Annotated in this window: 62 protein-coding genes (2 of these 62 cut by a window edge); 31 read left to right on the forward strand and 31 right to left on the reverse strand. The window is 40.3% G+C overall.

Translation table 11 applies throughout. The annotated features are described in order from the left end of the window. Nucleotides 1-106 carry the 5' portion of a hypothetical protein gene (locus tag GVK91_RS25580; RefSeq protein ID WP_153848778.1) on the reverse strand. 1289 nt of this gene lie to the left of the window's left edge, so the window shows 106 of its 1395 coding nt (coding positions 1-106); it begins with the start codon at nt 104-106; its stop codon lies off the left edge, out of view. A gap of 1245 nt (nt 107-1351) precedes the next feature. Here GVK91_RS25580 and GVK91_RS25585 point away from each other — a divergent pair. The 10 genes from GVK91_RS25585 (at nt 1352) to GVK91_RS25630 (ending at nt 8808) form a co-directional block, all read left to right on the forward strand. Then, nucleotides 1352-2677, forward strand: a complete 1326-nt coding sequence (locus tag GVK91_RS25585; protein WP_235032996.1) for a site-specific integrase — start codon at nt 1352-1354, stop codon at nt 2675-2677. A gap of 427 nt (nt 2678-3104) precedes the next feature. Next, complete coding sequence (locus tag GVK91_RS25590; protein ID WP_159732069.1) at nt 3105-3497, forward strand: single-stranded DNA-binding protein; 393 nt, start codon at nt 3105-3107, stop codon at nt 3495-3497. Nucleotides 3498-3541: 44 nt separating this feature from the next. After that, entirely contained in the window at nt 3542-4615 is a 1074-nt protein-coding gene (locus GVK91_RS25595; protein ID WP_159732072.1) for a DUF932 domain-containing protein, read from the forward strand. A 52-nt stretch (nt 4616-4667) separates the two neighbouring features. After that, complete coding sequence (locus GVK91_RS25600) at nt 4668-4874, forward strand: DNA-binding protein (protein WP_159732075.1); 207 nt, start codon at nt 4668-4670, stop codon at nt 4872-4874. Between the two features lie 17 nt (nt 4875-4891). After that, the gene (locus tag GVK91_RS25605; RefSeq protein WP_159732078.1) at nt 4892-5230 is read left to right on the forward strand and encodes a molybdenum ABC transporter ATP-binding protein; all 339 of its coding nucleotides are present in this window, start codon (nt 4892-4894) and stop codon (nt 5228-5230) included. 20 nt (nt 5231-5250) lie between these two features. Further along, complete coding sequence (locus GVK91_RS25610) at nt 5251-5853, forward strand: PRTRC system protein E (protein WP_159732081.1); 603 nt, start codon at nt 5251-5253, stop codon at nt 5851-5853. Nucleotides 5854-5880: 27 nt separating this feature from the next. After that, the gene (locus tag GVK91_RS25615; protein ID WP_002978317.1) at nt 5881-6099 is read left to right on the forward strand and encodes a PRTRC system protein C; all 219 of its coding nucleotides are present in this window, start codon (nt 5881-5883) and stop codon (nt 6097-6099) included. Nucleotides 6100-6116: 17 nt separating this feature from the next. Further along, entirely contained in the window at nt 6117-7283 is a 1167-nt protein-coding gene (locus GVK91_RS25620; RefSeq protein ID WP_159732085.1) for a hypothetical protein, read from the forward strand. Continuing rightward, complete coding sequence (locus GVK91_RS25625; RefSeq protein WP_159732088.1) at nt 7280-8002, forward strand: PRTRC system protein B; 723 nt, start codon at nt 7280-7282, stop codon at nt 8000-8002. Before GVK91_RS25620 ends, GVK91_RS25625 begins: the two co-directional genes overlap by 4 nt. Continuing rightward, nucleotides 8002-8808, forward strand: a complete 807-nt coding sequence (locus GVK91_RS25630; RefSeq protein WP_159732091.1) for a PRTRC system ThiF family protein — start codon at nt 8002-8004, stop codon at nt 8806-8808. The genes GVK91_RS25625 and GVK91_RS25630 overlap by 1 nt, the downstream gene beginning before the upstream one ends. Nucleotides 8809-9089: 281 nt before the next feature. Here the strand turns inward: GVK91_RS25630 and GVK91_RS25635 are convergent, their stop codons facing one another. From GVK91_RS25635 to GVK91_RS25735, 21 genes are all read right to left on the reverse strand, one after another. Then, nucleotides 9090-9530, reverse strand: coding sequence for a response regulator transcription factor (locus GVK91_RS25635; protein WP_159732094.1), 441 nt, complete (start codon nt 9528-9530; stop codon nt 9090-9092). Continuing rightward, nucleotides 9527-9805: a hypothetical protein gene (locus GVK91_RS25640; RefSeq protein WP_159732097.1), complete on the reverse strand. Its 279-nt coding sequence runs from the start codon at nt 9803-9805 to the stop codon at nt 9527-9529. The genes GVK91_RS25635 and GVK91_RS25640 overlap by 4 nt, the downstream gene beginning before the upstream one ends. A 279-nt stretch (nt 9806-10084) precedes the next feature. Further along, a complete protein-coding gene (locus GVK91_RS25645; protein WP_159732244.1) occupies nt 10085-10378 on the reverse strand; it encodes a helix-turn-helix domain-containing protein in 294 nt (97 codons plus the stop codon). Next, entirely contained in the window at nt 10359-10670 is a 312-nt protein-coding gene (locus GVK91_RS25650; RefSeq protein WP_159732100.1) for a helix-turn-helix domain-containing protein, read from the reverse strand. Before GVK91_RS25650 ends, GVK91_RS25645 begins: the two co-directional genes overlap by 20 nt. Nucleotides 10671-10846: 176 nt before the next feature. Then, nucleotides 10847-11125, reverse strand: a complete 279-nt coding sequence (locus GVK91_RS25655; RefSeq protein WP_159732103.1) for a molybdenum ABC transporter permease — start codon at nt 11123-11125, stop codon at nt 10847-10849. A gap of 136 nt (nt 11126-11261) precedes the next feature. Beyond that, nucleotides 11262-11711, reverse strand: a complete 450-nt coding sequence (locus GVK91_RS25660) for a DUF3872 domain-containing protein (protein ID WP_159732106.1) — start codon at nt 11709-11711, stop codon at nt 11262-11264. Nucleotides 11712-11722: 11 nt separating this feature from the next. Then, nucleotides 11723-12283 carry a conjugal transfer protein TraO gene (locus tag GVK91_RS25665; protein ID WP_159732109.1) on the reverse strand — a complete coding sequence of 187 codons (561 nt, stop codon included), beginning with the start codon at nt 12281-12283 and terminating at the stop codon, nt 11723-11725. Nucleotides 12284-12303: 20 nt separating this feature from the next. Further along, nucleotides 12304-13197, reverse strand: coding sequence for a conjugative transposon protein TraN (traN, locus tag GVK91_RS25670; protein WP_159732112.1), 894 nt, complete (start codon nt 13195-13197; stop codon nt 12304-12306). A 24-nt stretch (nt 13198-13221) separates the two neighbouring features. Next, nucleotides 13222-14556, reverse strand: a complete 1335-nt coding sequence (gene traM / locus GVK91_RS25675; RefSeq protein WP_159732115.1) for a conjugative transposon protein TraM — start codon at nt 14554-14556, stop codon at nt 13222-13224. After that, nucleotides 14543-14830: a nitrogen regulatory IIA protein gene (locus GVK91_RS25680; RefSeq protein ID WP_159732118.1), complete on the reverse strand. Its 288-nt coding sequence runs from the start codon at nt 14828-14830 to the stop codon at nt 14543-14545. The genes traM and GVK91_RS25680 overlap by 14 nt, the downstream gene beginning before the upstream one ends. Before the next feature lie 19 nt (nt 14831-14849). After that, nucleotides 14850-15278, reverse strand: a complete 429-nt coding sequence (locus tag GVK91_RS25685; protein WP_047478821.1) for a hypothetical protein — start codon at nt 15276-15278, stop codon at nt 14850-14852. A 10-nt stretch (nt 15279-15288) separates the two neighbouring features. Further along, on the reverse strand, nt 15289-15912 hold the full coding sequence (gene traK, locus GVK91_RS25690; protein WP_159732121.1) for a conjugative transposon protein TraK: 624 nt from the start codon (nt 15910-15912) through the stop codon (nt 15289-15291). 20 nt (nt 15913-15932) lie between these two features. Further along, complete coding sequence (gene traJ, locus GVK91_RS25695; protein ID WP_159732124.1) at nt 15933-16928, reverse strand: conjugative transposon protein TraJ; 996 nt, start codon at nt 16926-16928, stop codon at nt 15933-15935. Nucleotides 16929-16931: 3 nt separating this feature from the next. Then, nucleotides 16932-17564, reverse strand: a complete 633-nt coding sequence (locus GVK91_RS25700) for a DUF4141 domain-containing protein (RefSeq protein ID WP_159732127.1) — start codon at nt 17562-17564, stop codon at nt 16932-16934. A gap of 27 nt (nt 17565-17591) precedes the next feature. After that, entirely contained in the window at nt 17592-20096 is a 2505-nt protein-coding gene (locus GVK91_RS25705; protein WP_159732130.1) for a TraG family conjugative transposon ATPase, read from the reverse strand. Further along, complete coding sequence (locus GVK91_RS25710) at nt 20093-20422, reverse strand: DUF4133 domain-containing protein (RefSeq protein ID WP_048499039.1); 330 nt, start codon at nt 20420-20422, stop codon at nt 20093-20095. Before GVK91_RS25710 ends, GVK91_RS25705 begins: the two co-directional genes overlap by 4 nt. An 11-nt stretch (nt 20423-20433) precedes the next feature. Further along, nucleotides 20434-20739: a DUF4134 domain-containing protein gene (locus GVK91_RS25715; RefSeq protein WP_002979435.1), complete on the reverse strand. Its 306-nt coding sequence runs from the start codon at nt 20737-20739 to the stop codon at nt 20434-20436. 199 nt (nt 20740-20938) lie between these two features. Beyond that, the gene (locus tag GVK91_RS25720) at nt 20939-21469 is read right to left on the reverse strand and encodes a hypothetical protein (RefSeq protein WP_159732133.1); all 531 of its coding nucleotides are present in this window, start codon (nt 21467-21469) and stop codon (nt 20939-20941) included. Between the two features lie 32 nt (nt 21470-21501). After that, nucleotides 21502-22137 carry a conjugal transfer protein TraD gene (locus GVK91_RS25725; RefSeq protein WP_159732136.1) on the reverse strand — a complete coding sequence of 212 codons (636 nt, stop codon included), beginning with the start codon at nt 22135-22137 and terminating at the stop codon, nt 21502-21504. Nucleotides 22138-22140: 3 nt separating this feature from the next. Continuing rightward, on the reverse strand, nt 22141-22581 hold the full coding sequence (locus GVK91_RS25730) for a DUF3408 domain-containing protein (protein WP_159732139.1): 441 nt from the start codon (nt 22579-22581) through the stop codon (nt 22141-22143). 4 nt (nt 22582-22585) lie between these two features. Further along, on the reverse strand, nt 22586-23353 hold the full coding sequence (locus tag GVK91_RS25735) for a ParA family protein (RefSeq protein WP_159732142.1): 768 nt from the start codon (nt 23351-23353) through the stop codon (nt 22586-22588). 710 nt (nt 23354-24063) lie between these two features. On the opposite strand from GVK91_RS25735, the gene mobA reads away from it, so the two are divergent. The 20 genes from mobA to GVK91_RS25835 all read left to right on the forward strand — a co-directional run bounded on the left by mobA (nt 24064) and on the right by GVK91_RS25835 (nt 41543). Further along, nucleotides 24064-24501 (forward strand): conjugal transfer protein MobA, encoded by a 438-nt coding sequence (gene mobA, locus GVK91_RS25740; RefSeq protein WP_159732145.1) that lies wholly within the window; start codon nt 24064-24066, stop codon nt 24499-24501. A 2-nt stretch (nt 24502-24503) separates the two neighbouring features. Then, on the forward strand, nt 24504-25790 hold the full coding sequence (gene mobB, locus GVK91_RS25745) for a conjugal transfer protein MobB (protein WP_159732149.1): 1287 nt from the start codon (nt 24504-24506) through the stop codon (nt 25788-25790). A gap of 98 nt (nt 25791-25888) precedes the next feature. Next, complete coding sequence (gene mobC, locus GVK91_RS25750) at nt 25889-27892, forward strand: conjugal transfer protein MobC (protein ID WP_200845707.1); 2004 nt, start codon at nt 25889-25891, stop codon at nt 27890-27892. Between the two features lie 162 nt (nt 27893-28054). After that, nucleotides 28055-28639 carry a Crp/Fnr family transcriptional regulator gene (locus tag GVK91_RS25755; RefSeq protein WP_159732155.1) on the forward strand — a complete coding sequence of 195 codons (585 nt, stop codon included), beginning with the start codon at nt 28055-28057 and terminating at the stop codon, nt 28637-28639. Nucleotides 28640-28665: 26 nt separating this feature from the next. Then, nucleotides 28666-29247 (forward strand): Crp/Fnr family transcriptional regulator, encoded by a 582-nt coding sequence (locus GVK91_RS25760; RefSeq protein ID WP_159732158.1) that lies wholly within the window; start codon nt 28666-28668, stop codon nt 29245-29247. A 106-nt stretch (nt 29248-29353) separates the two neighbouring features. Next, nucleotides 29354-29986 carry an NAD(P)H-dependent oxidoreductase gene (locus GVK91_RS25765; RefSeq protein WP_159732161.1) on the forward strand — a complete coding sequence of 211 codons (633 nt, stop codon included), beginning with the start codon at nt 29354-29356 and terminating at the stop codon, nt 29984-29986. Nucleotides 29987-29991: 5 nt separating this feature from the next. After that, nucleotides 29992-30903 carry an ester cyclase gene (locus GVK91_RS27435; protein WP_200845706.1) on the forward strand — a complete coding sequence of 304 codons (912 nt, stop codon included), beginning with the start codon at nt 29992-29994 and terminating at the stop codon, nt 30901-30903. Between the two features lie 213 nt (nt 30904-31116). Continuing rightward, a complete protein-coding gene (locus GVK91_RS25775) occupies nt 31117-31503 on the forward strand; it encodes a DoxX family protein (protein ID WP_159732164.1) in 387 nt (128 codons plus the stop codon). Between the two features lie 97 nt (nt 31504-31600). Further along, nucleotides 31601-32791, forward strand: coding sequence for an MFS transporter (locus GVK91_RS25780; RefSeq protein ID WP_159732167.1), 1191 nt, complete (start codon nt 31601-31603; stop codon nt 32789-32791). Nucleotides 32792-32893: 102 nt separating this feature from the next. Continuing rightward, entirely contained in the window at nt 32894-33571 is a 678-nt protein-coding gene (locus tag GVK91_RS25785) for a peroxiredoxin-like family protein (protein ID WP_159732170.1), read from the forward strand. Further along, on the forward strand, nt 33571-33939 hold the full coding sequence (locus GVK91_RS25790; protein ID WP_235032997.1) for a DUF1801 domain-containing protein: 369 nt from the start codon (nt 33571-33573) through the stop codon (nt 33937-33939). The genes GVK91_RS25785 and GVK91_RS25790 overlap by 1 nt, the downstream gene beginning before the upstream one ends. Nucleotides 33940-33984: 45 nt before the next feature. Beyond that, nucleotides 33985-34959, forward strand: coding sequence for a quinone oxidoreductase (locus GVK91_RS25795; protein ID WP_159732176.1), 975 nt, complete (start codon nt 33985-33987; stop codon nt 34957-34959). Between the two features lie 17 nt (nt 34960-34976). Continuing rightward, the gene (locus GVK91_RS25800; RefSeq protein ID WP_159732179.1) at nt 34977-35729 is read left to right on the forward strand and encodes an SDR family NAD(P)-dependent oxidoreductase; all 753 of its coding nucleotides are present in this window, start codon (nt 34977-34979) and stop codon (nt 35727-35729) included. Between the two features lie 15 nt (nt 35730-35744). Further along, complete coding sequence (locus tag GVK91_RS25805) at nt 35745-36488, forward strand: SDR family oxidoreductase (RefSeq protein ID WP_159732182.1); 744 nt, start codon at nt 35745-35747, stop codon at nt 36486-36488. 9 nt (nt 36489-36497) lie between these two features. Then, the gene (locus GVK91_RS25810; RefSeq protein WP_159732185.1) at nt 36498-37229 is read left to right on the forward strand and encodes an SDR family NAD(P)-dependent oxidoreductase; all 732 of its coding nucleotides are present in this window, start codon (nt 36498-36500) and stop codon (nt 37227-37229) included. A 23-nt stretch (nt 37230-37252) separates the two neighbouring features. After that, complete coding sequence (locus GVK91_RS25815; RefSeq protein ID WP_159732188.1) at nt 37253-38320, forward strand: alkene reductase; 1068 nt, start codon at nt 37253-37255, stop codon at nt 38318-38320. A 6-nt stretch (nt 38321-38326) separates the two neighbouring features. Then, nucleotides 38327-39079, forward strand: a complete 753-nt coding sequence (locus tag GVK91_RS25820) for an SDR family NAD(P)-dependent oxidoreductase (protein WP_159732191.1) — start codon at nt 38327-38329, stop codon at nt 39077-39079. 77 nt (nt 39080-39156) lie between these two features. Then, on the forward strand, nt 39157-39921 hold the full coding sequence (locus tag GVK91_RS25825) for an SDR family NAD(P)-dependent oxidoreductase (protein WP_159732194.1): 765 nt from the start codon (nt 39157-39159) through the stop codon (nt 39919-39921). A 23-nt stretch (nt 39922-39944) separates the two neighbouring features. Further along, nucleotides 39945-40430: a DinB family protein gene (locus tag GVK91_RS25830; protein ID WP_159732197.1), complete on the forward strand. Its 486-nt coding sequence runs from the start codon at nt 39945-39947 to the stop codon at nt 40428-40430. A gap of 285 nt (nt 40431-40715) precedes the next feature. Then, nucleotides 40716-41543 (forward strand): RteC domain-containing protein, encoded by an 828-nt coding sequence (locus GVK91_RS25835; RefSeq protein WP_159732200.1) that lies wholly within the window; start codon nt 40716-40718, stop codon nt 41541-41543. 9 nt (nt 41544-41552) lie between these two features. On the opposite strand, the gene GVK91_RS25840 is transcribed toward GVK91_RS25835, so the two are convergent. Together GVK91_RS25840 and GVK91_RS25845 are read right to left on the reverse strand one after the other, a co-directional pair. Next, nucleotides 41553-46976 (reverse strand): N-6 DNA methylase, encoded by a 5424-nt coding sequence (locus GVK91_RS25840; protein WP_159732204.1) that lies wholly within the window; start codon nt 46974-46976, stop codon nt 41553-41555. Continuing rightward, nucleotides 46963-47400 (reverse strand): DUF1896 domain-containing protein, encoded by a 438-nt coding sequence (locus GVK91_RS25845; protein ID WP_159732207.1) that lies wholly within the window; start codon nt 47398-47400, stop codon nt 46963-46965. The genes GVK91_RS25840 and GVK91_RS25845 overlap by 14 nt, the downstream gene beginning before the upstream one ends. A 207-nt stretch (nt 47401-47607) precedes the next feature. On the opposite strand from GVK91_RS25845, the gene GVK91_RS25850 reads away from it, so the two are divergent. Beyond that, complete coding sequence (locus tag GVK91_RS25850) at nt 47608-48366, forward strand: Swt1 family HEPN domain-containing protein (RefSeq protein ID WP_159732210.1); 759 nt, start codon at nt 47608-47610, stop codon at nt 48364-48366. Between the two features lie 45 nt (nt 48367-48411). Here GVK91_RS25850 and GVK91_RS25855 read toward each other — a convergent pair whose 3' ends face one another. The 7 genes from GVK91_RS25855 to GVK91_RS25885 all read right to left on the reverse strand — a co-directional run. Further along, the gene (locus GVK91_RS25855; protein WP_159732213.1) at nt 48412-49287 is read right to left on the reverse strand and encodes an ORF6N domain-containing protein; all 876 of its coding nucleotides are present in this window, start codon (nt 49285-49287) and stop codon (nt 48412-48414) included. Beyond that, nucleotides 49287-51371 (reverse strand): type IA DNA topoisomerase, encoded by a 2085-nt coding sequence (locus GVK91_RS25860; protein WP_159732216.1) that lies wholly within the window; start codon nt 51369-51371, stop codon nt 49287-49289. Before GVK91_RS25860 ends, GVK91_RS25855 begins: the two co-directional genes overlap by 1 nt. 6 nt (nt 51372-51377) lie before the next feature. Then, nucleotides 51378-52856 (reverse strand): DUF3945 domain-containing protein, encoded by a 1479-nt coding sequence (locus GVK91_RS25865; protein WP_159732219.1) that lies wholly within the window; start codon nt 52854-52856, stop codon nt 51378-51380. An 85-nt stretch (nt 52857-52941) separates the two neighbouring features. After that, nucleotides 52942-53250 (reverse strand): helix-turn-helix domain-containing protein, encoded by a 309-nt coding sequence (locus GVK91_RS25870; protein WP_159732222.1) that lies wholly within the window; start codon nt 53248-53250, stop codon nt 52942-52944. Between the two features lie 11 nt (nt 53251-53261). Further along, nucleotides 53262-53615 (reverse strand): helix-turn-helix domain-containing protein, encoded by a 354-nt coding sequence (locus tag GVK91_RS25875; protein WP_159732225.1) that lies wholly within the window; start codon nt 53613-53615, stop codon nt 53262-53264. A gap of 252 nt (nt 53616-53867) precedes the next feature. After that, nucleotides 53868-54713 carry an RteC domain-containing protein gene (locus GVK91_RS25880; protein WP_159732228.1) on the reverse strand — a complete coding sequence of 282 codons (846 nt, stop codon included), beginning with the start codon at nt 54711-54713 and terminating at the stop codon, nt 53868-53870. Between the two features lie 317 nt (nt 54714-55030). After that, on the reverse strand, nt 55031-57671 hold the 3' portion of the coding sequence (locus GVK91_RS25885) for a TonB-dependent receptor (RefSeq protein WP_159732231.1). Its footprint extends 131 nt past the window's final position; only the last 2641 of its 2772 coding nucleotides appear in the window; its start codon lies off the right edge, out of view; it ends in the stop codon at nt 55031-55033.

Below are 57671 nucleotides of genomic sequence, written 5' to 3' on the forward strand. Positions count from 1 at the left end.
TAAATACCAATGGATACCCATTGTATAGTGCAAGCCACATTAATATAACTGCTCCTAAGAAAACGATAAGAAGGTTTGTTAATCTATTTTGAGGTTTTGTATCCATTTTGAGCTGTATTTATGATAAACGCATAGAAGGAAAGGCACCATTAAAGTCCATGAAACCTGATAACACTTATCAAATTTCAATACTAATATCACTGGGACAACAATTAATATCGAATAAAGAAAATACAATGATAAGTCAATATATCCTGTATGTTTTTTCTTAAAAAAGAGTATCTCTTTTAATAATTGTAAAAAGGCGATGAGAGCCGAAACAAAAATTGAATAGTGAAAAAAATTAAGGTTTAGCCAGTTTTGATATTGTCGGCTCAACAGAAACTGTCGAGATTCCCAATTAAAATTTGTAAAAAGATACAAAAACTCACGTGAGTCAGTTGTTATCTGATATGCATCGGCCGGGAATAAATAATTTGAAAATAAGAGATATGTAGGCAATGCACCGAGAAATATCATAAAAAAGATTATTTCTACAAAAATCAGGAGTAGAATAATATAATGGATATACTTGAGTTTTCTTAGGTATTTAAAAGTAAAACATGTAGCTATAAAAACTAAATTTATCGGATCGATCAACAGGGTTAAAAATATAATAACAGCGAAAACACGTTTTGTTAATCTGGAGGTATTATCCAGTAGAAAATATCCTGTGCATAATATTGCCAGCGAATGAAATACTGCAAAGTCTATTGTAGAAACTAGTAAAGAAACGGATGAACAAAACGTTAACGGAAAAAAAAGATAAATAATAGAATTTTCCGGAATTTTGAATGCAATGAAATATTGATAAAGTACATAGCTCATTAATGTTGCCTGCGCTAAAACAACTAGCCAGATCGAAAACGAAAAACTTGTTAATCTTATAAATGGTAAATAGAAATTCGGCCAGGTAAATTGATAAGATAACTCCCGAAAGTTCCCAACCAACGGAAATTTATTGTACAATGCATAAAAAGACAACAATACTATTCCAAACCCAAACAGTTTTAAAATAATTTTCATAATTTGATTATTTGCTTTTTTTATAAAAAAAGATTAGTAAAAAGTAAAAATAAGCAAAACGATTAAAACCGTTGCTATACAATGCTTTATAAAACAGTAGTCTTAATTTGGAACTCGGTGTCTGATAGGTTTTGGGCTTGAAAATACAAAGTTAGGTTACTAATTCGTTACTGATTGGCAAAGGTAACTACATAACTTAACTGATTATATTTCAGTCTTTTGCACCCTTTTTTACATTCCCTTGTAACTCAATGTAATTTAATTTTAAACATTAAACATTTGAGTTATGGAACAGACAAAAAAGTCCACGTTCAAACTGCTTTTCTACCTGAAAAAGAACGAACTGAAAAAGAACGGTAATGCACCAATTATGGCACGTATTACCATTGATGGAACAGCTAAAACTTTGGGAACAAAGTTAGAAATTAACCCGAAAAATTGGGATTTAAAATACGGAAGAGTTGAGGGCAAGAGTGCCACCGCTTTGAACATTAACCAAAAGCTGGATAACGTACGGGGTCGTATCGACAAGATTTATGACGATATGCTGAAGCACGAGGGTTTTGCGACCGCACAGAAAGTAAAGCTCTCGTTTTTGGGTGTTGGTGTAATGGACGATGCCGTACTAAAAGTCTTTAAAGACCAAAACGAAGACTTTGAAAAAATGGTCGCTAAGGGAAAACGCTCTCAAAGCACATATAGCAAATACAACACTGTTTACAACCACCTTAGCGAATTTATAAGAGAGCGTTACCATCGGGACGATATGGCTTTCCGGGAACTCACTTCTGATTTTATCCGTGAGTTTGATTTCTTTCTTCGCATTGATAAAGAATGTACTCATAATACGGTTTGGGTTTACACAATGCCAGTTATTGCTTTGGCTGAATTGGCTATCAAGAAAGGCTTGATACGGGATAATCCTTTTGAGGATTATGAAATCAGTATGGAAGAAACCGACCGCAGCTACCTTTTAAAAGAGGATGTTGAAACCTTAATGCTCCTGAAACCATCCAAGCCCAGATATGAACTTGTAAAAGACCTTTTTATTTTCAGTTGTTTTACAGGGCTTTCTTACATTGATATTAAGAAGCTGAAATGGAGCAATATCCAATCGTTCTTTGACGGACACCAATGGATAATCAGCAGGAGGAAAAAATCAGATGTTGCTTCCAACGTCCGTCTTTTGGAAATTCCCAAACGCATCATTGAGAAATATCGTGGGGTTACAAGAAATGATTTTGTATTCCCAATGCCATCCAATGCGACTTGCAATACGCATATAGGTAAACTTATTGAGGAAGCAGGTATTGTTACAGAACAGAAAGTTACATTTCACACTGCCCGTCACACATTCGCCACAATGTTTTTGACCGAGGGCGTACCTCTTGAAAGCCTTAGCAAAATGATGGGTCATAAGAATATTTCCACTACACAGATTTATGCTAAGATTACCAGCCAAAAAATCAGTAAGGATATGGATTTGGTTTCGCCTAAATTTAAGGCAATGGAAGATGCGTTTATTATTAAAATGGAAAGCGAAGAAGTAGCATTATTGAATGAACACACAAACGCAGATGTAATTTACGATACCGAAGAAATTACGGTTTAAAAATTAGTGTATTCTTTACTTATCAGTTTAAAGCAGGATTTAACTATCCTGCTTTTTTTATGCCCTTACTTTTTGATTACTCCCACCTCTGTTTCAGGCTCTCATAGCCTGGTCATTTATGCCATAAAAATTGGAACAGAATATTTCCACAATCAACCGGTAAAAAGGCAGCTAAGTTATAGCGGGCAGCCACCGCACACACCCACCAATAAAAAAAATGAATGAACGGTTTCCCCCTAAAGGAACCCCCATTAAATCATTTTTTTTCTTGGTCTTCGCTATTGCCCGCTTGGATTATCTGCTTTCTTTTTTCCGGTTTTTCTTTTGGAAAAAATTATGCGAAGCGAAGCGGAGCAAACCACAACAGGAAGCAGGAAACGAGAAAAGCGAACGTAACAAAATGTAAAACTTTTAAAACAGGACGATTATGAACATCACAGGAAGACTGACAAGGGATGCGGAAGTACGCACAACGTCAAACGGAAAACAAGTAGTAAACTTTTCAGTAGCGGTAAACGACAGCTACAAAACCAAACAGGGCGAACGAGTGGAGCAAACCGCCTATTTCGACTGCTCATATTGGAGAACCCCGAACGCAGTGAAGATACTCACTAAAGGTCTATTGGTAGAACTGACTGGCAGGGTAAGCACAAGAGCGTGGGTAGGCAAAGACGGAGAAGCAAAGGCAGGTTTGAACTTTCATACCTCTGACTTCAAACCGCTTGCAGGAGGCAGGAGAGCCGAAACCGTACAGGCTACTGCACAATCTGAAAGCAACGGATTTACAACAGAGGGAGCAGAAGACGACCTCCCATTTTAACAACGAGTATTCAATCATTTTTCAACATCAAAATTTTAAATATTATGGCACATAATATCAATTTCAACGAGAGAACAGGACGTTATTCATTTTTCAGCGTTCAGCAAAAAGCGTGGCACAACTTGGGGCAAATCGTGGAACAGTACCCGACAAGCGAGGAAGCTATCAAATACGCAGGGTTAGATTACGAAGTCGTAAAATCCCCACTATTTACCAAAGGTTCGGGTATTATCGAAACGGCTAACGGCATAGAGATTGGCAGTAGCGAATTGGAAGTACCTAACTATTTCGCCAACATACGCACCGATAACAATGCAGTATTAGGCGTTGTAGGCAAAGATTACCACATTGTACAGAACCGTGAAGCCTTTAATTTCTTTGATGCTATTGTAGGTGGTGGCGAGGGTATTCTCTATGAAACCGCAGGAGCGTTGGGCAATGGAGAACGGATTTTTATCACAGCCAAATTGCCCGACTATATCCGAGTAGGTAAAGGGGATGATGTTACAGAAAAGTACATTTTCCTAACTACTTCGCACGATGGTAGCGGAAGTATCACAGCCGCATTTACGCCTATCAGAATTGTTTGTCAAAACACCTTAAACGCTTCGTTACGCAGTATGACGAATGTAGTTCGTATCAAACATACTTCGGGAGCAAAACAACGTATCGAGAATGCTCACAAGATTATGGGGCTTGCCAACACATTGAGCAACCAATTAGAGGGCATTTTCAACGAATGGGCAAAAGTAAAAGTATCAGACCGAGAGGTAAGAAAGCTAATACAGTTGGCACTTTGCCCGAACAAAGAAACGCTTGACCTCATCAAAAAAGGTGCGGAAGATGAAATTTCCACCGTGTTCAAAAACACCGTTGAGGATGCTTTTGCCTATGCGATGATAAGCGATACACAGCAAATGGACACGACAAAAGGCACGTTGTTCGGAGCATATAACGCTGTTACAGGTTACTATCAGAACGTAAGAAATTACAAGAACGATGAAGCCAAGTTGCAGAGCATTGTATTGGGTGGTACTGCCCAACTCAAATCACAGAAAGCATTTGAATTGTGTACTGGCTTTGCCTTAGATGGTGCGGAAATCCTAAACCTTAATTAAATAACTACAGGCTACCGCTTTAAACGGTGGTAGCCTATTAAATACAAAAGATATGAAAGCAAAATCAATAGACGAAGCGAAAAGTTTGGCTAAAGGCAAGAGCATTGAAACACAATACAAGGATGAAGCTATATACATCATTTATTGTAGTCGAACCAAGTATTTCTATGTAGATACGGACAGCCTAATACGGCTTTGGGAGCGGCTTATAGGCTACTATGAAAATGGCATTTATACCGCTGAAAAACAATACTCATAACATTTAATGCAGATACAATGGAAACGAAGACAATAGCCACAAAGTTTGTACGCCACGATGTTCCCGAATTGGAAACCCTGCAAAATGCAAAGGTTTATCAATTAAGGGAGAAACTAAACAAAGGCGACAAGTTAAACAGAGCCGAAAAAAATTGGCTTGCGGAAGCAGTAAACCAAAATGCCTATTTCAAAAGAGCCGTACCCCTAATGGGTTATCGCTTCGGGTTTGAGGACATTTTGAAAACCTATGTAGTAAAGCAATACGGCAGTTGGGCAGAATACAACGCCCCCGACAAAACAAGCCTTAAACGTATTGTTTACGGCAGGATTGACCAAATAGCAGAAATCAGTAAATAACAATTTAAAATTTTAGAACGATGAACACAAATTTTTTCAATCAGATACAGCAGTTGGACTTTACAGGAGTTTTACAACTGAACATTTCAAAAGGAATAGAAAGCAACCTAATTGTAACGGTATTGCTCAACAATGAAGCGTGTGGAGATAGTGCCAAAAACGGTATTCCCCCATTGACATTTAACGCCACACCCCAAGAGTTTGACGAGGGATTTTTTGAGCAGATAACAACACCTATACAAAAGGTATCGGGCTTAATGGTGGATATGGAAAAATTCCTAAAACAATTGGAAGAAGTTAAAAAGCATTCCGCAATAGAAAAGGAAAAAGCCGAGAAAGAGAAAAAAGAGAAAGAAGCTAAAGACAAGAAGTTTAAAGATGCTATGGCAAAGGCTGACGAACTGGAGAAAGAGGGCAAGTTCCGTGAAGCGTGGATGAAAGTACCCGATATAACAGAGTTCCCCGAAAAAGCGGACGAGATACGCAAACGCAAAACATCATTGTCCGACAAGTTCGCCACACCGAGCCTTTTCGGAGCAATGGAAGCAACAGCACCCGAACCGCTACAAGTGGCAGAAGTTACAGCCGATTATCCTATTGATGAAGCGGACGAGGAAGAATAAAAGTGTTAACCCCAAAATTAGAAAGTTATGTTATTAGCAACGCAATTAGAGCGAGTTTTCATACTCAAAGATAAAGGACAGGACATCAGACTGACTGACCCCGAACCACGTTGGAGCGTGGAAGCCGTAATGAATTTCTACGCCAATATGTACCCGATTTTGACAACGGCAAAAGCATCTGCACCACAAATAAAAGACGATGCAGTCGAGTACAAATTTGAGAGCGTAATGGGTACGAAAGGTTAAACCAAAATTATAAAACGATGAATTATGCAACGCAACATCATATCGGGAACAATCAATATACCCGAACAGAAACGACAACAGCAGTTACACCGACAGTTGGGCGAGTTCGCAAATTGGCTACAAAGACCAAAGGACGCAAACCAAGTGCAGAAAGACAAGCAGAAATCCGTACCAATAGCAATGCTACCAATGGTATTCTAAAGTGTACGTTTCTGCCTAAACTGAAAACAGCACAATCCGTACAGGCTTGTCAGAAAACGGAGAGGGATTTTTACAAGTCCCTTTCCCGACTTGCTGAACATTACAGCATTGAGCCAATGCAAACCCAAGATTTTGAATTTCCCTACAATGTAGTATTGTCTATGTGGGATATGGAAACCAAAGTAAAACGCACCAATATCAATTGGGATAATTTCAAATTGGTACAGGATAGTAAGAAAACATTTTTTGTGAGCGAGGAAAGGTACAATGTGGGTACAACCTTGTATTATATTCCAATTATACCACTATTTCAAATGCTCAAAGACCCGAAGCGTAAAAAGACCGCACAGCTTTTAATATCAGTATGTAGTTACCTGTACCATATTGCCGATGTGCCGTATTACAGACAGGAAGACAGCTATTTGTATTGGCTATATGAAACGCATAAAGATTGGGTAGAACAGGACGAAGAAACGGATGAAACCGAAACATATAGAAGTGAGTTGAGAAATGCCGAATATATTGGCTACAATATAGAACAGAAGCTATTTAACCGTATCAATCTAAAGGTATTTGAACAGCGTTTGAGCCGATTTAAAAGCCGTGATATATTCGACAGGGAATGTTGGCAGATAGCTTGTAATGCTTTTGCCCTTTATTCGGAATACCCGAACGCAACCATTTTCAGAAACGCACCATTGTCCGAACAAGACCCCTATGATGATGATTACGAAACCGAAGCAATCGGAATGGAAAAGTATATCTCATTTATTTCCGACACCAAAGGTTGGTTATATGAAAGCCTTAAAGAAAGCATCAACAACGAGTTTAATGAGTGTGGAATATTGGAAGAACCGACCATTTGCAAATCCTTTGACGGAAGCAAAATAAAGACAAATAACCTTGATTTTGAAAACCGCCTGTTTGCCCTATTGGACGACCTCTGCACTCTATTGTATGACTATAAAACAACAGAAAAATGAACACCGTAAACGACATAACCAAAGATTTCGGCACATTGTACTATCCAAAATCCGCATTGGTTTTCTATGAAACCAAAGGAACAGATACAGCAATGTACGTGGAGCATTTCGATATGGACAACAACGGAACCCCTATCAATGCCCACCCATTGACCGTAAGGGAAGCCAACGTATTGGCAAAGTCTTTACAGACTGATGAAGAAAAGAACACAGCCTTTTTAAAGCCAAAGGGAATTTTACCGACCAATATTCTGCATATCAATCCAAATGCTGAAAAAGGTACAGTATTATGGTACACCAAAGCACAGCAAAGGCAATTGTATTTTGTGGATAGTTTGGGCATACCCAACGGAATGGCACAAGTACCGCCAATGCTTTGGTTAGCGAGCAAAAGCAGTCTTACTGTATTTGCTTTGGCAAGCGACAGAAGACCCACCGAGAAGACGCCATTGCATTACGCACCTTTCTTCAATATCTACGAAAAGGGCAATGTATGTATGGGTACTGTTAGTATTGATATTAAAAATTCGGCTTCGGTTGAGGAATTTATACAGGCGTGGGAACATTACTTTTTTAATTCCTATTTCAGCCATTCATTATGCGAGAACCTAACGAAAAAAAACATTGTAAACCTTTGGAAAGACCTTATCAATACTGATAAACCTTTTCCTAAAGAAGTATTAAAAAAGAATAACAAAACCCTTAAAAATCTATTGTGATGAATACAGAAAAAACAGCAATCCATTTTACGGATAATTATTTACTCAATCCGACAAATCCGATTTCGGTAAACCTTATCGGAGCAGGTGGCACAGGCTCTAAGGTACTGACCGCTTTAATGGAAATTAACGAGAGCTTGATAGCATTAGGACACGCAGGTTTGCAAGTCCGCCTTTGGGATGATGATGTTATCACGAATGCCAATTTAGGCAGACAGCGTTTTGCAGAAAGTGAAACAGGATTATCCAAATCCGTTGCTTTAGTCAATCGTTGCAACCGTTGGGCAGGTACAAATTGGAAAGCCAAAACGGTAAAATTTGAAAAGGACAAGTTTGGCAGATTGCCCGAAGAAGCAAGGGCAATCATTACTATTACGTGCGTGGATAACGTACAGGCGAGATTTGGCGTTGCTGAAATTCTAAAAGAAATAAGCTACCGCAGACACTACCAAGATGAGCCAAAATATTGGTTGGATTTTGGCAACAGCCAAGATACAGGACAAGTGCTACTATCTACTATCGGAGAGATAAAGCAACCCAATTCAGAGAAATACCAAACGGTGGCAAGCCTGCCATTTGTTACCGATGAATTTGGCGAATTGCTGAAGCAATCCGAACAAGAAGATAACACGCCAAGTTGCTCACTTGCCGAAGCATTGGAACACCAAGATTTGTTTATCAATTCATCATTGACACAAATGGGTTGCTCCTTATTGTGGAACTTGTTCCGCAGGGGAATGACCGAATACAAGGGATTTTTTCACAATCTGAAAGATTTCCGCACCCACCCGATAAAAGTCGCCTGACCTAAAAAATTGGGCGGCAAAAAGACAGATCCTCCCGATGGTCGGGGCAGTCTTTTTGCTTCAAATCGGTGCAACCCCTTTGTCAAAATGCACCGCTACACAATTCCCTTTCTCTACATTTTACCAAACAGGTTACGACATTATTGTGTGGGATATTCATTATCCCAATGATTGTTTTTGATAATGACTTCTTTTCTTTCCACATAAGCGACCAAAGAAAAGAAGCAAAAGAACGCCGCTAATTATTAACGGTATTGATGATTATTACGTAAGGTTGAAAGTTAGTTCTTCCCAAAGTATTCTTCTGCGATACCACACACACCCGAACTGAAATACTGCCCTCCGTTATAAATAACCTCAATGGCTCTTTGTAGCTCATCAGGGTCAGCACCTTTTAGAACGTAACCATTCGCCCCACATTCGAGCATTTTTACTACGGCTTTTTCATCATCGTTTACACTGAATGCCAGCATCTTTAGTTGCGGATATTTTTTCCGTAATGCTTTTACGGTTTCAAAACCGTTCATAACAGGCATATTTATATCTACTATACACACGTCTGGAATATGCTCACAAACAGCCATTTTTTCAATAGCTGATTTTCCGTTATCCGCATCAAATACGATTTCAAAACCGTAGCTTGGTAGAAAATCACAAATGCCCTTTCTAAGCATATCGTGGTCATCTATCATCGCTACTTTGATTGCTTGTCCTTTTTTCATTTTCCTTTGTTTCTTTTGCTTAGGTTATAAAATCCGAGGCGGGATTTAGACAAATTAGCTGTTCTATCATAGCGAGATATGCCATCATCAGACGCAATATTTCTAACCTTAAACTTTTCAAGCCATTCTTTGAAATGTTCTATCTCATTCGGTTTAAATTTTACGATTTCGCCATTTTTGAGAGATATGATGAATACATCTATACAGAGAGAGAATGCTGACAGTTGTGACGCAGGATGGTCAAATTTGGGGTAAAAAATGTGTGCATTGTCCATAATCTCAATGTTTTAAGAAGTGGAGTTCTGCACCAAAAAAAAGAGCGCAGGCAACTACACTTACCGCACATTGAGGCACTGGTATGCCCGACAACGAATAAGCGAGCGCCCACGCCTTTTGACGTGAGCGTTCCTACTTATCTGTCCCGTTGTCTAAAAATTACCAGTTTTCAATGTGGGACTTAAAGCAAAAACACTTTAAGTATTTTCTATATTTTCAATAGCAAAGATACTAAACTCGTTCCTATATGAAAGCATACAAGTACAAAAAGGTAACAGTTAGTCTGTTTTATTGGAAATGTAATTTTGCTCCAGTACACTCATTAAATCCGTTTCCTTATAGATTATCTTGCCTCCTATCTGTATATACGGCAGGATTTTATCATCCCTATATTGCTGTAAAGTCCGTTTACTGATATGGAGCAGCTTGCATACATCTTCGCCCGACAAATAAATTTCTCCGTTCATTACAGGACGATAGTTTTTCAGTATTTCTTCTATACGGCTTCTTAACTGTAATATCATCTCCTTTTGTTCGATGACTTCTTCAGCTTCATTGGTCAGTAAATCCATTGCCATCTGTATTGTACGGCTGTCCGGCTTCGAGCAAAGCCTGTACGTCCGTGAGTTTATAATAATTCTTGCGGTTCAGTTTGGAATAAGGCAATAACCCTTTGTCCTTATAGGTCTGTAAAGTCCGTTTAGTAATGTTCATCATCAAACACACTTCCTGGTTATCGAGCCATTTTTCCGCTTTGAAAATCGGCGTGTATTTTCTCGTGACTTTTTCGGTCATTTCCAAAAGTTCCCTTAGCTCATTCTTCATTCCGTCAAATGCGGATTTTTGTATTGCGATAACTTCCATAATCTGCTCAATTTTTCTGTGGAAGTCGAATTTATAAAGGCTTATTACAGGGGTGGAAAATGTGGTATTGATTGGCGTTGAAAGGCAGTATTTGGCAGTTTACTTTTGCCGCAAACATAAAATCGGATAACCTTTTGGCTATCCGATTTTATCAAATCTTATTGTAAGAATGCGTATCAGCGTTGGGCTGGCTGTTCGGTTTTTACTTCCGGCTGCTGCTTTTCTTTTTTCTCACGGGAGTAAACCCACAGTGATAACAGCCCGAATATAATCAGGGCGTAAGCTATCCATTTGCCAACCTTTTCAATCAATTTAATGAAAACCGAACTTTCATAAGAAGAAAAGCCCTCTGCTCCCATAGGGCTGCGCCTATAAAACTTTCTGCGGTTAATCCAATAACGAAGTCCCAAGCCTGCAACCAAAAATATTATCCCTATAACCAATGATGCAACCATATCCTCACATTTTTAATTTCACAAGTATAAATTTAAGAAATATTGATGAGCCAGTAAAATGCTCCTAAGCATACGCTGTAAATAGAAAACGGCTTACCAATCAGATAAGCCGTTTTTATGAAATGACATACTACTTTTAATCGCTACTATTAAACTGAAAGCTCAATTGTTTTTCGTTCCCGAAGCTATCCGAAATCCAAACCTCAAAAGATTGTGATACGGTAGATGTTGAAGTGTAATACAACCTGAATTGTTCAGTTGGTAACGAATACAAATCGTTCGGCAGGTACGGCGGTTCATCATAATACCGAAGTGTGCCTTGTCCGTCAAACTGGAAATAGCGGAGATAGTATTGCGTGTTGCTGTAATTACCGCTTCGCTGTATGGTTATGCGTATTTCTACTGTTTGCCCATTGGCAATATCTTTAGGCACTGGCATCACTTTGACCTCAAAAGGAAAATCGTTTTGTATTTCGAGTTCATCATCTTTGCTACAAGATACCAACGTAACCGAAGTTGTGAGGATTGCCAGCAATACATATATCGGCAGTAATCCCATTCTGAATTTATTGAATATTGCTATCATTGTTTTCTGTTTTAAAAGTTAAACCTTAATCCCACACCTGCGGACGGTCGGAACTGTTCTAAGTCTGTACCCCAAAGGACTTTTGTACGCCCTTGCAGGACTAATACAAATCGGTCAGACAGGTACGTTTCAAATGTGAGCCGTCCACCAGCTCCGTAGATAAAATTGTCCTCGCTCAGTATCTTCGCTCCGTCATACAACATTGCTTCGCCTCGGTTAATGCTTTCATAACCGACTACGCCTGTTATTCCTAAATTCAGCGTAATGTTCTTACGGGCATCGCCCAACAAGTAGAAACTGTAACCACCTTCGGCACTATAAGTTTCCTGCGGTATGCGGAGGTCTTTATAGTCGTGGTATTGGTGTGTATATTCCAATGCCCAAAGCTGGTAATTACCATTTTTGCCGTTTACGGTCATTGCTGCACTGATGTAATAATCATTACCAATCTTATCATTGGATAGTACGCCTGCACTTATTTCCAACCCTCTTTGTTTTGGGAGCATTCTTTGTGCCTGTGTAACCGTGATGGCCATCAAGATGAGCATCACGGTATAGATATACTTTTTCATATAATTACTTTAAAAGGTTATTAAAATTTCAGGTGCATATCGTTAATCAAACGAGCCTTGATTAAATCGGAGTTTTCAACCTGAAGCGTTTGATGCCTGCCTCCGTTTTTCTCGAAAATCTCAATCAGCAGCACCTTGTCATCGGCAATGGTAAATTGGTCTAACAGGAACACGTTTTGTTCGATTGTTTTTCCGGCAATGTCGTCCAGTGGCTTGTAAGTCCTAAGCGGTATCATCGGGCGTTCCTGTACTACGGTACGTTTGGCTACCTTTTTATCCACTACCTTGAAATTCACAAAATCAATCTGAAATGGCACATTGGTACGGTTTCTCAATTCCGTATGGAAATAGTATTTGCCGTTGTGTATGTAAATGCCTTTGAGGATAAACTGAATACCGAAACTCTTAGCCCCGATATGCTTTACAATACGTTTATCTTTCTTGTAAATCGTTTCCAACAGCAAACCTGCCAATGACGGCGAATTGCTGCCCAATTCTTCAAAAAGCACATCGTTACCATTGGCTTTATCTACTGCCTTTTGCATCGTGAGCAGGTCATAGCTCATTGCCTCCGGATATGAACTGTAATACACATTGAAGCTATAAAAACGCCCGTCATTGGTAATGACTGAAAAATTGGTTTCGGGTTCAAAATCCCTTACCGATGCTTTTACACGCAACACGTTTTCCGCATCTTCTGCTTTCCCTGCAATCAGGTATTCGCTACCCAAATCCACATAGCGTATAGCCGTGGGGAAAATCAGGTGTGAAGTCTTATTGTAGGTCACTTCCATTTTATACGGTTCTATCTTGCCCAATGCAAGTTTAGTTCTTGCACTATCCTGTGCGTAAGACTGTACGGCTAAGCCGAGTATCAGGACAAATGCCCAAAAAGTTTTTAAATGATTTTTCATTGTTTTATTTATTTGAGTTCAACATTATTTTTTAGATACAAGGAAGACCTGATGCCCTGCTTTTAGGGCAACTTTGGGTGTGCGTACCTTTTTAGCGAAATAGCCCGAAATACCCTGCACCACGCCACGGCTTAAATCAGCAGCAACCTGTTGTCCGGCATTCTGCGTGAGCATTATGCTTGTTCCCGAAGTCTGGCTCATATTGCCCGCCATTTCAGTAAGAGCGTTCATTTCGGGCGAATACGGAACGTACAAACCTTGCTGTCCGTCCAAATCGTAAATAGTAATATCAACCGGAATGATGTTTCCCTCCAGTTCTATGGAGGTAATTTTTAGCTGTAATCGACCTCCCTGAAATTTAGCGTTAGCTGTTACAATCGTTCCCTTTGGAATGGTACGTTGAGGCGTTTGGGCAGGCTCTAATAATCGCAGTCTTACGCCCGTTTCGCCAATGACCGTTTGGGCATCGTGTACACAGGCTTTAATACTGTTTTTCGGTTGTACCACCTGCTCAATAGAACCAGCAGTATAAAAGCCACGATTTTTAGTTTGGCTCCAATCGGCTGCAAAGGCACTGTCCGTAGGCTCACGATACAAAGCGGAAACGGTGTTCTTTCTTGTAGGCGTGAATGCCACAAAATGCTCCTTTTGAGTTGAACCTGTGGTAGCCGTACCTGCATCCTTAGCAGGTGGGGCTTCTGTTGAATTTGTACCCGTTGGCAGATACTTTGCCGCCATTTGGTAGGATTTCTCCATCAGGGCAAGCTGGTCATCAACGGTTACAGGCTTAGGTACATCTTTTTCAGCTAACCGTTCTTTTAACTCATTCAGTTGCTTACGGAGTTCCGTTGTTTCAGCATTATCATCCTGATAAAATGAACCCAATGTACTTTGTGCATTGCGGTAACTGTTCAATGTCTGATTACCGTTCCTGCCCGAATTTCTGCCACCGCCATAACTGTTGCTTTCATCCTCTTCAGGGATTTCTTTCTCACTGTCCTGTGCGCTGTCCGTGTTCCAATAATCTGAAAGCGTTGCAAGTGCATTCCGCTTTTCCTGCTCCTTACGTTCCAGCATTTCCTGTTCATACGCCTTGCCTTTGTCGGCAGGCATTCCTGCTCCGGTAGCCTGTGGTACGGCATCGTTCAGCCCAATGTTCTCGATTGCCTTTTTATCTTCGGACGGTTTAAATATGAGGTACATACAACCCACGAAGACAATCCCCATTAAGCCAAAAATGAGTGGCTTTTTGAGCTTTTCGGCTTTGTTCTGTGTGCCGTCTTGCGGCACTTCAGCGGTTGCTGCCGGGTTCCCCTCCGTTACCCGGACAACCGATTTTTTGTTCTCATTTTCTTTCATAAATCTGATTTTTTAGAATTGTTGATAATGTGTCTTGCAATCTTGCAGGGCTTTCACTTTTTTTGAGGACAGGGTTTTCGATATGCCTGATGTTGATTGCATCATTGGGCTTGCCCGTATCGTACACTACTTTGCCGATAACCCCTGCGGTCAGCAAGAGATACCCCGCAAAAAAGTACAGGGTATATTGGTGCTGTTTCCGTAAGGGCAATGACCGCCAACGTTCGTCCAGCTTGTCAAAGTACCTGTCCATATTTGCTCTTAATTTTTTCATAGCCTTACTATTTCTGTTGTTATAGCTTGAAACGTTTAGGGCTTTTAGCCGCCGTTTGCTTCGGCGCATCATTGACCAGTGCGACCGCTTCCATTAATTTGGGTGCGGATATGACTGACAGGTTTGCCAGTTCCGATTTTTTGAGTAATTGCCCAAAGCCGTCTTTCTTCGATACCTCCATACGGCTAAGTGAGAATTTGCCATTCAGGTATTTTACCCACATACTACATTCTACACGGGGCTTGTCATCGCCCGACCATTGTAGGTAGCCTGTCAGCAACAAATCTTGTTTAGGCAAACTGTCTGCACCTTTTTGGCAGCTTTCGAGGTATTCGCCGATGCTGTCTTTCAGCTTTCCGGCATACGCACCCTGCGTATGGAAATACCCATTATATCCTTTGTCGGTAAGGATTTTTGCGAACGTGTTTAAATCTGATAATGCTTCCATAAAATTGTTTTTAGCGTTCGATAACTTCAATGTCCCTGTTTTCAATCACTGCAAATTTTTCAATATTGAAGCCCTGCGGGTTGTTGTCGGAACGAACGGAGTTTACGAGATAGCAAGAGGTAATCAGGTTACGCCTGGTTACGTTGCTTGACCGGATGATAAATTGTTTGGCATAGGTGCGCACCGCATAAGGATAGTTATCGAAATTGCACACGACACTATCCACCTCTATGCGTTGCTGTACGTTACCCGAAATAATCCTGCTGTAATAGCCCTTTTCCGACAAGTCTTTGTAATAATCAAAAGCACTTTTGTCGGCAAGGTTGAATGCCCTGCTCATATTGCTTTCGATAGCATTCTTGTCGGGAGCAAGGGTAAAGAAAAGCTCGTGAAACCGTCTGACGTGTTCCCTTGCTTCCACAGGTCGGTTGATGCTGGCATCTTGCGATAAGGCAAGCATCAAAGATTTTCCGTTATCCAATACATAGATTTTTTGGCGTTGTTCTTCTGCAAAGCGGTAGGACTGCCATACGGCATATCCTACCACGCCAATGCAGAGAATGGCAAATACAATGGCATACAAACGTATCTGCCGAAAGCTGTTTTCTATATTTCTTAGCGTTTTAAATTCCATTTTTTTAATGATTACTTGTTTTACCTATTCATTAGCTTGCCGCCGATATTTCCAACGGTTGAACCAGCCCCGGCTCCGGCGATGTTTCCTGTTTTCATTGCCGCTTGGTTTACGTTGCGGGTAAAGTTTCCTGCGCCTCCGGCTTGGATTACCCAACCCGTCACTGTCGGTATTGTGAAGTATCCGATAATGCCGATAATCATAAAAATGATATACACGGTGTTGGAAGTGTCGGGGATAAAGGTTGGGTCAGACAGCTTTTGGATGTCCCTTTCAATAATCAGGGATTGTATTCTTGCCAACATTGAGCTGAACAAATCCGAAACAGGAAGCCAGAGGTAAACGCTAACATATCGGGTCAGCCATTGCGTGAGCGTGGACTGAAAACCGTCCCATACGCTTATCGCAAAGGCTATTGGCCCGAGTATGGACAAGACGATTAGAAAAAAGGTTCGTATGGTATCAATGACCAAAGCCGCCGCCTGAAAAAGTATTTCCAGCAAATTGCGAAACCAATCCTTTATTGCTTTTTCTATCTTGTAGGCTTGCCTGTCCATATACATCCCTGCCATTGTACCAATGTCGGATGGCGACCAGCCCAATTCGTCCAGCTTCTTATCGAACTCTTCGTCCGATACCATATAGGCGGTTTCAGGATTTCGTACCATTGCCTCGTATTCCAATTGGTCTTTCTGCTGTTGGAGCTTGTTCAGGTCAAGCACCTGGTCTTCGAGTATTTGGTGGGTTCCGGTCACTACCGGGCTTAATACCGCATTGATTGTTCCCAAAACGATGGTCGGAAAGAACATAATGCAAAGTCCCAAAGCGAACGGGCGCAGCAACGGGAACATATCAATAGGTTCGGCACGGCTTAAAGCCTGCCAAACCTTTAATGCCACATAGAACAACGCTCCCAATCCCGCCAATCCCTTAGCCACTGCCGCCATATCGCCTGCAAGCGGCATCATATCGTCATAAAGCGAACGCAGGAGTTCGTGAAGATTATCCCATTCCATAGTTTACCAGTATTTTTGGTTAGCAGTTCCGTAGAGGTCAAGCACTCTTTGGGCATCGTTTTTCTTTTTCGCTCTTAGGTAGCTCACAGAAATGTTCTTATTAGTGTAGTAGCGAACAAGGCTATGGTAATCCTTAACCTCTTTGTACACACGGTCGATAATATCCATACGCTCCTTGTCATTCAGGGAAAGGCTTGATGCTGTTATTATCTGTTTGAGTTCTTTCAGCAGTTCGGTGCTTTCATTGAGCAGTGCCGAATACCCATTGCCGATAGCTACCAATTCCTGTGGTTTGAAATTTGGGTCATTCATCATCTTACCAAAATTGGTAACATACATTTCCGATACATCTCCAACGAGCAGTACGGTTTGCTGTACCTTACGGGCATCTTTCACAAGGTTGTTGATGGCTTGTAGTTTATCGTAATACTCCTTACCCTGTTCGTACACTTTCTTCACTTCGTTGAAGTTTTTAATCACATTGCTCACAGTCGAAGAAGTCTGTACGATTTCGTTCGCACTGTTGAGAATACCTGAAGCCAAATTTGTAGGGTCGGTTACTACCCATTGGGCTTTTGCAGACGGTGCTACGGCGAGCATTAGTGCCGTACACACCAGATACATTACTTTTTTCATTGTTCTTGAATTTTAAAATGTTAATGACTATTGATTTGCTTTGTCCCGCCTTTGCATTGCGATATGCTTAATGGCGAGTTCTACGTTACCGTCCAATTCAGAAGCTAATTGCATCACTTCCATTTTTTCGGTTTCTTCGGTGGTGTATGCGAGGTATTCCTCCAAACTAACTTCGGTGGCATAGACTGCCGAGTGCGTACCACCTAAGCCAATCCAAACCTCTTTGTACAGTCGGCTTGCATCGTTATTCATATTGATAGAAAGTACCTGCCCTTTCTCTTTGTCCGTAAGCCCCAACATTGCCTGTATGTCATCGAATTTGTTCATATACTTGCGCTGGTCTAAGAGGATTTTGCAATCGGAGTTGTTGATGATACTTTCTTTCACAATGGGCGACTGGATAATATCATCGACCTCTTGCGTTACGACAATCGCTTCTCCGAAGAATTTGCGGACGGTCTTAAAGAGATACTTGATGTATTCTGCCATTCCTTCTTTTGCAATCGCTTTCCACGCTTCTTCAATCAGGATGAGTTTGCGGATACCTTTGAGCCTCCGCATCTTGTTGATGAAGACCTCCATAATGATAATTGTGACTATGGGAAAGAGGATTTTGTGGTCTTTAATCGCATCAATTTCAAACACGATAAAGCGTTTGGAAAGCAGGTCTAATTGCTTGTTGGAGTTCAACAGGTAATCATATTCGCCACCCTTGTAGTAGGGTTCGAGAACATTCAGGAAGTTGGCAATGTCAAAGTCTTTTTCCCTTACCTGCTTTTCCTCCAACACCTTGCGGTAATCGCCTTTTACATACTCATAAAAGCCGTTGAATGACGGGTAAACATCTTCCTGTTTGATGCGTTCGATATAGCCACTTACTGCATTGGAGAGAGCAACCTCTTCCGAACGGGTGGGCGGTTCATCATCACGTTTCCATAAGGTCAGTATCAAAGTCTTGATACTTTCACGCTTTTCAATATCGAACACGCCATCATCTGTATAGAAAGGGTTAAAGGCAATGGGATTGTCTTCTGTATAAGTGAAGTAAACGCCGTCTTCGCCTTTGGTTTTCCCTTTGATGAGTTCGCATAAACCCTGATAGGAATTACCCGTATCTACCAACAGGACGTGTGCGCCCTGTTCGTAGTATTGCCTTACCATATGATTTGTGAAGAACGATTTTCCCGAACCTGATGGCCCCAAAATGAATTTGTTGCGGTTCGTGATAATCCCACGCTTCATCGGCAAATCCGAAATATCCAAATGGATAGGCTTTCCGGTCAGGCGGTCAGCCATTTTGATACCGAACGGCGAGGGCGAATTGTGATAGTTAGTTTCTTCCGTGAAGAAGCACAAGGCAGGCTCGATAAAAGTGTAAAAACTTTCCTCACTCGGAAAATCGCCTGCATTGCCCGGCATTCCCGCCCAATACAAAGTAGCTACATCCGTAGTGTTGTGGCGAGGCTTACACTCCATCAATGCCAACGCACTACCGCAGTCGTTCTTTAACTGTTTCAGTTCGGCAGGGTCTTCCGACCACGCCATAATGTTGAAGTGCGCACGGATAGAAGACAGCCCGAAGCTGTGGGCTTCGTTCAGGTACTTTTCTATCCACTCTTTGTTGATTTGGTTAGCCCTGCTATATCTTGCCAGCGAGTGCATATTCCTTGCGGACTTTTCAAACTTTTGCAGGTTGTCTTCGCTGTTATCTAAAAACAAATATTGGTTGTAGATATGGTTACAGCTAAGTAGTAAGCCCACAGGAGCAGCGAACGACAAACGGCAGTCGCTCCGGTCGGTGGACAGCTTTTCAAAACGGGTATCAGCCGATACCGTTCCGGGCAAATCGTCCGTATCGGACAAGGTGTGCAGGCTCAACCTTTTGTTCCCGATACGGACTTCTTCTGTTCCGAGTGCGATGTCCTGCATCGGTGTTCCTGCTTCCCTCGAAAGTGTAAGGTATTGTTCCAGTAATCCCTGCCTTTCTTCCGTTCCGATGATGTCATCTTCGGTCAAACGTTGCAGGCTTACAAATCCGCTATCATTCACGATACGCTCAAACTGTGCCACCGCTTCCATAAAGCGGTGTATTGTTTCCTTGTTCCTGATTTCCTTTGGTATCAATGAACCTTTGCAAAGCGAACTGAAGTTGCTTTGCATTCGCATTCTTTCCTTAGTGGTTTTGGTCAGGAACAGGTAACAATAATGGTTCAGGAACGGTCGCTCATTAAAATGACGTTGGTAGGATTTCGCCAAAAAGCTCTGGTCTTCTTTTGCCAAATCGGGAGCATAGCTTTCTTTGATGTACCAATCCTGTTTGTGGATTACCGTAAAATCCGGCAAAGTCTTGATAGCTTTGTGCCAAGCGGAATGTATGGCTTCATATTCCGCAGAAGCTACCGTAAACAGTTCCGGCAAACGCACTTCAAAACAGGCGGTAATATCTGCATCTTTGGAAAGGATGCAATTGTTTTCTACTGCCAACAAAGGAAATTTGTTTTCCAGCGTTGTTGTTTTAGATACATTTCTCATACGGCATTCTGTTTAGGAGTGAATTTCAGATAGCGGTGTACAGGCTTGCGGCAGATGATGTAGCGGGGATGCCGTTTATTAGCTGCAATTTTCATCAGCCCGTGTTCGCCGTACTTCCTGTTGAGTGAAAAGGTCTGCCACACAATGAGCGAAGCCCCGCCTGCGCCCAGGAACAGGCAGACGTAAGAGTTTACGCCAGCCATATACATTATCATCACGAGGATAAGCGTACCGAGTAGTCCGCCTGCGAAAATGAACAGGTATTGTGCTTTCAACCCTTTAAATTCCACCGTTCTTCCGATGCCTTTATTGATATTGTAATTCATAAGGCAAAGGATTAAAGGAAGAATGAGCGCAGGATGGTAGCCGCAACAATTAAGAAGATACACGCACCAAACCAGCTTGCCGCAGTCTTGCTCGTGTCGGGGTCGCCCGAACTGAACTTGTTGTACACCTTAACGCCTCCGATTAGCCCAACGACCGCACCGATGGCGTAAATTAATTGGGTAGCGGGGTCGAAATAGGAAGTTACCATTTGGGTAGCCTCGTTTATACCTGCCGAGCCGTTTCCCTGTGCGAACGCACCAATTCCTGACAGCATAGCCACGGCTGCCAGCAAAACTTTTTTTCTCTGTTTTTCCATAATTGAAACACATTATTTTGTTACTGTTATCCCGCACTTTGCAGGCTTTCGGGACAAAGGTGTTATGGAAAGTGAGGCGGTCTAACAAAGTGGCAGTCAAAGGAAGTGTTTGGCTGTGAGTGGCTTTGTGGCAAGCGTTTGAGTATAAAAAAACGCCAAACTTTTTACTGTTTGGCGTTTAATTTTTCAGCGTTTCGATTTACATTTTGCGACCTTTCGGTTTACTTTGTTTTGCTTGGGGTGGCTGTTGTTTTGCTTCAGCTTTTTGCAGGTTCTTTTCAGCTTTCAAATTGCTTTTAATCAAACCAACAAGAAAGGTTTTTTCCCACGGTATTTGCTTCGCTTCAAACTGCAATTTCAAGCCCTGCTTTGCCAGTCCTTGTGTAAGTTCAAACCCGTAATGCCTGTTCCATCCAATCCTGTCAAGCAGTCTTTCAGAGGGAAATTGCACAGCGATTAAATCTTTGGGAAGCTCTTTAATATTCCGGTAATCCGGTTCCTGAAATTCGTGTGTCTTGGGATTGTATGGAATAGTATAAATCCTTTTATCTTCATTATAGTAGTTTGCTATATCCGAGAACACTATACCTTTAGAAAGAAAATCATCTTTAGGTCGAAGCATATCCATACGAATATCCACATAGAATGTATGCCCTGCAATATTAATGGTTGGTAGCATTCCTTTGTTTACACGCAAATCATAGGCTTCCTGATTAAATCCATTTTCCATATTTCCTTGTTTTTAAAAAGACAAAGGGAAGTCTATACAAACTCCCCAATGTCAAAATCACTCAAATCACTTTTCCGCAAAGTGGAAGAACTGTTCTCCGTTTCAGATAAGAGTGTACTATCCAAAAGCTCGGCAATTTTTCGGGAAGCACCCTCAACGGAATTTTCCAGCAGGCTGAATAATTCAGTTCCCTGCAATTTTTGAACTATCGCAACCGCTGTTTCCTTTTGAGATTGTTCCAAATTTTCTTTTTGGAGCAATGCCCCTACGGAGCTTAGTTCGTCATAGGTAACCCCTTGGGCAAGACTGTCATCGCCACCGGATATTCCGTACTTGTTCAACTCTTCTTCCTCTTCCTCCAAATCAGGCATATTACTGAAAACTTCGTCCAGCTCTTCCTGCGGAATTTGAATACCTACGTTTTCATTTTCGTCGTATTCAATGTCTAAATTATCAGGGTTTATCTCTTGTTCCTCAATTTGGCTTTCATTGGCAGCGTTTGGCAGGGAAAGGCTTCTTACAGGCTTGGGCTGACCCATAATATCGGGCAGGTTCGGATTAACCTTTTCCTGCATTGGCTTATGCTCCGACCTTTTCTTAATGACAATCTTATCCTGCACCAGCAGGGCAATGACTATGAGCAGGCATATCACAATTACTGTTTCCATAGCTTATAAAATGGGTTTGTACTTATCATTGAAACTCTTGGTAATCTGCTCGCCAAATTCCTGAAAATGGTAATCCAACAAATTGTCCAAATAGCCATATATGGTTATCTTGTCTTCGCCTATAACCTGTACAATGCGTGACATCTTTTCGTGAAAATCCGGTCGGATATAAACCGTTTTCCCGTCACGGGCATTGGTATCAGGTTTTTTGAAAAAGATACTTTCGTAGTCTGCTTCGTTTGTCCTTTTGGTTCTGCTCTTTTCTTTAACCGCAGGTTTTTCCTGTGCCAGTTCTTTAGGCTTAATCTCTTCCTTTTCGGGTTCTTCAGCAGGCGGTTCAGGTGGAAGCTTCAAGCCCTCTTTTTTTACGCCATCTACCATCAGGTTCATCATCAGTTCCTCGTTAATATCAGGCGTGGCTTTCTTTTTATTATCTTTCTCCATAGGGCTATAATTGAATGATTTTTAAAAATTCGTCTATGAACAGGTCTAACTGACTGGCTTTCATCAAACGTTCATCGGGAGGCATTACGGTAGAACGGAAAACGGTTTTGCTATCCGTTTCGCTTTCTTTGCGGAAACGGGTGCTGTTCTTGATTTGGCTTTGCATCAGGCTTAATCCTAATTGCTCAATAAGCTGGTTATACACGCCATATAGGGGTGTGCTTTCCCTGCCATCAACCTGGTTCCAAAACAGGTTAATGGTTTCTATGGACGTTTCCCCTTTTTTCATAATCACGTCCTGCAAAAGCTGTGTGAAGATGAGCGTACTTTCCATTACCACACGGTCTGCTGTGATGGGCGTAAAAATGTGGTGCATTCCTGCCAATGCTTTCAGAATGCCGGGCGTATTCACAGTTCCGGGCAGGTCAAAAAATACCACATCAACCGGAACGGAAGAAGTGTTTACAAATTCGTGAGCCGCTTCCAATACGCTATCCGCTTTGTACTGCATAATAGGATAGGCTTTTTTGTTGATGGTGGTAAATTGTTTGTAAGCCAGCTTTTTCAAAGCCTCGTTTTCCATTACCATTGCCAAATCCCTTGTCTTCATTTTCATCAAGCTGTGCTGTGGAAAATCCGCATCAAATACGGCTACGTTGTAGCCTAACCGATAGTGCATCGTACTTGCAACAAGCGTTGTAAAGGTGCTTTTGCCGACACCGCCTTTTTGAGATGAAAAGGCGATAAATACTGTTTTGTGTTTTGCATTCATATTACTGCTGTTTTTAATTATTTATATATCCATTTACCTATGTCCATATATCCGCAATTACCTACCTGTGTACCACTGTATATAGGCTTGTCGCTGTGTGCATACTTATGTAGTTAGGCAGGTAATGATGCACTAAGCTATGTACCTGAATACACGCTTATAGCTGTATGCAGGCAGGTATGTTCGTACCAACAGACCTGTTTATTTATGTGCCTGAATATGTGCGTACCCAATTGCATCATCGCATATCTCAATAGGTACTTTTCTACATAGCTGATTACGTACTTATGTTGTTACCTGCATACCTATCTATGCCCTTATATCTATCTGTTTGTAGGCACAAAGAAATGTAGATATATAGGTGCTTTCCTTATCGTGGCAGTGTTTGGCGTTCAAAGGCAGCGTTTGTCCAGGTATTGCATTGCAATACTCTTACGGGCAGGGCTTTACTTTGTAAAATGATTTTTATTAACGGATTTATGCAAAAGGCTTTTGACAAATCGGAGGGTAACGGGAACGGCATTGAGCCGTTTTTCCCTGTTACATTTAATCCGTCCCGCAGGGCGGATTTTTGTGTTCAACGGAACACGGCAAGTTGTGTTTTGAGGCACTCGAAACCGAGTTAGTGCCTCAAAACAACTTGCCCTTTGCAGGGGGCAGAAAACGCTCTCCGAAGTCGAGGTTTTGTGTGGATTAAAAATGGATTTGTGATGAACGAGAACAGTAACAGCAAACAGAACAAGGGCGGACGGACACCAAAAACCGACCCAAGCATTCACCGCCACGTTTTCCGTCTTACGGACGAAGAAAACGCCAAACTTTTATCGCTTTTTGAAGCATCGGGAATGCCCAATAAAGCAAAGTTTATCATTTCCCTACTGTTCAGTAAGGAAATGAAATCGGTTAAAATAGATAAGGGAACGGTTGATTTTTATATGCGATTGACTTCGTTTCACAGTCAGTTTCGCTCCGTAGGTGTAAATTATAACCAGATTGTAAAGCTGTTGTACAAGCATTTTTCCGAGAAAAAAGCGGCAGCGTTCCTCTACAAATTGGAAAAACAGACGGCTGAAATGGCGATGTTATGCCAAAAAATTATTCAGATAAGCGAGGAATTTGAAGCAAAACATCTGAAAAAACAGCCTTAGAAATGATAGCAAAAATCGGTAGAAGCGGAAATTTATATGGAGCATTGGCGTACAATCAGCTCAAAGTAGAGAATGAAAACGGACAGATTTTGTTCGCCAATAAGATAATTGAAACCGCCAACGGTCATTATTCCGTTGCACAATTAGCCCAATCTTTTGCTCCTTACCTCATCGCCAACCGCAATACCGAGAAACATACCTTGCATATTTCGCTCAATCCCGACCCGAAAGACAAGGTAAGCGATGACAGGTACAGGGAAATGTCAGAGCAGTATATGCGTGAAATGGGTTACGGCGAACAGCCTTTTGTGGTATTCAAACATACCGATATTGACCGTAGCCATATTCATATCGTATCGGTTTGCGTGGACGAAGAGGGCAAAAAGATTTCGGACAAGTTCGAGAAAATGCGGTCTATGAATGTGTGCCGTGAGTTGGAAAGAAAACACGGATTGATACCCGCAACTGATAAGGAGCATCGGCAGAACGACAAGGTTTTCCGTCCGGTAAATTATAAAGCTGGAGATGTAAAAAGTCAAATCGCTTCGGTAGTTCGGCACTTACCGAATTATTACAAGTTTCAGACTTTGGGAGAATACAATGCCTTGCTTTCCCTGTTCAATATTACCACCGAAAAAGTAGAGGGCGAATTACAGGGGCAGCTACGGCAGGGTTTATTATACATTCCTTTAAACGAGAAAGGCGAAAGAGCCGGGCATCCGTTCAAGGCTTCGCTGTTTGGTAAAGATGCAGGACTTCCGGCTTTGGAGCTGCATTTTGCGAAATGCAAAACGGATTTAAAAGATAGTCCAACCAAGCAGACCTTACAATCAGCCGTTACCATTGCCTTGAAATCAACAACTGATGAATTGGGCTTTAAGAAACAGTTAGCGGAGCAGGGAATTAACGTAGTGGTGCGGAGGAATGATACAGGGCGTATTTATGGAATGACATTTATAGACCACAATTCTAAAGCGGTTTGGAACGGTTCACGTTTGAGCAAGGAACTTTCTGCCAATGCCTTTAATGATTATTGGAACAATAACATCAAACCGGAGATTAAAGAGCCAGTAGAATTACAACCGAAAATATCTACATCAAATGATGCAGATCTTCCTGCGGAAGAACCACATCATTTGTTCGACTTCCTGAATACGGAAAAATACGAAGACGGTTTGATTGAAGCATTGGGCGGCTTGCTTCCCGAAGCACAGGGCGAAGATTACGAGGAACAGGATTTTGCCAATAAAATGAAGAAGAAAAGAAAACGCCAAAGAGGTCAGCGATAACAATCAGCCAAATACTGCCACGCACCGCCAATGCCTGCCACATTTTTATAGCCAGTCTTCATAGCCCATAAATTCCCTCCCGAACATTAAAAATCAAAATAATGCAGGGAGAAGACGATTTAAGAGGTTTAGCCAAAATAATGGCTTTTATGAGGGCTGTGAGTATCCTTTTGGTACTGATGCACCTTTATTGGTTCTGCTACGGTTTCTTTATAGAACGTGGCTGGACGTTAGAACTCATCAACAAAATATTAGGCAACTTTCAGCGTACAGCCGGACTGTTCTCACACACCCTATATACCAAATTATTCGCTTTGGTATTGCTGGCTTTGAGCTGTTTGGGTACTAAAGGAGTTAAAGACGAAAAGATAACCTGGTCTAAAATCTATGTGGCTTTAGCGATTGGCGTTATTCTGTTTTTCCTGAATTTTCCTTTACTAAAGCTGTCGTTAAACACCGCTACAATACTGTATGTTTTTACCACAGGTTCAGGCTATATCGCTTTAATGGTAGCCGGAGTTTGGATGAGCCGTTTGCTGCGCAACAACCTGATGGACGATGTATTCAACAACGAGAACGAAAGTTTTCAGCAGGAAACTCGTTTAATGCAAAACGAATATTCTGTCAATCTCCCCACGAAGTTTTATTACAAAGGAAAGTGGAACAATGGCTGGATTAACATAGTCAATCCTTTTCGAGCCTCGATTGTGTTGGGTACTCCGGGTTCAGGAAAATCTTATGCAATCGTAAACAATTACATCAAGCAGCAGATTGAGAAAGGCTTCTCAATGTACATCTACGATTTCAAGTTTGACGACCTATCTACCATTGCATACAACCATTTATTGAAGCATCGGGATAAATACAAAGTTCAGCCGAAATTTTATGTGATAAATTTTGACGACCCACGCAAGAGCCACCGTTGTAATCCTTTGAACCCCGACTTTATGACGGACATTTCGGATGCTTATGAAGCGGCTTATACTATAATGCTTAACCTCAATCGAAGCTGGATACAGAAGCAAGGGGATTTTTTCGTGGAAAGCCCAATTATCCTATTAGCTGCCATTATTTGGTATCTGAAAATCTATGAGGACGGTAAGTATTGTACATTCCCACACGCCATTGAATTACTGAATAAGAAATACGCAGACGTGTTTACTATTTTAACCTCATATCCCGATTTGGAAAATTATCTATCTCCATTTATGGATGCTTGGCAATCAGGAGCGCAAGACCAATTACAGGGACAGATTGCATCGGCAAAAATTCCTTTGTCAAGAATGATTAGCCCGCAATTGTATTGGGTAATGACCGGGGATGATTTTACGCTCGACATCAACAATCCCAAAGAACCTAAAATTTTGTGCGTAGGTAACAATCCCGACCGCCAAAATATCTACTCCGCAGCATTGGGTTTGTACAATTCAAGAATTGTAAAGCTCATCAACAAAAAAGGGCAATTAAAGAGTTCGGTTATCATAGATGAGCTGCCTACAATTTACTTCAGAGGGCTGGATAATCTTATCGCAACTGCGAGAAGTAATAAGGTAGCCGTTTGTTTGGGCTTTCAGGATTTTTCGCAATTAACAAGGGATTACGGCGACAAAGAGAGCAAGGTAATTCAGAATACGGTAGGTAATATTTTCAGTGGTCAGGTGGTTGGCGAAACAGCAAAAAGCCTTTCAGAACGCTTCGGCAAAGTATTGCAGAAACGCCAAAGTATGACGATTAACCGCAACGATAAATCTACCTCTATCTCCACACAGTTAGACAGCCTTATTCCGGCTTCCAAAATTTCAACGCTTACACAAGGTATGTTCGTGGGTTCTGTATCAGACAACTTCGATGAGCGCATTGAGCAAAAAATCTTCCACGCTGAAATCGTGGTGGATAATGAAAAGGTCGCTTCCGAAACCAAAGCCTATCAAAAGATACCGCAAATTTTATCATTTGTAGATGAGCAGGGCGAGGATAAAATGAAACAGCAAATTGAAAGCAACTACCGTCAGATAAAACAAGACATTGTACAGATTATCGAAATGGAATTGGAGCGTATCAAGAATGACCCGGATTTGCAACATTTGGTGCAACAGGGTTAATCGCTGATGAATATCGAAAAGAAGATACATCATACCACCAAACACAGGCATACGTAAAGGTTGTAGGCTCAAAATCAGGCAGTACAGTTGATAAATCAATCAAGTACAGCGATTTGACCCTAAAAGGAATATTCACACTTTTTATTTTTCTACCTTTGCAGTATGGAGGATTTTGCACCGATAATTAAAAACATTTCAAGATTTATAGACTTAACGGACGAAGAAAAAGAAATTCTTGTTTCACACTTGCGGATTGTTAAAGTCAAAAAGAAACAATTTATTGTACAACCTGACTTCGTTTGCCAATGTCGTAGTTATGTATTGAAAGGTGCATTACAAACATATTTGGTAACTAATGAAGGGCAAGAACACGTTATTGCACTTTCGGTTGAAGATTGGTGGACTTCCGATTTTGCGAGTTACATTACACAACAGCCCGCAACATTGTTTGTTGAAGCTATTGAAGACTCCACGCTTATTCAATTAAGCTATAAAGATGAACAGGAACTCTATGAGCAAGTACCTAAATTTGAACGCTTTTTTCGTCTGCAAGTAGAACGTTCAGGTGTTGCTATTCAAAAAAGAATGTTGTGGAGCATAAGTAAAACAGCCGAAGAAAGATATGACGAATTGATAAACCGCCAACCTCAATTTTTACAACGCTTTCCACAATATGTTATCGCTTCTTATTTAGGAATGACAACACAATTTCTTTCCAAAATCCGCAATCAGAAAGCAAAAATTTAATTTGCTTTCGTAAGCTCTGAAGTCAAATGTCAATTCAAAATCTCATTTTACATTTTAATAGCTACCTTCCTTTGAGCGATGAAGAAATACAAGCTATCACAAAAAGAACAATCGAACGAAAAATTAAACGCAAACAATTCATCTTACAGGAAGGCGACAATTGCAAGCATTTTAATTTTATTGTTGAAGGCTGTTTTAAAATGTACAGTGTCGATAACAATGGCAAAGAACATAATCTGCAATTTGGAGCTGAAAATAATTGGATTACGGACATCGGCAGTTTTCATTCAGGCAAGCCAAGCAAGATGTTCATTGAAGCGATAGAGCCATCAATAATTCTTCAAATTGAATTAAAAGAGATTGTTTTTTTATTTGAGAACTTTCCGAAATTTGATAGAATATTCAGAATTATTGTTGAAGATAATTTTGTTGAATTGCAAAATAGATTGTTGCAAACCATAAGTTCTACAGCCGAAGAACGCTACATCGCTTTTCTAAATCAGTATCCGAACCTTTCCAATAGACTACCTAATACCCAGATTGCTTCTTATATAGGTATTACACCTGAATTTTTGAGCATTGTTCGTAAGAACATCTCAACAAAATAATCTCATACCATTAATATACATTAAGACTATTTCTTAAACTACATTATTGGTCGTTTTTTACGGCTTGTAGCACCTTTGCATTATCAATTTTAGAAACGAAATGATAATGTCGAACTTAATAGAACAACTCAACTGGCGATACGCCACAAAGAGGATGACAGGCGAAAAAATTCCTGCCGAAAAGCTACAAACTATTTTAGAAGCTATTCGCCTTACGGCAAGTAACGCAGGCTTACAGCCCTACACTATTTTTGTAATCAGCAATGAGGAATTAAAAAAAGAAATTCATCAAAAGGCTTGTCCACAGCCACAGGTATTAGAATCATCTCATCTACTTGTGTTTACAAATAAAACCAACATTTCATCAGAATACATTGATGAAATGATGCAATTAGTTTCAACAACACGAAATGCACCACTTGAATCCTTGTCAGGATTTTCAAGCAGTCTGAAAAATTATTTCGGAGGTAAAACAGAAGAAGAAAAAGCAAATTTAGCTTCAAGAGATGCACATATCGCATTAGGGACGGCTTTGATTGCAGCCGCTTCCGAGTTAATTGACGCTGCTCCAATGGGAGGTTTTAACCCCACTGCATTAGACGAAGTGTTAAACCTTAAAGAAAAAGGGTTGCAAAGCACAGTTCTGTTGGCGTTGGGCTATCGCAATCAGGAATTAGACCTTTTATCAAAGGCAAAAAAAGCAAGAAAGCCATTTAATGAACTATTTATAAAAATCTAAACGAGATGAAAACGGCAATCATAGCATTCGTAGTGCTGGCAATAGTATCAGCCGGATGCTCACAAAATAAAAAGGAGGTTAAAATGAAAAATGCACAAGAATTACTTAATGAGTATTTAACTCACATTCAAGACCCGGAATACATAGCCTCATTATTTACGGAGGATGGAGCGATTGAACTCCCTTATCTGGCTTCATTGGACAAGGGTTGGAGAACCGAAGGGCGTGAGAATATTAAAAATATGATTTCAGGCTTACTGAAAATTGCACCTGGCTTTGGGTTTAAAAACATCAAAGTGCATATCGTAACACCAAATCAGGTATTTGCTGAATACGAAGTTGAAACACTAATGAATGGTTTGCCATACAAACAACTGTATATGGGTCGCTTAGAGGCAGAAAACGGCAAAATTAAACTAATCAGAGAATCAATGGATGTGATTTCCGTTCAAAAGGTATTTAGCACATACCAAAGCGCAACCCCTATACAAAAAGAAAAATCTATTGACATAGTTAAACAAAACACAATGCTCGTTCAGGGTAAAGGCGACTTCCAATTATTTGACAAAATATTTGCCGACAACTACGTTGACCATACACCACAAAAAGGGGGATTTGCCGCTGATAAGGAAGGAACAAAATCTCTTTACAAAGCCCTAAGACAAGCCTTTCCCGATTTCCACGCAGAAATTCATTGGCAAATTTGCGATGACGATATGGTAACGACTTACAAAACATACTATGGTACACACGAAGGCACATTTTTAAATGTTGAGCCAACGCATAAAAAAATAGAATTTATAGCCGTAGATGTTATGCGGGTTCAAAATGGAAAAATTACTGACCATTGGGGAGTAGGCGATTTACTATCACTATACAAACAACTCGATTTAATTCCAATTCTAAACAACAAATGAGCAATTGATAGCCACATTTTACAGCGGTTTCAGCAATATGTTATCGCTCCCTTACTTGGGAGTGACAAGATAATTCCTTTCCAAAATCCGCAATCAGAAAGCAAAAAGTTAATCTACTTTCACTTCTTTTTTTAATGTAGTTGATTTTAAGTCGCTGATACTTGTAGCAATTTTGCATTGTCAATTTTGATAGTAAATTTTATATAAGTACAGATGGAAAACACAATCAACAAAAAGGCGACTGATACAAAAACAAAAATTTTGTATTATGCTTCAACTACTTTATTAACGCTGGTAATGCTATTTTCAGCAAGTGAGTATTTTTTCAACCACGAATTTATAAGGGGTGCATTTCAACACTTGGGATATCCCACATACCTTATATATCCAATGGCAATATCTAAAATTTTAGGACTTATAGCTATTTGGAGCAGAAAATCACAATTTCTTACCGGATTGGCGTATGCGGGCTTCTTTTATAATGTCATACTGGCATTTTTCGCTCACATCGCAGTTAGCGATAACTCCCAATGGATTGCAGTTGCCGCTATCATTGCCTTAGTTCCGTCTTACTTTTCATCAAAGAGATTGTTCGCTTAAATTTTCCGTCTAAGAAGTTTTTCACTTTAAAATGTAGGTGGTTTTTAATCAAATCCACCTAAAACAATTTTTTGTCAATTTTGACACATTTAAAAAAATGATTACGGAAGAGAATAAGCAAACATCAGATTGGGCATCAGTTCTTTCAATCGCCATTGGGGCTTTCGTTATAGTAACAACCGAGTTTCTTCCCATTGGGCTTCTTACGCCAATCAGGAAAAGTTTAAATGTTACGGAAGGAGAAATTAGTTGGGCTGTTACTTTGACAGGAATTATCGCAGCTATGACCGCCCCATTATGCCCAATGCTTATCAAAAGTTATGATAGGAAGAAAGTTCTTGTCTTTTTATCTTTCATTGTGGTTGCCTCCAATTTACTGGCTGGACTTGCTCCAAATTTTACTTCTTTGATGATTGCAAGAGCTGCCCTTGGCATTACGGTAGGAGGCTTTTGGACTTTCGGGCTGGCTGTTGGCAGGAAGTTAGTAACCGAAGAATATGGCAATAGAGCAACTGCGATAATCTCTGCGGGAATTTCACTCGGAATTGTATTTGGACTACCTATCGGAACAACTATTGGACAGTTCTATGGTTGGAGAGGGGCGTTCTTCTTTGTTGCCGTTTTATCGTTTTTAGCTGCTATCGCTCAAATTTTCTTTTTACCAACAATAAAAAGTCTTCCAAAGAAAGGTTCAAATGGGATTTGGGGAGCATTTCATATACCTATGGCACGGTCGGGGCTGATTATCAATATCTTCATCTTTTGCGGGCATTTCGTAGCTTATACATTCCTTGAGCCATATATTCGATTGATACCCGGAATGACTGAAACTGGATTATCCGTAATGCTGCTTTATTATGGAATAGCAGCTTTTGCCGGAAATTTTATTGCCGAATGGGCTATCAAAAGAATAGGACTTAAACAATCATTTTTCATTTCCATTGCAATTATGAGTGGTATAATTCTATTGGAATCTTTTGTGAGCAACTATGCGTTAATTTCAATAGCCGCTATCGGAGTATGGGGAATATTATTCTCTGGTTTTGCAGGTGTTTATGTTCCTGTTTGGATGTTTAATGCTTCGCCTGAAAGATTTGAAGAAAATTCGGCTTTAATGGTATCCACAGCACAAATTGGTGTAGCCGCAGGAGCTACGTTAGGGGGAGTTCTTGTAGATAGTGTTGGATTAAAAATAACGTTTGTCATTGCTGCATTAGTTACCGCTTTGGGTGCGGCTGTCATCCATTTTTCAAAAGAGCAAAAGGGCAACTTACAAGCAAAAAGTTAATCTACTTTCACTTCTTTTTTTAATGTAGTTGATTTTTAATCACTACTATCTAAGGCAACTTTGCATTGTCAATTTTGATGTAAAATTTTAAATCAAAGAGCAATGCAAAAGACAGAAGATACAAGTTTAGTTCTTGCACCACGCTTGAAAAAAATCAGCGAATGGGGCAAAGCCAATTTAAGCGGAGATAAAATTGAAATTATGGAACGCCATATTCAATTTCTTCGTGAAACAGGTGCAATAGATAGCATTCTAAAAAAAGGCGACACCGCACCAACATTCAGCCTTAAAAACCAACGAGGCGAAATTATCTCATCAACCGAGCTATTGAAAAAAGGAAATTTGGTGGTTAGTTTTTATCGTGGCAGTTGGTGTCCGTACTGTGTGGAAGAAGTAAAAATATTGAACAGCGTTTATCCGCAAATTCAGGAAGCAGGTGCTGACCTTGTTGTTATTTCACCACAAAGTTTTTCAAGAACAGAGAAACAGGCAGCAGAAATCCATTTGCAATACAATATGCTGGTTGATGAAGACAACAAAATAGGTAAAGAGTTTGGCTTGGTGTATGAAATGCCCGATTACCTAAAAGACCTTTACTTTAATACATTCAGCAACAACATACAAGAAATCAACGAGGGTTCGGCTTGGGAACTTCCTATCCCTGCACGATTTGTAATCGGAACAAACGGAAAAATTATTGACGCTCAAGCAGACCCCGATTATCGTCAACGTCCAGAACCGATTGACACGGTAAATTATCTGAAAAGCCTAAACGATTGATGAAGTCAGAAAGGGAGGCGGTAACACCATTAGAGTATTACTACGAAAAACAAGAGATTGTTGTTCGAGAGTGTTTGTTTGCATTGAGAGGCATTGTTATGTCTGTCAATGCAAACATTATTCACAAACGGAAGTATCAAATCCCTTTCTTCAGTTACAATGATTTTGACATCGCTTTCTTATGGGTTCGCAAAAAGAAAATTCTGCTTGGATTTATTGAAGACAAAAAGTTCATTCAAAAAACAGAGCCGACACAAAAAAAGAGCAAAGTAAAAACGATTGATATAATTCCAATTGAAGATATACCCATCAAAGAAATTGAGGAAAACATTAAGCAACTGATAGCAAAGTACAATTTGAAAAATTAGCAACAAGAAATGCTTGTTATCAAAGGCTCAAAAACAAATTAAAAAATGAGTACGGTAGTAAAAATTTATAATCAGGGTTCTCCTGATGTACTAACACTTGAAGAGCAAAAATTAGAAACTCCCCGTGCAGGAGAAGTAAAAATTCGACAAGAGGCAATTGGTGTAAACTTCGTTGATGTCTATATGCGAAATGGATATTACGGAATACCTCACATACCTTTTACTTTAGGAGTTGAAGGAGCAGGCATTGTTGAAGAAGTTGGTGGAAGTGAAACCAAACTCAAAAAAAATGACCGTGTAGCTTACTTTTTTTCTCCCGGTGCTTATGCAGAGCATAGGTTAATAAAAGAAACTGCCCTAATAAAAATTCCCGATGATATTAGCTTTGAGGTTGCAGCCACAATACTTGCCAAAGGTTTGACTGCACGAATGCTCATAAAACAAGTCTATCAGCTAAAACCGTCAGACACCATATTGGTACACGCTGCATCAGGTGGTGTAGGAACATTATTAGTAAGGTGGGCTAAATCTTTAAAAGCGAAAGTTATTGCCGTTGTAGGTTCAAGTGCAAAGATAGAACACGCAAAAAATTCAGGTGCAGATGTCGTTTTATTGAGTTCATCAAAAGATTTCGCTCAACAAGTTCTTGATGCTACAAATGGCAAAGGCGTTGATGTTGTTTACGATGGCATTGCCGGCTATGCTTTTCCGCTTTCAATTCAAAGTGTAAGGACAGGAGGGAAAATCTTTTTGTTTGGTTTTTCGGGTGGCGATGCCGATACAGCAAAGTACAGTCAGGAAATAATAAACAAGCAAATTGAACTGGACACACCTGCAATCGGGATGTATGTTAGGCAAACAGATGTACTTGAAGAAGCCACAGCCGACTTATTTGCAACGTACAGGTCAGGCATTCTCGGCACAGCAAAACCTACTTCCTATTCCCTATCTGATGTAGTGCAAGTCCATAAAGACCTTGAAGCAAGAGTAACAACAGGTTCCGTAATAATGAAACCCTAATGGAAATAATAAATTAAATGAGCAAAAAATTAGCAAATAAAATAGCCGTTATCACAGGTGGTAGTAGCGGAATTGGTTTAGCCACAGCCAAAAAATTTGTGGAAGAAGGTGCTTATGTGTTCATCACAGGCAGACGACAAACCGAATTAGACAAAGCAGTTAAAGAAATCGGCTCAAATGTTACAGCCGTGCAAGGCGATGTTTCAAATCTTGATGACCTGGACAATCTTTTTAACATCATTAAAAAAGAAAAAGGCACATTAGATATTGTAGTTACAAGTGCAGGTTTTGTGGAAACCGCCGCAACATTACAAGTGACACCCGAACATTTTGAAAAAACGTTCAATATTAACGCCAAAGGAACTTTTTTTACCGTTCAAAAGGCAATTCCATTACTTAATGATGGTGGCAACATTGTAGTGGTTTCATCAAATGTTCAATGGAAAGGATTTCCTCAATATGCTACTTACGCTGCCTCTAAAGCCGCATTACGCTCATTTGTCAGGACTTGGGCATCAGAATTAAAAGACAAACAAATAAGAGTTAATTCAATCAGTCCCGGGCCGATTGAAACACCTCTAATGAATGGACAATTCAAATCAAAAGAAGAAGCAGAGCAAACTAAAAAATACTTCGCAGAACTAATCCCTTTAGGTCGCATTGGAAATCCAGAAGAAATAGCAACATCCATTCTTTTCTTGGCTTCAAGTGATAGTGGTTATATCAATGCGGTTGATTTAGTTGCTGATGGCGGTTATACACAAATTTAAAACAAAGAATAAATTATGGAGAATAAAGTAATTCTTATTACAGGAGGTAATAGCGGTATCGGTTACGCAACTGCCGAGGAATTTATTGCACAAGGTGCTAAAGTCATCATCACCGGAAGAAATAAACAAAAGGTTGAAGAAGCAGCTAATAATTTAGGTGCTATTGGAATAGTTGCCGACCAAGGTATATACAGCGATGCAAAACGGTTGGCAGAAGAACTGAAGAAGTACACAAACAAAATAGATTTTCTTTTCATCAATGCAGGTATAGCCCAAATGCTTCCCATAGAGCAAATCACTGAAGAACACTATGACAGCATTATGAATATCAATCATAAGGGTGCTTTATTTACTCTTCAACAGCTATTGCCATTCCTTGAAAAAGGAAGTTCGGTTGTGTTTCTTTCTTCCATACACGCCACGGCTGCTGCATCGGGAGCTGCTGTTTATAGCAGTAGCAAAGCCGCATTAAATGCGTTGGCAAGAGTTGCGGCGACCGAATTGGGAAATAAAGGGATTAGGGTTAATTCTATTTCCTGCGGTGCTATCAAAACACCCATTTTCGGAAAATTTGGATTGACCGAGGAGCAAATAGAAAAAACATACGAAGATATTGCTTTAAAACTACCGTTACAACGAGTTGGGCAAGCAATAGAAGTCGCAAAACTTGCTGTATTTCTATCAAGCGATGCGGCAGCTAATATAACAGGAAGTGATTATGTCATAGATGGTGGAGGTATTCTAAACGCACTAAAATAATATACTTAAATGAAAAAATTAGAAAACAAAGTTGCTGTTATTACGGGCGGTAGTAGTGGTATTGGTTTAGCCACAGCCAAAAAATTTGTGGAAGAGGGTGCGTATGTGTTTATCACAGGCAGACGACAATCACAATTAGACGAAGCTGTAAAACAAATCGGCTCAAATGTTACAGCCGTGCAAGGCGATGTAACCAATTTATCAGACATTGAAAACCTATACAAAATAGTAAAGGAAACCAAAGGGCATATTGACATCATTCTTGCCAATGCAGGCGTTGGTAATTTTGTTCCACTTGGTTCAATCACAAACGAAAATTTTGACGATACTTTTAATTTGAACGTGAAAGGAGTTGTATTCACAGTTCAAAATGGTTTGCCACTCTTAAAAGACAATAGTTCAATTATTTTGACAGGTTCTATTGCAGGTTCAAAGGCATTTTACGGAATGAGTTTATACGGTGCTGCAAAGGCTGCAATCCGCTCATTTGCCCGTAATTGGACGGCTGAACTGAAAGAACGTGGTATAAGAGTAAACGTACTCAGTCCTGGCCCCGTTAAAACGCCACCTTTTGAAACAGCACCAAAAGAAGGTCAGGATATGTTTGTTTCCCAAGTTCCAATGGGACGTGCAGGCGAAGCTGATGAAATTGCCGATGTAGCTCTATTCCTTGCTTCAAACGCTTCAAGTTATGTAACAGGCGTAGAACTCTTTGCTGACGGTGGTTTAGCACAGGTTTAAAACCTATTAAACAAAAAGAAAGTATGTCAAAATTATTTGAACCGATAACCATAGGCGATATATCCCTTAAAAATCGCATCATAATGTCGCCTATGACACGTACACGAGCAAACGGAGTTGGTCGTGTACCAAATGAACTGATGAAAGAATATTATGTTCAACGAGCATCGGCTGGACTGATTATTTCAGAAGCAACATCGGTTTCCCCAATGGGCGTTGGTTATCCCGATACGCCCGGCATTTGGTCTGACGAACAAACAGAGGGCTGGAAAAAAATAGTTGAGGCAGTTCACAATGCAGGTGGTAAAATGGTTTTACAATTATGGCACGTTGGTCGTGTATCAGACCCGATTTATCACAATGGCGATTTACCCATAGCACCAAGTGCTATTGCATTAAGCGGTAACGTAAATGTACTTCGTCCCGAACGTCCCTACGTTACACCAAGAGCATTGCTAACAGAAGAAATTCCGCAAATAGTAGAACAATTTCGTAAAGGTGCTGAAAATGCGAAAAAGGCAGGTTTTGACGGTGTAGAACTTCACGCTGCAAATGGATATTTAATTGACCAATTTTTAAATGACCGCAGCAATAAACGAACAGATATTTACGGCGGTTCTCCTGAAAACCGTGCAAGGTTTTTACTTGAAATTACCGATGTCGTTTGTTCTGTTTGGACTTCCAAACGAGTTGGAGTGCATTTGTCGCCACGTTGTGATGCCCACGATATGGGCGACAGTAGTCCCGAAAAAACATTCGGTTATGTCGTAGAAGAACTTAGCAAAAGAAACATCGCTTTTATCTGCTCCAGAGAATATTACAATGAAAGAGATTGGTTGGGTGCAAAACTAAAAACGGCTTTTACAGGTGCATACATTGTAAATGAAGGCTTCACTTTTGAACTCGCAAACAAAATTTTAGATGATGGAAATGCCGATGCCGTAGCCTTTGGCAAATTGTTTATTTCAAACCCTGACTTACCCTATCGCTTTCAGAACAACAAAGAACTTACCGCAGGCAAGGAAGATTTGTTTTTTGCAAGTGGCAAAGAAGGATATACAAATTATGAATTTACTAACAATTTAAAATAGAAAAAAATGAGTAAAAAATTAGAAAACAAAGTAGCTGTTATCACGGGTGGTAGTAGTGGAATTGGTTTAGCCACAGCCAAAAGATTTGTGGCGGAAGGTGCTTATGTATTCATCATAGGCAGAAGACAATCACAGTTAGACGAAGCAGTAAAAGAAATCGGCTCGAATGTTACAGCCGTGCAAGGCGATGTTTCTAATTTGGAAGACATTGACCGCTTGTATAGTGTTGTTGCCAAAGAAAAAGGCAAGTTAGATATTATCGTTGCAAGTGCGGGAATTGTTGAGCGTGTTTTGTTAGAAAACGCCACGCCTGAACACTTTGACAATCTTTTCAACATCAATGTTAGAGCCGCTTATTTTACGGTTCAAAAAGCATTGCCTTTTTTGAATGATGGTGGTTCTGTTGTGCTTGTCGCTTCAAGTGCCCATCTTGTTGGTGTTCCCGAACACAGTGTTTACAGTGCTACAAAAGCGGCTTTACGTTCATTCAGCAGAACGTTTTCAGCAGAATTGGCAGGGCGCAAAATCCGTGTTAACACACTTAGCCCTGGCCCCGTTGATACCCCGATTTTTGAAACACAAGCAGATACAAAAGAAGGTCAGGAAGCAATTAAACAATTGTATGCAGGATTTTTACCAATGCAAAGAATTGGCAAACCCGAAGAAATTGCAGCAGCAGCACTTTTCCTTGCTTCTGATGAAAGTTCATTCAGCATAGGTATTGACCTTCTTTCTGACGGTGGACAAACACAGTTGTAGTTTATTATCAAATAGAAAAAAAAGTATCTGCCTACTAAAAAGCAGATACTTTTTTTCTAACAAAACAAAAACAGACAATGAAAAACAAACGACAACTTGAAGGCAAAGTAGCTTTAATTACAGGTGCTTCACAAGGTTTGGGCGAAGCAGCAGTTCGTGTTTTGGCAGAAAGAGGGGCTTCAATAATTGCCACAGATATAAATGCAGAATTGGGCGAACAACTAATAAAATCTTTACAAGATAATGGAACAGAAGCAATATTTATCAAGCATAATGTTTCAATAGAAAAAGATTGGGTTGAAGTGATAAAGACAGCAATGGACAAATTTGGCAAAGTAGATATACTGGTAAACAATGCTGGAATAATTGAATTTACACCTATAAGCGAAATGACTGTTGAGCAGTTTGATAAAACAATCAGCATCAATGTTAGAGGTACATTTCTCGGATGCAAATACATCTTACCTGCAATGCAAGCGGCAGGCAGTGGTTCTATAATCAATATGTCTTCTATTGCGGGAATGATAGCAAACACAATCGGTTCAACGGCTTATGCAACTTCAAAAGGTGCTGTAAGAACGTTGACAAAAGCAGTAGCACTTGACTACATAGAACAAAATATCCGTGTCAATTCGGTTCACCCCGGTGGCATTCGTACACCTGCGGCAGAACCATTTTTAGCAGACCCACAATTAGCACCATTAACCATTGGAAGAACCCCAATGAAACGCATAGGCTTACCGAGAGAAGTTGCTTCCGTAATTGCTTTTTTGGCTTCCGAAGAATCTTCTTATATGACAGGTTCGGAATTAGTTGTTGACGGTGGTTGGTTAGCTGTTTAGAATAAAAATCAAATTTTATTAAAATGGAAATAGAACAAAACTTATTCGTAAAAATGGTTCTTGATATGTGGAATACAAGAATACAACAAACTGATAAATTGCTCACAGAGTTAAGTGATGAGCAGTTACTTCGGGAAGTGGCGACATCAAAAAACAGAGGCATTTACCTTTTGGGACATCTTACCGCCACACACGACCAGCTATTTCGTTTACTTGACATCTGTAATCCTATTTTCCCTGATTACAAAAACATTTTCTTAGATAATCCCGACAAAGCCATTGCCGAAATCCCAACCGTAAACGAAGTAAAACAAAGTTGGACAAACGTAAACATTCAACTATCTAAGTGCTTCAAATTGATGCACACTAACGAATGGTTTCAGCGGCACACTTCTGTATCACAGGAAGACTTTGAAAGAGAGCCACACAGGAATAAATTAAACATTGTGCTTACACGAAGTAATCATTTGAGCTATCATTTAGGGCAAATGATTTTGTTAAAACGGTAGGTTAAACTATTCCGATATATCACGAGGATAAAAAATCAATTCTAATTAAAGTTGTGCCTAAAGTCCCAAATAAAGCAAACAGTACAGTTTACAAAACAAATGAGTATTCCAAAATAACAAACAAAAAATGCTTTGTTTAAAATTAAAAATTACTTGACTATTTCTTCCATTCAACAAACATAGGTGTATGCTAAAATTGTAAGTGAGGAACTGGATAAAGTCTAAATGAGTTGTCTTTAGGTTTTTCAATTAGCAATCCAAACCCCAAGATTTTAAAATAACCGAATGGAAAAATACTTTAATGAAACAATACATAAATTAGAAATAGCAATCAACGAATTGGAGATTGAAACCGATTACTCTATACAACGGATAGAAGCCGTTATAGACATCATCCTTAAATGCTTGTCTGAAGTAAAGGAGTATGTTTTAAATAGAGGGTTTAAGAATGTTGATGAGGAAATCCATTTTTTTAAACATCAGAAACCTATCATCGTTTCAAAACTAATTTACTATAACGCCATTTATAAAATCGAAACCAAAAAGCCTTACGGTGCAAAACCTATTAAGAAATACCTGAATAACGAATTGAGAAAACTCAAAAGGTATTTTGACAACAACCTTGAATTTTACAAATACTACCGAACCAATAATTCTTTTATTGACGATAAGCTCTTTGTAAGGGGTAAGTACGATATTAAGCTAAGTTTGGACACATTTTATTTTGAGGCAGACCATAGGTTCTCCACTTCCCACGATTATAAAGTAGCGAAGATTATGGCGAATGACCTGATACAAGTCTATCTTGAAGACCAGCTTCACAACACTGCATATCAGGATAAATCAACAGACCTGCCGAAATTAAATTGGACAAGCAGTAAAACAGCACTGATAGAATTGATTTACGCCCTACATTCGCAAGGAGTATTTGACAACGGGAATGCAGATATTAAAGTTATTGCAAAAACATTTGAACGTATTTTTAATATTGACTTGGGGGACTTTTATCATACGTTTATGGAACTTAAATCCCGAAAAATAAACCGAACTAAATTCCTCGACAGCCTATGTGATGCGCTAATCAAGAAAATGGACGAAAAAGAAGAAATGTAATGGACTTTCTTACAATACGCCACGAGGTAAGTGAATACCTTTTGTCCGTACAATATTCTCCGAATTGTTTGGCGTTTCTTTCTGCTTTTCTACCTGCTCCGCAGGTTCTCCTTTAGTTTCCGGCGTAATGGATAACTGTATCTTTCGCTCAACAGCAGCCAGTTCCGTTTTAAGTTCGCTCAATCTGCTTTCTTTAGACCACGTACCGTTTACCACTTCCTGAAGAATGGGCAAGTCTTTTTGTATCTCCGCAATTTTCTTTTGTTCCTGCTCGATATAGCCGGGCAACTTCTCCAGTGCATTAAGGAAGTTCATAGCCGCCAGCTTTTCATCTTTGGCGATGATACCGTTGTTATAGGTATATTTGATATTACCCTCGCCCTGTACCAAAAAACGGTTTACACGAATATCCACGCCCTCTTTTTCGGACATTTCAGTTTTGACCAACAGCGTAAAACCGTACAGGCTTCCTATTTCTTCGTACTGACCTCCGGTGCGGGCTTTGTCCGCAAGCTGGTTGAGCTTTGCACCGATTTGTTTTATATCCGCATTGGGCGGTACACCGTCCAACTGCACAGGATTTGCAATTGTACCGTCCGAATGTTTTTGTATGCGTTGCTGCAAGTTTTCCCAATCGAGGCTCATTCGGTTGAAACGGGATTGCGTGCTATCCAACAATTCCGTATAATCTTGCACCTTGTATTTGGCACTGAACTTGGAACGGTTGAACGCTTGCTTTTCGCTTTCCAACCCGGCAATCTGTTTTTCCAATTTGGCTTTATCTAATAGGTCTGTATTTCCTGATAGGATAGCCACGTATTCCGAAAAGTTCATTCCCGATTTTTCATCCATACTGCCCTCGTCAATGGTACGTTTGCCGAGGTTATTGTTTTTCAATTGGTCTATAAAAAGTTGTTTGTTGTACAGCAGGTTAAACTTGTAGCTATCCAGTGATTTTTCTACGGCATAGATAATCACATCTACTTTGTTGTCGGCAAAGAATTTGGCAATCTCATTGCCTTTTCGGACTGCCCGACCGTCCCTTTGGGCAAGGTCGCTTGGTCGCCACGGTGTATCTAAATGATGAACGGCAACGGCTCTTTTTTGTGCATTGACACCCGTTCCCAACATACTTGTAGAACCGAACAGCACACGGATTTTACCCTCGTTCATTCCTTTGATAAGTTCCTTACGTTGCTTATCATTTTTGCCCTCCTGTATAAAACGGATTTCGTTTGCAGGTATGCCGTGGTCTTCCACGAGCTTGCGTTTGATTTCGGAGTACACATTCCATTCGCCCGGCTTGTATGTTCCCAAATCGGAGAAAACGAATTGCGTTCCTTTCTGTGCGTTGTATTGATTGTAATACTTGGCAATATTTGCCGCACAATGCGAAGCCTTGTTATCGGGATGGTCTTCGTACCTGCCGCTTACCATTCGCATATCGAGCGACATCTTACGGGCGTAGTCCGTAGCGATGAGCATCTTTGCTTTTTCTTCGCTGGCACTTAGCTTTGGTCTGCCCAACAGTTCTGCATTTCCTGTTTTGGCAAACTCCATTAGCTTTTTAATAAACTCTTCCTGGTCGGGAGTGGGCGGTATGTTATACAGTACCTCGTTTTTATTAGGACGGTCAATGCCTATATCTTTCGCTGTTCGGTAATCTGTGATTTCCGAGTAGAATTGCGCCAGCTCCGGCACTTTGATAAAGTAGCGGAAACGCTCTTTTGCCACAATGTTGTTAGCAACCGAAAATTCATAATCGGTTGTTTTCCTTGCATAGATAGCCGCCCACGCATCAAAAGAATGAATGCCCTGTTTTTCCAATGCCTGTGGTCGCAGGTATTTAAACAGCAGGTACAGTTCCGTTAGTGAGTTGCTGATGGTAGTACCTGAAAGAAAGGTCGCTCCCATATCCGCATTTGTGCGTTCCTGAATGGTACGGATAGCAAAGAGCAGGTTCAATGCCTTTTGGCTGCCATCCACATTGCCCAATCCGGCAACCCTTGTATGCCTTGTATTGAACATCAGGTTTTTGAATTGGTGGCTTTCGTCCACAAACAAATGGTCGATGCCCATCATCTTAAAATCCACCACATCATCTTTGCGGTTCTCAATATCGTGTTGCAGGGTTTTGAGTTTTACTTCAAGATTTTCTTTCCGCTTGATTACTCCGGCAAGCATCCCTCTGGTAACTTCCTTGCCTTGCGATTGCAGGGCATCAAGGTTACGCTCTACGCTGTCTAATTCTATTTGGAGTATTTCTTTTTGAATTTCGGGCGATTGCGGTATCATTCCGAATTGGTCGTGTGTCAGTATCACACAATCCCAATCGTTGTTTTTAATGTCGCCAAAAATCCGCAGGCGTTTTTGGGGCGTAAAATCTTCCTTGCCCGGAAACAGGATTTTTGCGTGTGGGTAAGCAGTGCGGTAGGCTTCAGCAATTTCGTGAACATTGCTTTTCAGCCCAATAATCATAGGCTTATGGGCTAACCCCAAACGCTTCATTTCCTGTGCAGCCGTACACATTACCAACGTTTTTCCTGCACCTACTTCGTGGTCGCAGATAGCACCGTTGTTCAGCTTTATCATCCAAACGGTGTCCTTTTGGCTTGAATACAGGTCTTCAATGCCCAATGCCTTACGGTCTAATCCCGGAAAGTCCTGATGGCTGCCGTCATAGTTCGGACGGACGAAGCAGTTAAACGTATCGTTATATTGGTCGGTCAGCCTGTTTTTAAACTCATCGTTTTGGGCGTGAAGCCAATCGGTAAAGGCGGTACGGATTTCATCAATCTTGGTGTTCGCCATTTGTATGGCTTCCATATCCCGTACCTTGACCTCTTGGTCGCCAACCATCACTTTTTTGGTAATATCAGGCGTGGTATTGACAAGGGCGTGTTTGAGCAGGGCAATCCCGTCAAACGTCCGGCTTTCGGCTTTGACGGCGTATTTCTCCCAAATGTGCATATTCCCCTGATGGCACTTTACGGAAAAGTCATCGGAGCTTTCGGAATAATGAACGAGTACATCTGCATCGAACAGGTGTGAAGCAAAACGGGCGTAAATGCCTGTGGGTATCCAGCGTTCGCCCAAATTAAAATCGAGTTCCTCAAACTCAATTCGTCTTGGGCGGGCTTCTTCCAAAACCGTAAGGCTTGCTTTGGCTTCGATATCATCGGGATTGCGTTCGAGGTAGGTTCGTACCTCTTCGGCTTTCTCCACTACGTTGCCAGCAATCCAGCGTTCGGAAATTTCATATTCCCTTTGTAAAGGATTGTAGAAAATACGACCGTGTAAAGCTGCTTTCAAAGCATCATCGGTCATACCACTGATTTCGGACATATAGCCCAAATCCACGCTACCGTATTTGTTCAGCGAAGCCGCTAATGCTTCTTCGGGATTGTCCGTTGCTATGGTTGCGGTAGAAAAACTTACAGGTCGGCTGAATATATCCGCTTTGTGTGTTACACCACCAACAATACGCTCCAAGTAAGGGATTTCCTTACCGGAACTATCCGTTTTAATGAGCTTGATATTATCGGCACTATTGAGGTTGCCGTATCTTTTAACAAAGGCATCGTATAAACGGTTAAGGTTTTCCCTTTCTTCCTTGTATTCAGTCTGATGCTGTGCCTCTTTGGTGTAAAGCTCTTGGTAAACATCACGCACCCCGATATACGCTTCGGCTCTTGCTTTCTGTGAGGTCGGTAAAGCTAAAGGGTGGAATACTGCCGTACCGTCTGATGTATCTACATCTTGCAGATAACCCACCCAACCATTATCCACCACAAGGCAATCGTTACGGTGGAACGATTGCAGTTTATCACTATACGGAGCAGGTTCGGGAATGGTATCGGGAACGGCTTGTTGAGCAGCTTGGCCATTCCCACCCAAACCTGAAAACAGGTCGCCGATAGCTTCCTGCTTTTTGCCGTTGGCTGATGTATTTCCATTAGTGGCTCTATTAGTAATAAGAGGTTTATAAGGTTGCTGCATCGAACTGAACAGGTCGGGCTGGCGACCTATTGTACCTCTTCTTTTTTTCGTGCTTTGTCTTTTAGTTGTTGTCGTTCTTTTGGGCGGAGCAAGAACCATTACAGGCTCGTCTATATTTTGAAATAGGTCAAAAATGCTTAGTTGCTTTAATTCCTGCGGGCTTTCCTGATGGATTACGGGCGTGGGTACAGGTTGCGGTTTTTGCTGAATGATTACAGGCTCAATAACCGGAGGTGTAACCTTTGGTTCAAGTGGAATTTGGATAACTGGCTCATCGTCCCGTTCGCCTTTGTATAAATTCAAATTCAGGTGCTTGCCAAAATCTTCGGAAAGCATTTGTTTGAGGTCTTTGGAAATCCCTTCAACACCACCTTTATGCGTATAGATTAGAGCAGGTTGCCCGTAAGGGTCGGTATCTAATTTACGGTCGGTATGTACAATTCTTGCGCTGTCCTGAAAGAGTGCATTGCCCGGTGTATTGTATTCTGTTTGGCTGCTTTGGCAAAACAGATCTTCCCTTTCGGTCAGATTTTGTTTTGCCGTATTTTTTTGCAGTATAATGAGGTCGCTTCCGACTTCCGTACCTGCATATTCCGTAAACAGGTTGTTGGGTAAGCGAACAACCGAAACCAAATTATTATCCTGCATCAACGCTCTGCGTATGGGTTCATTCTTAGGACTATTCAGAATGCCCTGTGAAGTAATATAAGCCAGCAAACCGCCCTCACGGAGCATATCAGCACCTTTCAGGAAAAAGTAATTGTGTATGCTTCGGGCAGCCTGTACTTTTGCGCTATCCCTGTTTCGGGAATAGGAAAGGTCGAAAACGGAAGTATCGCCAAACGGTATATTGCTGGCAATAACATCATAGCTGTTTTGTTCCTTTTCAGGAATTTCCTCAAAACCACTTATACGGATATTGCTTTCGGGATAAAGCTGTTTTAAAATCTTGCCTGTGAGCAAATCCTTTTCATAGGCGGTAACACTGGCTTTTTGATTTTCTGAAATGGATTGTATGAATGAGCCGATACCTGCGGACGGTTCGAGGAATTTATCAATGTTCAGACCGCTTTCACGCAAGGTTGCGGAAATCGCATCTATTACCTGTGGCGGTGTATAAAAAGCTGTCAGTACGGAGCTTTTCATACTGTCCACATACCTGCGATATTGTTTCTCGTCTTCGGAATTTTCTTTGAGTAGCTGGTGGAGTTCCTGTGTAATCGGAAAAAAGTCGTGTTCGGTCTTTCTCCAATGATTGATGTCTATTTCATTCGCTATGGGGTTCAGAACGAATTTAAGACCGCCAAATCCGCTGTATTGCATCATTAGCAGTCTTTCGTCTACGGTGGCTTGTCGTTTCTCCTTTTCAAGTTTAAAAGCAATTCGTAGGGCATCAATGTTCTGTTGGAGATGTTGGCGTTTACTGAAGCCCATTTTCCTCTATCCATATTGCGATGGTTCCGGTTATTTCGGTATAGAGCAGGTCGTACTCTGTGTTATAACCGAAATCATCGGTTAGTTGGTAGCCGGAGAAAACAGGCTCACAAACCGGGAACATTTTCAGGGCGAACGGTCGCAGTTCCTCATCTGCCATTATGGTATCAAACTCATTGCATACCACCTGAAAAACGGTGTCGAATTTGGAGAAGTGCAAGCCCTCAAACAGAATGTAGTTGGCTATTTCGTTGCATTGTTCAACTGCATTTCCCGAACTAAAAGCACCCTCGTAGGCATTGGCAGCCCACGAAGAACGTTGCTCAATAAATTTTTGGTCGTTTGCTTTTTCGGGGAAGCTGGTGTTTAATAATTCTTGCAGTCGTAGCCTGAAATACGATAAGTCTTTTTGCTGTGTATCCATACTATAATTTTTGTTTAGAATTTTACTTGAAGCCTAAAATTATAGTAGTACATAAGCCCCTTTGCAGAAGTGGCAGGGTTTGGCTTTGAGAGGCGGGATTTGGCGGAATTATAAATGCAGGTGGATTAATTTGTATTTTTGCAATATAGAATAGTGCGAAAATTTATTGTCTGCACTTATAACCTCAAATAAAAATTATAGCCATAGATGAATTATACAGAAAACATTGAACGTTTAAAAATATTACTTACAGGAGCGTCCACCGATGTTACTATAACAAGTGAAAATGAAACGGAATATAAAAGGTTAAGGAACGAACTCAATAAGTCTGACAAGTTCAAAACTAATCAGCCAAAAGAATTTAAAATTTGCTTTACGCTTCAAGAATTTAGAAGAGAAATGCAGGCTAAGGGTGGGTATGCCGAACGGAGAAAATATATTAATGAAATCTTCTATCCTCTGATTTCAGATGAAAATTCCCTGATGGATAGTATCGAGGAAATACAGCAAAATGTAAACTTTGGTCATTTAAACCTTTTGCCACAGGATATACAACAAAAAGGGCGAGAAATGTCGGAAGTATATTTGTACTTGTACTGTATTGAAAACTCTCTAAGAATATTTATTGAAGAAATAATGAAGACAGAAACGGTAAATATTCCGAAAAGAGTACAAGACACAATAGACAAATTAAGGAAAAGTGAACAAGAAAGTAAATATTTGCCAATACGAGGAAATAGCGATTTGTTTTATTGCGACTTTATAGAGTTGGGAAAAATAATAGTTGGGAATTGGACAATTTTCGGAAAGTATTTCCCAAAACAGAATGAACATTGGTTGAATGTAATGGTTGACGAATTGTATAAGATACGATGTTTAGTTGCTCACAATAGTTACGTTGGTAAGGATGAACGTGATGCACTGAAAGTTTATTATAAGAGCATTACAGCCCAATTACAATTATAATGCTAAGGCAACAAACCCTCTGGAAATTACAGAGGGTCTTTATTATTAGGTAAGAATTTGAAGCATCCTACCGACTTCTATATCCATTCTCGAAAAGGCAAACCATTTTTTGCCCAGGTCTTTGAGTGAAGCCCCAATATGGTAAAGCTTCCTACCATCAATGATTAAAAAGCGGTCGTGGGCATCGGAGAAAACCTCAATTTCAATCGGAGGATATTGGCTGTTGTACCGTTGTACATCCAGTCTTAGCTGATTGCTGATACTTTTGGTATAGATGGTTGCAGTTACATTGGCATTCCGTTTTCCTAATAAGGTCAGTACCGTATCGTCCACATAATTATCCAAAAGGATAATGGAGCTTTTGGCACTTCGGATAATATCGGAAACAAAGGCGTAAGCATCAAAAACCTGCCCGTTGTAAAAGACACCTTTTTCGCTGTGGAGCTTATCGCTTTCCAAAGCCTTAAAAATCTCTTCAAATTTTTGGTCGGCTTCTAATTGCTTTAATTCAATATTATCCAAACGATGAAACAAAGCGGCATTGCTGATAAGCATACGCCGCATTTCTACAAAGGCTTCCATAATTTCAACACTGACTTTAACCGCTATATCTGAACGGAGGATAGCAGAAGCCATTGCGACCCCTTGTTCAGTAAAAACATAGGGCAAATACCGTCTTCCACCGTAGCTTAAACTTGAGGTTCCAATTTGGAACCTCAAGTTTTCAACTTCCTCTTCGGTCAGTTGAAAGCAAAAAGAAACGGGAAACCTTTCAATATTTCTTTTTACGGCTTTGTTGAGGTTCTTTGTTTCCACCTGATATAAGGAAGCGAGGTCGCTATCCAGCATCACTTGCTTTCCACGTATGGAATAAATCAGATTTCTGATTTCCTTTGTGCTAATGGTAGGCTTATTTTCCATTACTTTTTGTAGCTTTTATTTTTGGCAAACTCAAAAGAGGTTTTGCAATCCTCATTCAACACGATATAAGCATCGAATTTCTTTCCGGCTTTGCTTTTCATTCCTTTGATAAGTGAAGTCTTCTTTTTACTGACAAGGTTTTCAATATCGGCTAAGCCGATTTGTACGCCACACACATTGCGGAACTGTACCCAATTACAAACTTCATTAGGACACTTCACTATTTTATCACGGATAATGAGCTGCTGGCTTTTGCATTTCGGGCAAACCAATTTAGGCAGGTTGTTTTGGGCAATGGAAGTTTGTAACAATTCATTGGTAATAGATGAGGCGTAAGTTTCCATTTCTTTTTGAAATGCCTCTGCATCTGCTTCGTTATTTTCGATTTTTTGCAAAGCCAATTCCCATTCGGCGGTCATTGCCACATCCGCAATTTTACGGTCTTTGACCAATTCGTACACCTGCAATCCTTTTTCGGTAGGGATTAAGGATTTCTTTTCCCGTTGGATATAATTGCGGGTAAACAAGGTTTCAATTATTGCGGCTCTTGTAGCCGGAGTGCCAATACCTATGTTTTGCAGGGCTTTCCGTTCGTCTTCATTTTCGATTTCCTTTCCTGCACTTTCCATAGCCGATAAAAGCCCTGCTTCGGTATATAATACAGGCGGTTTGGTTTTCTTTTCCAAAACGGTTGCTTCCTTGATTTTAAGTTCATCGCCTTTTTTCAGTTCGGGCAAATCCTGTACAGGTTCGGTATCATCATCAGAAAAACTTCCTTTGATGGAACGCCAGCCTGCTTCTATTACCTTACAACCCTTTGCTATAAAATCATAATGCAACGCTTGTAAACCTACATCGGTTATCTCTTTGATGCAGGCTTGTGAAAGGGCTTCGAGTAGCCGAAAGGCAATCATATCATAAACGGCATTTTCCTTTGCATTCAGTGCCGACGGGATTTTGTCTGTAACCAATAATCCGTGGTGGTCGGTAACACGCAAATCATTAACGATACGCTTATTAAACCGTCCCCATCTCAATTTCGCTACGGCTTGCTTACAGGTTTCCCTGTCCTGCAAAGCCCTTACGAGGTTGGGGATTTCTGCCCAAATATCTTCGGGAATATATTTACTGCCTGTACGTGGATAAGTGATAAACTTCTTTTCATAGAGGCTTTGGGCAATATTGAGGGTTTCTTCGGCAGAAAGGTTCAGTTTTTTGTTGGCTTCCTTTTGCAAACCCGTCAAATCAAATAATAAAGGCGGTTGCTCTGTAACGCTTTTGGTTTCTACTGATGTGACTGTTGCCGTTTCGCTTCGCTGAATGGATTTCAGCGTATCATCGGCAAGTTTTTGGTCTTCCCATTTGGTTTTGGAAAGGCTTTTAAAATCTATCAACTCTTTGTTGTGTAATAACTGTATCTGCCAATAGTTCTTTACCGTGAAATTTTTGTTTTCCAGATAGCGTTTGCATATCAAAGCCAGTGTAGGTGTTTGCACTCTTCCAAGCGAATAAATGCCATTGCCTGCGGCAATACTCAATGCCTGTGTAGCATTGATGCCCACAAGCCAATCGGCACGGCTTCTGCCTTGTGCCGCCTGATACAATCCGTCAAATGCCGCCCCGTCTTTTAGATTGTCAAAGCCTTGCTTGATGGCTTTTTCGGTAAGCGAGCTTATCCAAAGGCGTTCAAAGGGCTTGTTACATTTCAGGTATTCATAAATGTACCTAAAAATGAGTTCGCCCTCACGTCCTGCATCGGTAGCAACAATAATGCTGTTGCTACGGCTAAAAAGCTGCTCGATAACTTTCAGTTGCTTTAACGCACTTGCATCGGCGGTATAGCCTTTGTCTTTTTTTACTTTCCGGACGGTCAGCAAAAACGGGTTGGGCAATATCGGTAAAGCTGTTTTATCAAACCCTGAAATGCCGTAATCTTCGGGCATTCCCAATCCTATTAAATGACCGAATGCCCACGTAACAAAATAGCCGTTCCCTGTCAGGTAGCCATCTTTTTTATCAGATGCTCCCACAAGTCCGGCTATTTCCCTTGCTACGCTTGGTTTTTCTGCAATAATTGTTTTCATACTTAATTACCTTTTTACGCCTTTGGACTTTGCAGGAGCTTTGGGTTTTTCCTGTTGTTCCTGCTGTTGTTTGTTTTTCGGTCTTTGCTGTCCCGACTTCAAAGGCTCGTTGATTTTTTTAGTCGCTTCGTTGGTTTTGCCCTCCGAATTGACGGCAGTTTGCGTTTTATGGGCTTCAGTGGGTTTCGCCTGTGCCTTAACCTGGCTCGGAAATTGGAAATTCGTTTTTCCGGTTTCTGCATTGAAAGTGATGTAACCTTGATACGGTTGCCCTTTTCTATCTTTCAATCCGTCAATATAGACGGTTAGCCCGGCTTTGAAATCCTTATGTTGCTCATCGGTCAGTTCTTTGCCCCTGAATGTTTTTGGAGCTTCCTGCGGTTGGGTTTGCTGATTGGTTTGTTGATTGTTTTGGGTTTGACCGTTGCTTTGGGTTTGCTTATTGGAATTATTGCGGTCAAACAGGAACTCCACATAACGCTTGTCAGCATTGAACTGTACCGTTGCCGAAAACTCCGTTTTCTTAGTGGAAATCATACCCTCTAAATAAAGGGGTTTACCCTCCATTAAGGTTTGCTTTTGCTCATCATTCAATTTCACACCCTTAATTTCATCGGGAATTTTTATAAAGTCCGTCCGCAATGCAATTACATCGTTCGTCAGCCTGTCTATACTAATAATGGATGGCATTAGTTCGCCTGTTTTGGTATTTTTCAAATCAACCACACGACCCATATTACCCGTTTCGAGCAGGTTTTTCTTGTCTTCATCCGTAAATTTGTGTCCGAAAAATTCAGAGTGGAGATTAGGTTCTTTTTTGATGCCGTGTATTCCTACTACAACTTTTCCATCTTCGGCTTGCTGTAAAGACAAACGGGCATCCGTGCGGAGGATAGTACCGCCGAGGTTAACGCCAATCGGTACAAGTTCATTGGTTTTATAACCTTTCAATAAAGGTTCAAGCAAGTTTCTTTTTTCGAGATATTCCTTACTTAATCCGAGATTGTTCATTGTGTCCCAATCAATCTGCTCCGGCTTGTAGCGGTATTCGCTGGCTTCCGGTGTTGTTGTTTGTGCTGTTTCCATATCATTTTTATTTTCTTGCTTCTTATCCTGTTGCGGTTCTGCTTTTACTTCGTGTTCTTTCATCACTTTTTCGCCTTCAGGAGTTGGCTTATCTACCTGCTTTTGCATTTCCTCAGCTTTTTCAACTGCGATAGGTGCAGGCACTTTGAAGAATGAAAAATTGGTAGGGTTCTTTAACTGGCTGAAAAAATTGGAGAAGAAGTTGGAAAAGAAATCTCCGCTTTTGTCCACACGCATAAATTGGTTTTGGTTTTTCCTCGTGGGGTCAACGGTTTCCATTTTCCCGTTTTCATCAATGCTTTTTACGGCTTGGATTTTCATTTTCTCTTTATCCAGCACCAGCAATATGTCCGATAATTGTTCGGGCATTTCCTGTTTGTTTGTGGTTTCTTCACTCATAATCTGAAAAATTTTAAAGTTCGATGCCGAAAGTAAAGGAAGTGTTCACCGCATTGCACTAATTGGCACTCAAAGGCAGTATTTGTCACTTGTTGGCGTTCAACTTGGTTGCAGGAGGATTAAAGCTTTCCCTGATAAATTGATGTACATCGGACAGCTTGTAATACAGTTTTCCGCTTATCGTATAATAGGGCAGTTTCCCGATGGAGCGATACCGTTGCAGCGAACGGTTGCTGATTTTCAGCATTTGAAGTAAATCCTGATTGTCGAGCAATTCCTCGCCGTCAATGCTGTTGCGTTTCTTTTGTAAATCATCAATATGGTCGCTAAGCATATCGAGGCGGTCAATTATGCGTTCCATCCACGCTAAAAATTCCATTCTGTCAATATTCATAGGAACACATTTTATTGTTTGCCCGATTTTAATTTTCTGCCTTTCTCGATATAGCTTTTCCCTTTTGCCATAAGCTCCTGTACAAATTCATCACTGCTCTGTATGGCATTGGCGTTAAGCATATCCTTAATTGCTCCAATGGTATAGAAGTATTGCCCGTAGATTTTTGAATAAGCAATCTCGCCTTTGGTGCGCATACGCCATAAGGTCTTTTCGCTGATGTGCAGGTATTGGCATACCTCGTGGTTATTGAGCCACAGGTCATCAAAACTTTTATCTTCCTGTCCTTTCAGGTAGTCGGCAATGGCGTTAATACGGCTATTAAGCTGTTGCCACGCTTCTTCTTCGATAGTTATTATTTTCATTGCACAGCTTTTAAATGTTCACTATGCAAAATTGTTAAAGGTGGCAGTGTTTGTCTGCCAATGCTTACCCATTGGTTTAGCCGTTTTTTGAAAATTTTTACAATCAGGGAAACCCCTTGTTTAATAAGGGTTTTAGGGCATTTGGGATATTTTGTATCAATGTTTTGCCACCATTTGCCAATTGGCAGATATGGGCAAATAAAAAAGCAGTACATTTTGTGTACTGCTTCGCATTTACTGTTTAATCTTTAGCTAAAGGTCTTTATCCATATATTCTTCGAGGGATATTTTGAGCTGGTCTAAAAATACCGTTCGGGAACCCGCTCTTGTTTTCATTCTGTGGAAAGCGTGATGTATATCGTTTAAGGGAATACGGAATAGCACCTGAAAAATCAAAGCTAATTTTCGGATGCCTATTTTTCCGTATGCAACGGACTTTGAAGCATATATGGCGTATATGAGTTCGATGATTGCATTTTGGGAATTTGTCCACGCCATATCCTTGTTAGCTTCCAAATTTTGTAAAATCGTGTCAGGGTTTTCTTCGGGATTGATTTTGGTAAGCATATAAGTATAAAGTAATTCATTCGCTATAATGTGGGCTATCTTGTTATCATAATAGGTTGAAAAGCTAAGGTCAATTTCAAATACGCCACTCTTTAATCCATCGTGGTAATTGATTTGCCCGAGCCTGAAATAAGTATGGTCACGGTCTGTTCTGCCTGCTCGGTAATACCTGTAAAAATCCTCATTGCAAATACTTTCTTTATATTCTGATTTGAGGGTTTTTAAAAGGTTCTCATAATAACTCTGATGTATTTTACCATTGCTCACGGGGCAGGTAGTTTCGATGCGGAATACTTTGTTATAGTAAATGAGTTTTCCTAAAATCTGTGGTTTAATATTCTTGAAAAAATCCATCTCCTGCTGTTCATTTGTAAATCCAGCTTGTAAGACTTTGGCTTTTATAGTACACAGCATTTCATTTAGGAACAAGGTCATTTGGTAAGCCTCATCCGCCGTTGGCATCATTTGAGAAGACAGCTTGTCTTCCTGATGATGAATTTGCGCTAATATTTTACTCAACACGATTTCCATAGCATATTCTTTTAGAAGTTCTCACTATTGTTTCGGAGTTGCAACTATTGTAGATATGCCAAAATTTGGGAATAATATTGAAACCAATATCACAGAATACCCCCAGTGGGGAGATTTTTATTGATATTTCAGTAGAAAGGAAAGGGCGAAAAAATGGGTAAAGCACTAATGTACTTTACCCATTTTTTATTACATTTGCATTAATGATTTACAAGGTAATCAAGTGAAAGCAAGTGCAGTAAGCACCATTACTAAATCGTTACCGATAGAGTTCTCCACTCTTGTAAACTACTCTTTATTAGCCGATTTAGGCTTTATTAATCTTTTTTACCAAAAAAATAACGTGGATAATAAGAAAGAGAAAGCATTAGATACTGATTTAACGTATTGACTTTTGCAAGATTGATACTATTGCCTAAAGCCCTATTGAGTATCTTTTTGTTCTGATTAAATAAATCCATCGCCAACAACTCGAGTTCTGCCTGATTTTTCGCAAATCTGAAATTGCAGGACAGATTGTTGATAAAGATTGTATTATTCTCGCCCATAAATGAGTTATTTCTATATTTCATACTTGTACTGAGACTAATGGACTTAATCAATTGCACGGATAAAGCTACCGTAGAAACAAAATCATTTGTTTTAAATCGCTGTTCGATTGTGCCGACATTAAGGGTCCTATAAAAATTGAGATCCTGATCTAACCTGATTGTCCATTTTCCATCATCGGTAGAGAAAAGCCCGCCGCCGCTTAAATAAAGTGATGTATTTTTTGTTTTATAGTATTCTCCACCTATATAACTCGGATTCTTAAATAAATCTCCATTAGTTTTATAATACACTTGAAGCGAATTATCAGACAGAGTTATCGCTTTTTTGAGCATCAATTTAAAGGATACAGACCAGCCTTTATCTCCGTTTATAAGATAAGTAGTTGATTTTCCTGATGTACTATACACAAGACTATCAATAACAGGTTTGTTGATTTGATTATAATCTAGAGTCAGCTCGCCCTGATCGATGAAAAATCGATGATTGAAATTTATGTAGTTTGTTTTTAATGATATTCTGCTAATGTCTCCATTAATCAGATAGGGGTTGGCAATTCTGTAATTGTAGGCGCCAACGCTGTCTACCACATAAACCCGCTGTTCATAATCAACAAAATTCTTCTTATACTCAATATCTAAAGTTTGGGATAACAGTTGTCTACCGAATCGTATATCTTCCGCATAAAGGGAAAAAAATGGCTTTAGATACGAGTTGTTAATTTGGAATCGTTGGACTTCCCGGTTTCCATTAGCCGAGCTGTTGTAATAGATTCCATTTAGCCCCATTTTAGCGATTAAAGTCTTTTTGTACCGTCCATCAAAGTTCTTTTCCATTTTTTTATTGACGTTTAAGCCGGATGTGAACAAAAACTCTCTATTTGTTCTTGAATTGTCTAACCCAACGTTTTCAAAAAATTGATTTTTAGAAGTATCTAGATCTAAAAAACGCTGATTGATTTTTAGATCTCGGTAGTTCCATCTATTGTTCAACTCAAACTTTAGTGATCTTGAATCCCTATAATTTCCTAATTTTAAAAGTTCTGATAAATAAATTTTCAAGCTCCCTTTAAAACTGTCGGACTCATTATGCTCATTTTTATGACGCTCATCGAGACTGCGGGTTTTAGCTTTTAAATCTTCAAACAGTGAGCGCACCTCGGAGCTGAGCGACTGGCTTTCTCGCATGTAGATCTGCTCACTTTCCATATTGTAGCCGCTGAGATATAATTTTGCTTCTGTTGCTTTATTTTTTTTATCCAGCAGGCTTGTATTTTTAAGCAAGCTTAATGTTTTATCTTCTCTTACGGAGTTTTGTAAATCAGACACTGTACTCATCTGTGCGTCGTTTCTATTATTCAATGTAAATAACAGCTCCTTCCCTTGCTTCTTTAGATTATATTTTAAGCCTATTCTACTTTGTCTATTCGAGCTCTCATTTTCATTTTCACCTATATAACTTAAAGTACCTGCTTCGGTGAAGTCAGTTGTATTAGTCATTCTAGTAGTAGAATTATCAAAATTTCTTCGAAAAACATCCACTTCCAATTGATTTCTGTCCCGTTCTTCGGTCCGATGATACTTAAAGTCATGTTGAAAAAAAACTCCCCCCATCGTAGACCGATTGATACCATCAAGATTGAAGTCTGATTGCAGCAGACGCTCAATCAAGTTCCCTTTAAATGTCGAATTTTTAAGCAAGGCATCCATTGATGCAGGTTGAAAATTCACGTTGTTTCTATTACCTCCAATAGATAATTGGCTCTTTAGATTATAATAATTGACATTTCCCGACTGTTCATTCTTTTTATCTGTACCTGCACCCAACATGACTTTTCCAAATACACCCGCTGATTTGCCCTTTTTTAGAACCAGATTCATATGATAGGAAGAATCCTGCGTATTATTTCTTGATTCTTCCGTCTGATAGACCTGAACCTTCTCTACAATGTTTTTAGCAAGATTCTGTGTGGCAATTTTTGCATCGCCAGTAAAAAATTTCTTGCCATTCACAAACACATTCTTAACCTTTTTGCCATTCACGGTAATCTCTCCATCTCCCCACACGATGACTCCGGGTAATTTACGGAGTAGATCTTCGACTACCGCTTCAGGTTCCAGCTTAAATGCATCCGCATTAAATTCTAAGGTGTCTTTGTTCATATAGACTGGCGGCTTTACATCAACAGAATCAATTAAAAGTTCTCTGATTTTTAGTTTAATATCCTGCAGATCTATATCTTTAGACCCTTTAATATTTTCTATCACATATTTCGAATAGCTCACATGAGTAATAATTAACCGTACTTTTTTTTCTATCGCAATCTTCTTTAAATCAAACAGGCCATTCGGACCTGTTAATGAATATGCAATTAATGCAGAATCAGATGCCCCATAGGCCGCTACAGTC

The sequence above is a fragment of the Sphingobacterium sp. 18053 genome (assembly GCF_902706145.1).
GTDB lineage: Bacteria > Bacteroidota > Bacteroidia > Sphingobacteriales > Sphingobacteriaceae > Sphingobacterium > Sphingobacterium paramultivorum.

What these genes read in the sequence shown, in the direction of transcription:
- GVK91_RS25870 (WP_159732222.1), bottom strand. Translation starts at nt 53,250, where the DNA reads ATGAATATTGACAGAATGGAATTTTTAGCGTGGATGGAACGCATAATT.
- GVK91_RS25590 (WP_159732069.1), top strand. Translation starts at nt 3,105, where the DNA reads ATGAACATCACAGGAAGACTGACAAGGGATGCGGAAGTACGCACAACG.
- GVK91_RS25815 (WP_159732188.1), top strand. Translation starts at nt 37,253, where the DNA reads ATGTCAAAATTATTTGAACCGATAACCATAGGCGATATATCCCTTAAA.
- GVK91_RS25735 (WP_159732142.1), bottom strand. Translation starts at nt 23,353, where the DNA reads ATGAATGCAAAACACAAAACAGTATTTATCGCCTTTTCATCTCAAAAA.
- traM (WP_159732115.1), bottom strand. Translation starts at nt 14,556, where the DNA reads ATGAAAGAAAATGAGAACAAAAAATCGGTTGTCCGGGTAACGGAGGGG.
- GVK91_RS25835 (WP_159732200.1), top strand. Translation starts at nt 40,716, where the DNA reads ATGGAAAAATACTTTAATGAAACAATACATAAATTAGAAATAGCAATC.
- GVK91_RS25755 (WP_159732155.1), top strand. Translation starts at nt 28,055, where the DNA reads ATGGAGGATTTTGCACCGATAATTAAAAACATTTCAAGATTTATAGAC.
- GVK91_RS25640 (WP_159732097.1), bottom strand. Translation starts at nt 9,805, where the DNA reads ATGGACAATGCACACATTTTTTACCCCAAATTTGACCATCCTGCGTCA.
- GVK91_RS25620 (WP_159732085.1), top strand. Translation starts at nt 6,117, where the DNA reads ATGAATTATGCAACGCAACATCATATCGGGAACAATCAATATACCCGA.
- traN (WP_159732112.1), bottom strand. Translation starts at nt 13,197, where the DNA reads ATGAAAAATCATTTAAAAACTTTTTGGGCATTTGTCCTGATACTCGGC.
- GVK91_RS25630 (WP_159732091.1), top strand. Translation starts at nt 8,002, where the DNA reads ATGAATACAGAAAAAACAGCAATCCATTTTACGGATAATTATTTACTC.
- GVK91_RS25855 (WP_159732213.1), bottom strand. Translation starts at nt 49,287, where the DNA reads ATGGAAAATAAGCCTACCATTAGCACAAAGGAAATCAGAAATCTGATT.
- GVK91_RS25880 (WP_159732228.1), bottom strand. Translation starts at nt 54,713, where the DNA reads ATGGAAATCGTGTTGAGTAAAATATTAGCGCAAATTCATCATCAGGAA.
- GVK91_RS25805 (WP_159732182.1), top strand. Translation starts at nt 35,745, where the DNA reads ATGGAGAATAAAGTAATTCTTATTACAGGAGGTAATAGCGGTATCGGT.
- traJ (WP_159732124.1), bottom strand. Translation starts at nt 16,928, where the DNA reads ATGGAATGGGATAATCTTCACGAACTCCTGCGTTCGCTTTATGACGAT.
- GVK91_RS25810 (WP_159732185.1), top strand. Translation starts at nt 36,498, where the DNA reads ATGAAAAAATTAGAAAACAAAGTTGCTGTTATTACGGGCGGTAGTAGT.
- GVK91_RS25720 (WP_159732133.1), bottom strand. Translation starts at nt 21,469, where the DNA reads ATGGAAAATGGATTTAATCAGGAAGCCTATGATTTGCGTGTAAACAAA.
- GVK91_RS25830 (WP_159732197.1), top strand. Translation starts at nt 39,945, where the DNA reads ATGGAAATAGAACAAAACTTATTCGTAAAAATGGTTCTTGATATGTGG.
- GVK91_RS25780 (WP_159732167.1), top strand. Translation starts at nt 31,601, where the DNA reads ATGATTACGGAAGAGAATAAGCAAACATCAGATTGGGCATCAGTTCTT.
- GVK91_RS25865 (WP_159732219.1), bottom strand. Translation starts at nt 52,856, where the DNA reads ATGAGTGAAGAAACCACAAACAAACAGGAAATGCCCGAACAATTATCG.
- GVK91_RS25685 (WP_047478821.1), bottom strand. Translation starts at nt 15,278, where the DNA reads ATGGAAGCATTATCAGATTTAAACACGTTCGCAAAAATCCTTACCGAC.
- GVK91_RS25665 (WP_159732109.1), bottom strand. Translation starts at nt 12,283, where the DNA reads ATGAAAAAGTATATCTATACCGTGATGCTCATCTTGATGGCCATCACG.
- GVK91_RS25765 (WP_159732161.1), top strand. Translation starts at nt 29,354, where the DNA reads ATGTCGAACTTAATAGAACAACTCAACTGGCGATACGCCACAAAGAGG.
- GVK91_RS25595 (WP_159732072.1), top strand. Translation starts at nt 3,542, where the DNA reads ATGGCACATAATATCAATTTCAACGAGAGAACAGGACGTTATTCATTT.
- GVK91_RS25845 (WP_159732207.1), bottom strand. Translation starts at nt 47,400, where the DNA reads ATGGATACACAGCAAAAAGACTTATCGTATTTCAGGCTACGACTGCAA.
- GVK91_RS27435 (WP_200845706.1), top strand. Translation starts at nt 29,992, where the DNA reads ATGAAAACGGCAATCATAGCATTCGTAGTGCTGGCAATAGTATCAGCC.
- GVK91_RS25860 (WP_159732216.1), bottom strand. Translation starts at nt 51,371, where the DNA reads ATGAAAACAATTATTGCAGAAAAACCAAGCGTAGCAAGGGAAATAGCC.
- GVK91_RS25650 (WP_159732100.1), bottom strand. Translation starts at nt 10,670, where the DNA reads ATGGAAGTTATCGCAATACAAAAATCCGCATTTGACGGAATGAAGAAT.
- GVK91_RS25775 (WP_159732164.1), top strand. Translation starts at nt 31,117, where the DNA reads ATGGAAAACACAATCAACAAAAAGGCGACTGATACAAAAACAAAAATT.
- GVK91_RS25790 (WP_235032997.1), top strand. Translation starts at nt 33,571, where the DNA reads ATGAAGTCAGAAAGGGAGGCGGTAACACCATTAGAGTATTACTACGAA.
- GVK91_RS25600 (WP_159732075.1), top strand. Translation starts at nt 4,668, where the DNA reads ATGAAAGCAAAATCAATAGACGAAGCGAAAAGTTTGGCTAAAGGCAAG.
- GVK91_RS25610 (WP_159732081.1), top strand. Translation starts at nt 5,251, where the DNA reads ATGAACACAAATTTTTTCAATCAGATACAGCAGTTGGACTTTACAGGA.
- GVK91_RS25605 (WP_159732078.1), top strand. Translation starts at nt 4,892, where the DNA reads ATGGAAACGAAGACAATAGCCACAAAGTTTGTACGCCACGATGTTCCC.
- mobB (WP_159732149.1), top strand. Translation starts at nt 24,504, where the DNA reads ATGATAGCAAAAATCGGTAGAAGCGGAAATTTATATGGAGCATTGGCG.
- GVK91_RS25840 (WP_159732204.1), bottom strand. Translation starts at nt 46,976, where the DNA reads ATGGGCTTCAGTAAACGCCAACATCTCCAACAGAACATTGATGCCCTA.
- GVK91_RS25850 (WP_159732210.1), top strand. Translation starts at nt 47,608, where the DNA reads ATGAATTATACAGAAAACATTGAACGTTTAAAAATATTACTTACAGGA.
- GVK91_RS25875 (WP_159732225.1), bottom strand. Translation starts at nt 53,615, where the DNA reads ATGAAAATAATAACTATCGAAGAAGAAGCGTGGCAACAGCTTAATAGC.
- GVK91_RS25680 (WP_159732118.1), bottom strand. Translation starts at nt 14,830, where the DNA reads ATGAAAAAATTAAGAGCAAATATGGACAGGTACTTTGACAAGCTGGAC.
- GVK91_RS25645 (WP_159732244.1), bottom strand. Translation starts at nt 10,378, where the DNA reads ATGGATTTACTGACCAATGAAGCTGAAGAAGTCATCGAACAAAAGGAG.
- GVK91_RS25725 (WP_159732136.1), bottom strand. Translation starts at nt 22,137, where the DNA reads ATGGAAACAGTAATTGTGATATGCCTGCTCATAGTCATTGCCCTGCTG.
- GVK91_RS25760 (WP_159732158.1), top strand. Translation starts at nt 28,666, where the DNA reads ATGTCAATTCAAAATCTCATTTTACATTTTAATAGCTACCTTCCTTTG.
- traK (WP_159732121.1), bottom strand. Translation starts at nt 15,912, where the DNA reads ATGGAATTTAAAACGCTAAGAAATATAGAAAACAGCTTTCGGCAGATA.
- GVK91_RS25635 (WP_159732094.1), bottom strand. Translation starts at nt 9,530, where the DNA reads ATGAAAAAAGGACAAGCAATCAAAGTAGCGATGATAGATGACCACGAT.
- GVK91_RS25795 (WP_159732176.1), top strand. Translation starts at nt 33,985, where the DNA reads ATGAGTACGGTAGTAAAAATTTATAATCAGGGTTCTCCTGATGTACTA.
- GVK91_RS25710 (WP_048499039.1), bottom strand. Translation starts at nt 20,422, where the DNA reads ATGAATTACAATATCAATAAAGGCATCGGAAGAACGGTGGAATTTAAA.
- mobA (WP_159732145.1), top strand. Translation starts at nt 24,064, where the DNA reads ATGAACGAGAACAGTAACAGCAAACAGAACAAGGGCGGACGGACACCA.
- GVK91_RS25705 (WP_159732130.1), bottom strand. Translation starts at nt 20,096, where the DNA reads ATGAGAAATGTATCTAAAACAACAACGCTGGAAAACAAATTTCCTTTG.
- GVK91_RS25615 (WP_002978317.1), top strand. Translation starts at nt 5,881, where the DNA reads ATGTTATTAGCAACGCAATTAGAGCGAGTTTTCATACTCAAAGATAAA.
- GVK91_RS25715 (WP_002979435.1), bottom strand. Translation starts at nt 20,739, where the DNA reads ATGGAAAAACAGAGAAAAAAAGTTTTGCTGGCAGCCGTGGCTATGCTG.
- GVK91_RS25785 (WP_159732170.1), top strand. Translation starts at nt 32,894, where the DNA reads ATGCAAAAGACAGAAGATACAAGTTTAGTTCTTGCACCACGCTTGAAA.
- GVK91_RS25660 (WP_159732106.1), bottom strand. Translation starts at nt 11,711, where the DNA reads ATGATAGCAATATTCAATAAATTCAGAATGGGATTACTGCCGATATAT.
- GVK91_RS25730 (WP_159732139.1), bottom strand. Translation starts at nt 22,581, where the DNA reads ATGGAGAAAGATAATAAAAAGAAAGCCACGCCTGATATTAACGAGGAA.
- GVK91_RS25625 (WP_159732088.1), top strand. Translation starts at nt 7,280, where the DNA reads ATGAACACCGTAAACGACATAACCAAAGATTTCGGCACATTGTACTAT.
- GVK91_RS25820 (WP_159732191.1), top strand. Translation starts at nt 38,327, where the DNA reads ATGAGTAAAAAATTAGAAAACAAAGTAGCTGTTATCACGGGTGGTAGT.
- GVK91_RS25700 (WP_159732127.1), bottom strand. Translation starts at nt 17,564, where the DNA reads ATGAAAAAAGTAATGTATCTGGTGTGTACGGCACTAATGCTCGCCGTA.
- GVK91_RS25800 (WP_159732179.1), top strand. Translation starts at nt 34,977, where the DNA reads ATGAGCAAAAAATTAGCAAATAAAATAGCCGTTATCACAGGTGGTAGT.
- GVK91_RS25655 (WP_159732103.1), bottom strand. Translation starts at nt 11,125, where the DNA reads ATGGTTGCATCATTGGTTATAGGGATAATATTTTTGGTTGCAGGCTTG.
- GVK91_RS25585 (WP_235032996.1), top strand. Translation starts at nt 1,352, where the DNA reads ATGGAACAGACAAAAAAGTCCACGTTCAAACTGCTTTTCTACCTGAAA.
- GVK91_RS25825 (WP_159732194.1), top strand. Translation starts at nt 39,157, where the DNA reads ATGAAAAACAAACGACAACTTGAAGGCAAAGTAGCTTTAATTACAGGT.